This is a genomic window from Ekhidna sp. (genome assembly GCF_964218185.1).
In the GTDB taxonomy this organism is placed as follows: domain Bacteria; phylum Bacteroidota; class Bacteroidia; order Cytophagales; family Cyclobacteriaceae; genus Ekhidna.
The window spans coordinates 1,205,813-1,249,593 of record NZ_CAXPLV010000005.1 but is presented as its reverse complement, the minus strand read 5'-3'; the positions used below and the strand labels follow the sequence as shown (position 1 = coordinate 1,249,593).

Genomic DNA, 43,781 nt, shown 5'->3' with positions numbered 1-43,781 from the left:
AATCCCCAAAAATCCAGTTGCCGGGTGCTTTTTCATCCGGAGATAGAAAAAACTCTTCAAAAGCTTTTACCAGCTCTCCCCCACTGATACGTCCATCCCCATTGATATCCAGCAAGTCAAAAGCCTTTTTCGCCACGGACATATACAGACCATACGCCTTAAACATATCCATGTACTCGCGTTCATCAATGTGTCCATCCATGTCTTGATCAAATAGTGAAAACAGATAGGTAGCAGACTGATTTATATAGTCATTTGGCTTGGCTAGAACCACCTCATCAAAGAATCGAATCCATTCATCAAGCGTGAGCTCAGCTTCTTTCTTTTGAATGTCTTTCAGGATTTGTACAAAAAGCCGGTGAGCCCTAAGCTTCAGGTCCAACCGTACAACAGAGTTCATCTCCAACCCAATAATATTACTCATGGTCTCACCCACAAGCTCAAAATCATCCTTCTCAAGGACACCATTTCCATTGTTGTCAAGCACATTAAAAAAGTGAGTGATCTTTTGTTTCTGAACGTCTGTCATGGTGGCTATTTGTAACGAAAGATAGAAAGATTTCCTTTTAACTTTTAGTGGGAAGACAATCTTTCAACCGCCACAGCATACCCCTCCAGTCCCATTCCATTGATTGATCCTACACAAACATCCTTCACGTAGCTGACCTGTCTAAAATCCTCCCTTTCAGCCAGATTGGAAATATGAACTTCAAATACAGGTGATTCGATTCCTGCTATTGCGTCCCTCAATGCAATACTGGTGTGGGTATACGCTCCAGGATTGAAGACCACTCCATCATAGGAAAAGCCAACCTCATGAAGCTTATCGATCAACGCTCCCTCATGATTGGTTTGAAAATACTCCAACTCATGCTCAGAAAATCGTTTTTTGAGCTCTTCAAAATAATCCTCAAATGACTGGCTCCCGTAGATTTCAGGTTCACGTCTGCCGAGCAGATTTAGGTTAGGTCCGTTTAATATGAGTATTCGCATATGATTCTTGATCGCACTAAATTTAATGTTTAAAATTAGCACCGTCATCGCGAATGCAGTGAAGCGATCTCTTATTGAGATCACTTCGTCATTCTTCCTCGTGATGACGAACTTTTAAAAACAATCACTTGTCCTGGCCCACATACACAAAGCAATTCAAATCTTACCTGAAGCTGGAGCGCTCCCTGGCTAAGAATTCAGTGAATGCCTATCTGGCCGATATTTCTAAACTGCAGCAGTTTCTGGAAATAAAGGAGCGTTATACACCACCCTCCAAAATTGTACAACAGGACCTAATCGACTTCCTTGAGTTCATCAACGAATTGGGAATGTCAGCTTACACACAGGCGAGGATGGTCTCCGGACTCAAGGCTTTTTTTCGCTTTCTCGTTTATGAAGAGCTCATCACCAAAGACCCATCCGAACTGCTGGAAGCTCCCAAACTGGGCAGAAAGCTGCCCGATACTCTTGACCTCCCAGAGATTGAGGACATCTTCAACGCCATTGACATGTCAACCCCGGAAGGCCAGCGAAACCGCGCCATGTTGGAGACCCTATACAGCTCCGGTCTCCGCGTTTCCGAACTCATCAATCTGAAGATCAGCAATGTGCATGAGGATATTGGATTTCTTCGTGTGATTGGAAAAGGAAGCAAGGAGCGACTGGTTCCTATTGGTCGTTCGGCCCTGAAGCATATTAAGATTTTCAGAGATGAGGTGCGAATACATATTGATGTAAAGCAAGGCTTTGAAGATCATCTTTTTGTAACCAAAAGAGGCAAGGCAATCAGTCGGGTGATGGTCTTTATGATCATTAAGGATTTGGCAGCCAAAATTGGCTTGAAGAAAAACATCAGTCCCCACACATTTCGTCATAGTTTTGCAACGCACCTGATTGAGGGGGGAGCAGACCTCAGAGCCGTGCAGGAAATGCTGGGTCACGAATCCATCACCACCACGGAAATCTACACTCACCTGGACAGGGACTATTTAAAACAGGTAATAACGCAATACCACCCCAGAAGCTGATGTATCAACTTTTAAAACCAATCCTTTTTTTATTCACTCCTGAAAAAGCTCACAAAATCACCACAGGACTGCTTCATTTTATCTTAAAACTTCCATTTGGGGGTTCTATGATTCGAAGCATGTTCAACTTTCAGGATCAGCGATTGGAGCGGGAAGTCTTCGGGCTTAAGTTTAAAAATCCTGTAGGACTGGCAGCCGGATTTGATAAAAATGCAGAACTTATTGATGACTTTTCGAATCTTGGTTTCGGCTTTATTGAAATCGGGACACTAACTCCAAAAGCCCAACCGGGAAATCCTCAACCTCGACTTTTCAGACTTCCAAAAGATGAAGCACTGATTAATCGGATGGGGTTTAACAATGATGGTGTGGATGAGGCCATAGAGCGATTGAAGAACCGAAAGTCCAACATTATCGTCGGTGGCAACATTGGAAAAAACAAAGTCACTCCTAATGAAAATGCGCTTGATGATTATCTCATTTGTTTTGAAAAACTCTATCCTTATGTCGATTATTTTGTAGTGAATGTAAGTTCTCCAAACACGCCTGGATTGCGCGAGCTTCAAGAAAAAGAGCCTCTGAAAAAGCTTCTGAAAGCGCTGCAAGATGAGAACAAACAGAGAGAAGCTAAAAAACCAATTTTACTAAAAATTGCACCGGACCTTACTGAATCTCAGCTAGACGATATCATCGCTATCACAAAAGAGCTAAGCTTGGATGGGCTAATCGTGTCCAACACCACGATCGACCGATCAGGACTGAAAACAGATATTAAAAAAATAGAGTCCATCGGTGCTGGAGGGTTGAGTGGCAAGCCTGTTTACGAAAAATCGAATTCCGTATTGAAGTATATCAGAAGACATCATCCCACCGTTCACATTATCGCGGTGGGTGGAGTTCATTCCGCTCAGGATGCAGTGGACAAGATCCAAGCTGGGGCTAACCTTGTACAGATCTATACAGGTTTGGTGTATGAAGGGCCGGCTTTAATCAAGCGCATCAATAAGGAACTGCTCAAGCATGTTTGATCCCCGCTGAAAACTCCATTATTTTTGGAGACACAACCTATGGCACAGAATACCTACAAGAAGAAGACTGAAAAGAAGGAGAAGAAAAGCCTCAAATTCAATTTTATCACAGACCGAAAATTCCACCTTTTCATTGGGTTTTCGCTTTTGCTGATTTCGATATTTCTGGGAGTATCATTCATTTCCTATCTGAGCACAGGTCAGGCTGATCAGAGTGTGGTGGAAGCTTACACTAACACGAACATCAAAGAGTCCGGTACTGAAGTACAAAATGCTTTTGGGTTAATCGGTGCGATTGCAGCTCACTATTTCATCTTTCTCTGGTTTGGTATAGCTGCGATCCTGATTCCACCATTTCTCTTTATTGTCGCTTATAAAATCATCTGGTTTAGAGCTCTTTTACCCATCACCAAGACCTTCAACTTCGTAGTATTCTACTTGATCTGGATTAGCATGGTCATGGGGTATTTTCTACTCTCTCAAGAGGAAACCACCATGCTCGGTTTTCTGAGTGGGGGAATCGGATATGAGTTGGCCATGATTGCCCAAAGCCTCATGGGTTGGGGAGCGATTTTGTTCATCATCTTCCTGTTTGTGGTATTCAATATGTTCTTTTTTGATATCACCAGAATACCAGCGTTTAGCGCCATTGTACCGTCTATTGAAAATCTAATCCATCAGATCAAAGCATTGATTCCAGAGAAAAAGCCAAAAACCAAGACCGCTGATATATCTTCCGTTTTAGATCAAATCAAAAGAGAGGTAGAAGATGAAGATGCCAATCGAGATGAATCTGAAACATGGGTGGTAAAGAAGATTCCATCTAATCAACCTGCTGCAAAGGAAAAGCAAGACCCAGAGTTTACCATTGACCTTCCTGAATTTAAAAGTGAAGAACAGCCTTTGCCCAAAGAGGTTGAAGAAAAGGTTTTTGCAAAGAAAGAAGAGCAACCAGCGCCACCTCCGGTTGAGGAGAAACCTAAAGTAAAAAATGAAGAGCTCGAAGACCTTTCTTTCGATGTAGAGCAAAAAGAATTTGAAGAGGAAGTAACGGAAGAGGCCATCAACTATGATCCTACACTAGACCTTCCACGCTATAAATTCCCGACCCCTTCCCTACTGTTCGAATATCCTGAAAAGGATGTGAAGGTTTCGAAGGATGAGTTGGAGCAAAACAAGGATCGGATCATTGAGACACTGGTCAATTTCAAAATCGGTATATCAAGCATCAAGGCGACTATTGGGCCTACAGTTACACTCTATGAAATAGTACCAGAGGCAGGGGTGAAAATCTCCAAAATCAAAAACCTGGAAGATGACATTGCTTTGAGTCTTGCCGCTCTAGGCATTCGTATCATCGCCCCTATTCCAGGTAAAGGAACCATCGGTATTGAGGTGCCAAACAAGAATCGTGAGATGGTAGATGCACGGTCGGTTATCACCACTAGTAAATTCATGGAAAGCAAAATGGATTTGCCAGTTGTGCTTGGTAAGACCATTTCCAACGAAGTTTTTGTTACGGACTTAGCAAAAATGCCTCACCTTCTCATGGCAGGGGCGACTGGTCAGGGTAAGTCAGTAGGGTTGAATATCATCCTTACATCCCTCCTATATAAAAAGCATCCATCACAACTCAAGCTTGTGCTGGTAGATCCTAAAAAGGTGGAATTGACCCTCTTCAACAAAGTGGAGAAACACTTTTTAGCGAAACTACCAGATAGTGAAGAGGCTATTATCACAGATACGTCCAAGGTGGTTAATACACTTAACTCTCTTTGTATCGAAATGGATAATCGGTATGACCTACTGAAAAGTGCAGCATGCAGGAACCTGAAAGAATACAATAAGAAATTCACCGAGCGTAAACTCAACCCAAATAAAGGTCATCGATTCCTTCCATATATCGTCCTCGTGATTGATGAGTTGGCGGATTTGATGATGACCGCCGGAAAAGAGGTGGAAACCCCGATTGCCAGACTAGCACAGTTAGCTCGTGCGATTGGTATTCACCTGATTGTGGCCACACAAAGACCTTCTGTGAATGTCATCACAGGTATTATCAAAGCGAATTTCCCAGCACGTTTATCATTTAGAGTTACCTCAAAAATTGACTCCAGAACCATTCTGGATGCAGGAGGAGCCGACCAGTTGATTGGTATGGGAGATATGCTGCTTTCTATGGGATCTGATATGACACGATTGCAGTGTGCATTTGTAGACACCCCCGAGGTAGAAAAGATCTGCGAATTTATCGGCGAGCAGAGAGGCTATGATGATGCATACTTATTACCGGAATATGTGGGTGAGGGAGAATCAGGAATTGGAGAAGTGGATTTATCAGATCGGGATGCACTCTTTGCGGACGCAGCACGTTTGATAGTTATGCACCAGCAAGGCTCTACATCCTTGATTCAACGAAAGATGAAACTTGGATATAACCGTGCAGGCAGACTGATTGACCAACTAGAAGCCGCTGGAATCGTAGGACCTTTTGAGGGTAGCAAGGCCCGGGAAGTACTAATACCTGACGAACACAGTTTGGAACAGTTATTGTCTGAAATAGAAATCAAATATTAAGAACCAGAAATCATTAAAGATGAAAAAGCTACTAATCGCATCCATTTCATTAATTGTACTCCTGCAGGCAAACGCACAGTACGACCCGGCCGCTTTGGCTGTTTTGGATGCCATGAGCAACAAATACAAAAAGGTGGAAGCTTTCAAGGCATCATTTTCTCAAAAACTGACAAATGAAAGTGCTGGCCTAGATGAGACCATATCGGGTGACATTGCAGTAAAAGGAGATATGTATGTGCTTGAGGTGGCCGGACAGAAAATTTTCAACGATGGCACTGATGTATATACTTACAATGCGGAGGTTAATGAGGTCACCATTAGCACCTACGATCCCGAAGAATCAGAAATTACACTCAGCAACGTGTATGATTTGTATAAAAATGGATTCAAGTACGTGCTAGCAGAAACACAATCAAATGGTGATCGATTGATAGAGCTGGATCCTGAAAGTCGTGAGAAGAGTTATTTCAAAATTAGAATGACCATCAACGCCAAGGATGAGCTGAAATCATTCACCGTTTTTGAGCGAACAGGCAACAAGTATGTCTATTCAATCAGCTCCTTTGCTCCGGCAAATCTTAGTGACAGTTATTTCAAGTTCGACACCTCAAAATATCCAAATGTAGAGGTGATCGATTTCAGATAAATTAGAATATCAAGAAAAAGCGTACCTTTGCGCTTACTCAGAACAAGTCTGGGTATTTTTTAACTTTTATTTTTTTAATGAACATTTTCGTAGCTAAGCTTAACTATGCAACTTCAGAAGACGCATTGAGACAAGCATTTGAAGAATTCGGAACAGTAGATTCCGCTAAAGTTATCATGGACAGAGACACTCAGAGATCGAAAGGTTTCGGGTTCGTAGAAATGCCAAATGATGACGAAGGTAATCAGGCTATCGCTAGCCTAAACGAAACAGAATTAGATGGTAGAACCATCGTTGTAAAAAAAGCAAACCCTAGAGGGTAAGCACTAGAAACAGATTCTAAGTTTTTTGATTTTATATAATTGCTCGTGAGGAAACTTTTCCTCACGAGCATTGTTTTATATAATTACGATACACATAAAAATTTTATTGATTTGGCTAGACCTGCAACTACTCCGGTAAAACTTAAAGACGGATACTATATAGAACTCCGACACAAGGGTGAAAGAAAAGGAATTAAGCTTAGAAGTGATAGTATTCCTGAATTACACCAGTCGATCAAAAAATACGAGAAGCTATACGACGTGCACTTCTATGGTGAAGTGAAAAAAGGAAAAGTCGTAAATGACAAGCTTCCTGAGCTTAAATAATAATTGATTTTCTTATTGGGTTTCTACTCTTTCCTAATTGGGGAACAGGTGAAGTACGTCTACACTTTCTATCTTCGCTGAAATCACATTATTCGCAATCATGACCCGACAACAGCTATTTGAACAGATCAAAGCCAAAGAATCTTTCTTATGCGTTGGGTTAGACACAGATTTAAAAAAGATTCCCAAACATTTGCTGTCTGAACCAGATCCTATTTTTGAGTTCAATAAGCAGATCATAGATGCCACACATCAATATGCTGTAGCCTACAAGCCCAATACGGCATTTTATGAAGCCCAGGGAGCCAAAGGATGGGAGTCACTTCAAAAAACACTTGAATACATCCCTGGTGACATTTTCACCATTGCCGATGCAAAGCGAGCAGATATTGGTAACACCTCCTCCATGTATGCGCGTGCCTTCTTTGAAAACATGGACTTTGATTCTGTGACTGTAGCTCCATACATGGGTTCGGATTCTGTGAAGCCTTTCCTTGAATTTGATCAAAAATGGGTGATTTTATTGGCCGCAACCAGCAATCCGGGTGGTCAGGATTTCCAGGAATTAATTCTGGCAGAAAGCGGCAATAAACTTTATGAAACCGTCATCCAGACAAGCACCGAGTGGGGTACGGCTGATAATATGATGTATGTAGTAGGTGCCACACGTCCGGAAGCACTGAATGACATCCGAAAATTAGTACCAGAACACTTTTTATTGATACCAGGCGTTGGGGCACAAGGTGGAAACCTACAGGATGTTTGCAGGTATGGAATGAACAAACAGTGCGGCTTGCTTGTCAATTCTTCCAGAGGAATCATTTATTCCGACACCACTGAAAATTTCGCGAAGGCAGCTGGTGATGCAGCTCAGAAAATTCAGATGGAAATGGCTGAAATACTTCAGCGATTATAGCACAAAGCGTATCTTAGGAAACTAATCGCCATGGACGAGCAGTTTCTTCATTTCATCTGGAAATATCAAAAGTTTGTAAACAATCCGGTTCTCACCAATGGACAGGAATTAAAGATTTTCTACCCGGGAAATCATAACCATGACTCTGGACCCGACTTTGAGGAAGCCAGAATTAAAATAGGCTCCATGGAATGGGCCGGTCAGGTGGAAGTACACATCAATTCATCAGATTGGATCCACCACAATCATTCCTCTGATAAAGCTTATGAAAATGCAATCCTTCATGTAGTATGGAATCATGATAAGGAAATAGTTGTAAAAGGTGAGACACTCCCAACCCTCGAATTAAAGCATTTAGTCGATTTAGCATTAGTAGAAAAATATAAGCGACACATAAAATCTGTTGATGAAATTCTCTGTTCTAGTCAGCTAAGATCTATTTCTCCACTTACTATTAGTGGCATGTTAGATCGGGTGCTTGTAGAGCGATTGAATGAAAAATCTGACCAAATTCTGACAAATCTGAAGAAGTCCAAGAATGATTGGGAAGAAGTGACTTTCAAGACTCTGACTACAAATTTTGGATTTGCTACAAACAAAGAGGCGTTCAATCGACTCACACAGGTATTGCCTTTCTCTGTGCTCAAAAAGGGACTTCAAAACATTACCACTACTGAAGCACTCATTTTTGGGCAGGCTGGTTTTCTAGAACAAGCACAAGATGAATACCAGCAAAAACTGAAGGAAGAATTCAGCTTTTATACTAAGAAGTTCAACCTGAAAACCCCGCTATCCAAAGTGCAATGGAAATTTGGGAAACTGAGACCGGCCAATTTCCCTACCGTCAGACTGGCTCAGCTTGCATCACTGTTTCATCATCATCCACAGCTATTTTCCACACTCATCCACTCCGAAGATTCAAAAGAGTTAAAGAAGAAGCTACTTGTAACTGTAAGTGACTATTGGCAGAATCACTATGACTTTAATAAGAAAAGGAGGCGACCAATTGAGACCATGGGTACATCCTCGTTCAACGGCTTGCTTATCAATACTGTGGTGCCACTTCTGGACGCATACTCAAGGTATACCGATGAGCAGAAATACATGGATCGTGCTATTGAGCTTTTAGAATCGCTCGATCCGGAATCGAATCGATTCACAAAGAAGTGGGATGGTTTGATCGAATCATCACAGACTGCATTCGACTCACAGGCACAGATTCAACTCTACAAACAATACTGCCTAAAACGTCGATGTTTAAAGTGTAACATTGGAGTGGAAATCCTAAATAGATGATCTACTGGATCTTGAATATCGCCCTTCTAGCTGGTTTTAGCTACCTGAGCTTCAGACTTGTAAAAAGTACGTTCAATCCCTGGGTTTTCTGGATTGCCCTTGGATTAAAATTGACCGCAGGTTTGATATTGGGACTTATCTTTTACGAATATTATGGGACGGGTGATACCATTACGTTCTTTGAAGCAGCTAAATCCTTCAACTTAGAAAACCTGAATGGACAGCCAAGAACTCAGTTCTTCATATTGATTCTTCGCCCTATTGTTCTGATCACCGGAGGCTCCTATTGGCTCTCTTCACTTTGGCTCTCATTTATCAGTTTCGTGGCTTCATGGTATGCTGTGATAATGATGATTAGTTTATATCCAAACCTTCGGGCAATCATTTCGATTTCCTTTTTATTCATTCCCTCGGTTGTCTTCTGGTCATCAGGCATCATGAAAGACACCATTGCATTTGCCGCTTTGAGCATCATAGTGAGTCTCCTTCTCGTTCTATACGAGCGATTCAAAATTCGTACGGTTCAACTACTTATTTTGATCATAGCGTCATACATGCTGTACCAGATCAAACATTATCTATTCATCACATCCCTCGTGTTTGCAGGTGGCTTGTTGGCCTCTATGCTTTTCAAAAAAATCAAAAATCAGTGGAGATGGATTATCACTTTATCTATTTTCATAGCAGCCCTGAGCGCCACCCAGTTCATTCACCCCTATCTAGAAGTAGATAGAATCCCATGGACGCTTTATGAAAACAATAGCGCCATTTTAGAAAAGTCGGATCCTGAAGATCGCTTGAATATTGTGATTGAAAATGATAGCTGGTCAGCTGTCATCAGCGAGATACCGACTTCACTTCATGCTGGTCTCTTTCGCCCTTCCATTTTTGATCAAACACCTGTTTGGGGTTGGGTTCACCGGGTTGAAAACCTGATCCTAACCAGTCTCATCATCATGTCAATTCTGCTCTATTTTAAGCAAAAACCTAAAGTTGATTGGGTGCTTTTCTGCAGTGCGCTGGCTTGCATTCTACTCCTTGCCATTATGCTCCCGCTATCCACGCCAAACTTTGGCACGCTCGTTCGTTACAAAAATGCATTTATGCCCTTTCTGTTTTTGATCAGCAGTATTTTACCTTATCAGTACCTCACTTCAAAAACGAGCGATTAATCGCTAATTTTGCGCCTTCAAAACAAAGAAGGACATGGAAAAACCGGTAATCATTCTAGGCTCTACAGGACTTGCAAAAGCTGCACTCGAAATTTTCAATTCTAACAGCATTGTAGTTTACGGATTTCTTGATGACGATGAGAAAACCCACAACACGGAGATCAATAGTGTGACCGTGCTTGGGGCTACCGATGATCACGGATTCACTAAACTGATCGGGCAAAAATGCGAGGCTTTTGTGGCCACAGATGATAATAAACTTCGCAAAAAGTACGTGGAGTATCTCAATGAGACCAGAAAAGTAATGCCGATGAATGCCGTCCATCAGTCAGCCTCTATTTCAGATTCTTTCAGCATAGGGCATGGTAATTTTGTAAATGCTGGCGTTGTTCTTTCCAATGATTCCAAAATGGGAAATCACAACGTGATCAACTCTAAAGCGATCATTGAGCAGGAGGTTGAAATTGGTGATTTCGTTCAGATTGGTGCTGGAACCATTATCAACACCAAAGTAAAAATCCACAATGAAGTGTTTATCGGATCAGGTGTGACAGTTGTGGCAGGAGTCACAATCGAAAAAGGTGCAAGAATAGGCGCAGGATCGGTGGTAGTTGGTGATGTAAAGAAAGGCCAAACTGTATTTGGTAATCCGGCGGTGGAAGTCAAGTAATTGCTATCTTGGGAATGATTTATCATTCCGTACGATGAAAAAGCATTCTGTTTCTACTTTCGTGATTCTACTGTGTGCCCTGCTACTTAGTTCAAACCACGCAAAGGCTCAAAACTCAAAGACTAAACTCCTGATAACAGTTTTAGACGTCTCTGGAAAATTGGTAGAGGGGGCCACTGTATCGATATATTCATCAGAAGAGGACTATCAAAGCAGAACAAACAAGCTGATTGAAGGGAAAACTGACAAAAAGGGAAGATTTCAATACAAAGGATTGGACACCAAACCTTACTTTCTCGATATCAAAAAAGATAACCTGAAAAACAGTGAACAAAGTGCCAATACAGGCGTGCTCTCAGAAGAAAGATTTAATAAATTTCTAATCACCATAAAATAGGTTTTACCACCTCTACTAATTATTTAATTTTGCACTTCATTTAACACCCTGCTGAAACAGGGCTCGGTTATTATGGAAAAACACTACGTATTACTCTATTACTGTTACAGTAAAATTGAAAACCCTGAAGAGTTCAGGGAAGAACATCACAAACTTTGTCTCGATCTCAATCTGAGAGGCCGCATCATAATAGCTACTGAAGGATTGAATGGAACCGTATCAGGCACACAAGAGGCCTGTGAAAAATACATAGATGCAGTTACCAGCGATCCAAGGTTTGCCCACACTGAATTTAAAGTAGACACCAACGACCAGCCTGCATTCGAGAAAATGCACGTTCGGGTGAAGCCCGAGATCGTCCATAGCTCACTTCAACACATCGATCCTACAAAAAAAACAGGTGGATATGTGGAGCCAGAAGAGTTCAAGAAAATCCTGAAAGAAAAGCCCGAAGACACCATCATATTGGATGTTCGCTCAAACTACGAGCACATGATTGGCAAGTTCAAAAATGCCATCACGCTGGACATTGACAATTTCAGAGATTTCCCTGAGAAGATCGAGGAACTAAAAAAGTACAAAGACAAAAAGATTGTGACCTACTGTACCGGTGGCATCAAATGCGAAAAAGCCAGCGCCTATTTGCTTGAGCAAGGTTTTGAGAATGTTCACCAACTACATGGAGGCATCATCAAATATGGCCTGGAAGCTCAGGGCGAGGACTTTGAAGGCAAGTGCTACGTATTCGACAACCGAATCGTGAAGGAGGTAAATCAGGTGAACCCTACGGTTGTTTCCCGATGCTACGTGACGAACGAGCCATGTGACCGAATGGTGAACTGTGCCAACCCTCATTGCAACAAGCACATCCCGATGAGTGAGAAAGGAGCTGAAATCTACAAAGGATGCTGCTCTGAGGAATGTATGAACAATCCGGACACCCGTCCATACGATGGAACCGGTTTCTATCAAAAAAAAATGAATGGATACAATCCATACAAGGGGCTAAAAAGGAAGAAAGATCAAGTTTCCTAATTACCTTTAGGATGCTTTTGAAATTTTGACCTAGCTATGCCTCACACCTATTCTGAGACAGACCTTATTCTTAACCCCGACGGAAGCGTCTATCACCTGAGCCTGAGACCAAAAGATGTCTCAGATAAAATCATCGTTGTAGGCGATCCGGGCAGGGTGCATCGTGTCTCCAGACATTTCGATTCTGTGGAGTTTGAAATGAACAAGCGCGAGTTTATCACACATACTGGAAAGTATAAAGGCAAGCGAATTACTGTCATCAGTTCGGGAATGGGAACGGACAATGTAGAAATCCTAATGACGGAGCTGGATGCACTATTCAATATTGACCTGATACATCGTGAACCCAAACCAAGAAGAAAAAAGCTCCAAATTATCCGAATTGGAACGTCAGGAACTATTCGGGATGAAATAAAAGTAGGAAGCCACCTGGCAACCGAATATGCCATTGGCATGGATCCGCTTATTCATTTTTATCAGTTTAAGCATAAGGGTAAGGAGCGACGCATCGTAGAGAAGTTTCAGGAAGAAATCGGCATCCCCTATCAACCGTATTGTTTCAAAGGGTCAACCTCACTTTTTGAAAAATTCAGAGATTGTACCATCGCTGGTAATACCGTGACATGTCCGGGCTTTTATGCTCCGCAGGGTAGAGAGTTACGCATCCCTATTCGTTTCAAGGAGATCATCGAAAAGATGCAATATTTCCATGCTGAGGATGTATGGCTCACCAACCTGGAGATGGAAACAGCTGGATATTACGCCTTTGGAAAACTACTGGGACATGAGATGCTAAGCCTCAATGCCATTATGGCTAATCGGGTTAAAACAAATTTTGCCAAAGACCCTAACAAAGTCATTGACAGCCTGATCCAAAAGGTATTGGATCGTATTTGATTTTTAACACCCAGCTTTCCCTATTCGAATATCAGTTTCGCTGATTCGTCAACTTTTTTTCATAATCTCTGCCTAATGCTCAATTTTTAGCTAGAAAAAAAGTGCGTCCGCACCCATTTACTAACACCATAATTAAACACTAACGACTAGACTCAAATGAAAGCCTTAGTAAAAACGTTATCCTTTTCTCTCTTTCTTTCGATGACCTCTGTCAGCTTTTGTCAACCAAATGAAATTATAGATGTTGATGTCCCCCATGGAGGTGGTGGATTTGGTCAATCAGGAGATATTTGGCAATCCTTCAAGTCCACCCAGGCTGCACCGCTGGTTAAAATCAAATTTTACAAAGTAGCAAACAAAATTGAAAGCACACGAATTTTTAGGCTTTACGAAGGGGAAGGAACAGGTGGAACCTTACTTCTGGAGACAAATACTGAAGTCTTAACAACAGAGAACGGCTATGGCACAGTAGCTATACCAAGGCTGAACCTTACACCAGGAGAAAGCTATACGTTTTGGATTGAAAACATTAACCCTGGGACAGGAAATAGCTATGAGGATGGACACTTGCTGGCATACTACAACGGCACTCCATACTCACAATTTGATATGGCATTCCAGATTATATTGGACGTAGGAACAAATAGTGAGATTAGAAGTGACTACACACTGACAAGCAAAACGTCAATCCCATTTAATGTTATTCTTTACGGCAACTCCTCAGGCTTAGAAATAAGTGACTTTATCGTTACAAATGGTACCGCAACTGAACTAATCAATAATGGAGATGACTCATACGTCTTAATGATTAGTCCAGAAAATGAAGGTGACGTCATAGTAGAATTACCGGCCGGAGTTGCCACGGTTAATAGTGGCACAAACGAGCGAGCCATTGGCTCTGTGGAATACACCCATGTGCCTACGATACAAGATGAAGTATTAACAGATGATCTTTTCGCAGAACCTGGGGATCCGCTATTACAAGATAATTCATTCGTTGACTCATATACCTATATAGCTCCTGAAGGAACCACAATATTTACTCCTGGAGCCACAATTACACAAGGTGTTGACGGACCAAACTCTTATATCAATGCACCTTCAGAATTGGGAACCTATAAGCTATACCTTCGCAACTCTGAGGGGGAGTTCTCAGAGCCTTCTGAAAGGAATATTTATGTACTTGATAATCGTGACAAACCAATATTCAATAGCTATCCGGCAACCACAATCAATGAAGATGAACTTTATACCTATAATATTTCTACAGAATCTCGTCTGCATGAATTAGGTTTTGACATTACCGCGAGTGATTTGCCAGAATGGCTGACATTGAATTCACAAAATACAATTAGTACCAAAGCGGGCACAACATGGGGCTATTCAGGAGATGGGGGGCCTGCTACAGAAGCAAGTTTATCTGGCCCAAGTTATTTGCATCATGCAAAAGATGGTAGTTTGTACATAGTTGACATATCCCCATCGGTAATTAGAAAAATAGATACTGAAGGAATCATAACCACATTTGCAGGGAACGGTGAAATGGGATTTTCAGGTGATGGAGGCCCTGCTCATTTAGCAGCACTAAACGAACCAACCTCATTAGTATTTGACGAAGGTGGAGTATGCTATTTTACTGACACACAAAACCATAGGATAAGAAAAATTGATACAGATGGAACGATTTCAACCATAGCGGGAGACGGTACTAACGCCTCCACTGGAGATGGAGGTCTGGCAATTAATGCCTCGCTTTCACGCCCTCAACACCTTGTCATAGACTCAAATGGAAATTTGTATTTTAATGATGGATCATATTGGATAAGAAAAATAGATACTGAGGGCATTATTACCACCTATGCAGGGGATGGTCAGGGAGATTACTTCTATGTAGAAGGAGAAAACGCCATTGATGCAAGCTTCTTAGGAGGGCCTATGGCAATAGATCAAGAAAATTCCATCTACATTTCCTGCTCTTCTGCAGACAGAATCCGTAAAATAGATGGATCTACCACCATTATGACAACCATTGCCGGAACTGGAGTAGAAGGTTTTACCGGAGACGGTGGGCTAGCAACTAATGCTACCTTAAATTATCCCAGGGATCTAGTCATTGATGATAATGGATCTATATTTTTCGTAGACTATAATAACCGACGGATTCGGGTAATTCGAAACGATGGCACCATTGAAACCATTGCCGGAAATGGTGCATTTGGTTTTAGTGAAGATGGAAGCGATGCTTTAACAGCATCATTTAAAGGACTAGCAGGAATAGCTCTCAATGAAGAAGGAACACTTTTTGTCTCAGAAAGACAAAGCAGTAAAGTCAGAGCGATTCAAACCAATAGAGCGATTCTTACAGGCACGCCCACAAACGACGATGTAGGTACTACCAGTTTTTCTATAAGTGTCTCAAATAATCAAGGAACCTCAACTCAGCCCATAACACTTGAAGTAATAAACGTAAACGATGCTCCTCATGCTATCCATCTTAGCAATAATGAAATTTATGAGAATCAACCAATTGGAACAGAAATCGGCATACTTTCCACAGATGATGTCGACTTAAATGATTCACACTCCTATTCTATCAGTGGAGTAGATGCTGTTGCATTCCAATTAGGGCCTAATGGAAATGAATTACAAAGTGCGGAATCCTTCGATTTTGAGTCCAAGCCGAGCTATTCGATAACTATAACAACCTCTGATGGTGCCGATTCTTTTAGTCAGGATTTCATCATCAACGTTGAAAATATACCCGAAATAACAACAGTAACGGGTATTTCAGGCTATTATAAAACCAGTGATGACATCCAAATACAAGTAGAATTTGATGCCAATGTCACGTTGATCGGATCCGGAGCTTTGCCAAGCCTTTCGTTAGAAACAGGCTCTGTAGATGGGACTGCATCCTTTATAAGCGGAGCAGACGGGGAATCAGGTATGACCTTTTCATACACCGTGAAAGATGGAGATGTTTCCAGTGATCTGGATTACAGCATTGCTTCTATTATCATGGGGGACTACACGCTTACATCCACTGAAGGAGTAAATGCTATTCTTGATTTGCCTGATCCCGGCACCATAGGCTCGCTCAGTGCCACATCAGACATTGTGCTCGATACGGAAGCACCTACCCTCTCCTATGTCAACATCAACTCCAACAACATGACTACCAGTGTAGCGAAAGCCGGCGATGTAGTTCAGGTTACATTTGAGCCATCAGAATCACTGCAAAACATGGAAGTCACTATCGCAGGCCGTGCCGCTACCATAGTAGAAGCTGAGCCTGGCGAATTTACCGCCTCGGTAACCATGGAGGTATCCGATACGGAAGGTGATATCCCGTTTACCATCAATTACACAGACCTTGCTGGAAATGCAGGCACTGAAGTCACTACCTCAACCAATAGCACCAGCGTCACATTTGACAATAGTGCACCACAAATTGAATTTTCCGCCTCTGTTCCTACCAATACCGCCGTTTTAGTAGCAATCACTTTCGACGAGGTTGTGACCGGTTTATCACTGGAGAGCTTCTCTGTCACCAATGGAAGCGCCAGTGACCTGTCAGGAGATGCTGATGAATATACCGTGCTAATCACTCCTGTAAACGAAGGGACCGTAACGGTAGAGGTAAATGAACGTACCGCGTGGGATGCGGCAGGCAATAGCAATGCCGTGGCATCCTTTTCGTTTGAATACGACATCACAGCCCCTACCGCTACTATAACTACAGAAGCATCATCGATCGTCACAGAAGCTTTTGAAATTAGTATCGATTTCAGTGAGACTGTTAAAAGTTTTGAGATTGACGATATTAACGTAATAAATGGTGCTGCCAGTGGATTTAGTGGCGAAGGAACATCATTCAGTGCAACCATTACTCCGATGGCAGAAGGCGATGTATCTGTGAGTCTTGCTCAAAACATCACTAGAGATCTTGCTGGAAATCCAAATACTGCGTCGGAAACCCTGACAGTGAAGTATGAAGAACCCCTTGGATTTGATGTCCACAACATGATCATTGCCTATCCTAATCCGGTTTCAAGTGTCCTTAGCATTGAAAGTGATCAATCATTTAGCTGGAAGCTCTTAGATACCGCTGGTAAGGTGATCACAGAAGGGGCCACCAAGGAAAAACAAACTCGTTTGGATGTTACGAATATCCGTCAGGGTATTTATCTGATGAAAATCACAACATCATCAGGATCAGCTGTCAAAAGGGTTTCGATAAAGCATTAAAAGTAAAAACTAAGGCAGAAATGGCTGGCTGGAAAAGTTCTGGCTGGCCTTTTCATTTTATATTCATATCTTAAAATTTTTAATATGAATGAAAGTATCCAGCTTCATTTTAACCAGCATCTTACTTTTTCTGGTTTGTAGCCTTGAGGCTCAGCCAGATCGCTTAAAATTTGATCGAATTTCAGTTTCGAGTGGATTGTCTCATGTAACTGTAAATAATATCTATGAAGATAGCTATGGATTGATGTGGCTTGGAACCACAGATGGACTCAATGTTTATGATGGATACGATTTCATCATCTATAAATCCGATGATCAAAATCCATTTAGCCTGGGAAACAATAACATTTGGAGAATACTCGAAGATGCCAATAGAAACATTTGGGTAGGTACTTATGAAGGACTTTTTCGGTTTGATCGTAATTCAAAAAAGTTTACCTCTGTTGAAGAACTGGAAGGCCAGTTCGTTACTTCGATCATTCAAAAAGATAGCTCCTGGTTTTGGGTAGGAACGGATAAAGGTCTTTTTAAACTGAATACTATGAGTGAGGAATTGGTTGAATCCACATCTTCACCAGACTATATTCTATCTCTTTATGATGATGGACTGCAGCTATGGATCGGGACATCTACATCCGGCGTATTCAAATACTCATATCAATCGGACACATTCACCTCAACCGGTTTTAGTGAAGGAGTACCGGTTCGAGCAATTCAGGAAGATCAAAAAGGAAATCTCTGGGTTGGCACCAGCACCGGACTTCATCGCATTGTCAACCAAGACTTCAATAATGCCACAGCCTTCTTCAAAAACGTAGAAATACTATCCACTTTGCTGGATCAAAATCACACCTTATGGGTAGGTACCTCTGAAAGAGGGGTATATACTATTGATAAAGCATCAAACATTAAAAACCATACATTCCAAAAAAATGATGTGTTGAGCCTAAGTGGAAACACCATTCGGTCATTGTGCGAAGATCGTTCCGGAAGAATTTGGATTGGTTCATGGGGCAATGGATTCAATATTTACCATCCTCAAAAAAGTAGATTTATTCATTACAGAAATGATGAAAGTGATCCTACCTCATTAAGTCACAATTTTGTTCATGCTGTTTTCGAATCTCGAGATCAGTGTATATGGGTAGGGACGAAAAGCGGACTGAATATTCTCAATCCAAAAACCCACCAAACCAGGCAAATATTTGCCAACGCCTCCAATAATCTGAACAGCAACTACATTAAATATATATTTCAGGATAGCCAAAATCGACTTTGGGTTGGCACAAAAAAAGGTTTAAACCTGGCAAAGGAGTATTCCCATAGTCCGAGTTTCCAAACCATTGCCTTGCCCGGAGGCGAAGAAAGCAATGACATAACTTTTGTATTCGAGGATGAAAGCCAAAATATCTGGGTAGGTACCTGGAATGGTCTTTTTCTTATTGATGAAACGTTAAATGCCATTCCACAACTAGAAGATTATCAAACTTTATGTATAGTAGAAGATTCAGGGACATTTTGGATTGGAACTTACTATAGTGGGCTATTAAGATTTGACGTAAACTCCGGAAAGGTGAAGGTATTCTCTCATGAAAAAGGTAATCCGAACAGCTTACCCAACAATCGTATCTGGACCATACATAAGGATGACTCGGGAGACATATGGGTAGGAACTTTTGGAGGTGGACTAGCGAAACTCCATCTGAAAAATGATGATGTCTCTTTCGAGATATGGAATGAAAGAGATGGTCTTTCCAGTAATGCTATTATAGGCATAATGGCGGATGATAAACAAAACCTTTGGATCAGTGGCAATTACGGAATATCAAGGTTCAATCCCTCTACAGGTATCTTTACCAATTACTATCAGGCCGATGGTCTTCAGGGAAATCACTTCAATGTAGCCTACCATCGTTCTACCTCGGGCATGATGTATTTTGGAGGAAGTGAAGGCCTTAGCGCTTTCCAGCCGAGTAACCTTAACGAGTTAAATACTGCCACTCCGTTGATAAATAGCTTTGAACTATTCAATAAACCAGTTCCTATTGAAGAAACTTCTGCCCTTAAAACAGATATTCTTACCACAGATCAGATTGTATTAAATCACGAGCAAAACATCTTTTCATTTGGATTTTCAGATCTGAATTTCGGAAACATCAAATCTAAATTTGCATATCGATTACGTAATTTCAATGATGAATGGACCATAACCGATGCACGGAGACGCTACGTAACATATACGAACATTCCCGAAGGCGAGTATACTTTCGAACTTAAGTCAATCGACAGGACGGGGCAACCAGGAGAATTAACGACCATTAAAACCATTAAAATACTGCCTCCCTGGTGGAGAACATGGTGGTTTAGTATCCTGGCAATCTTAACTACCATTACTGTTGTCTCAATAGCCTTTAAGATGCGTATCCAGCGAATCAAAGCCCAAAAGAAAATGCTCGTGCGTAAGGTTCAGCAGCGAACAAAGGAACTTGAACTAAGTAAAAAACAGGTGGAGGCAGATAAGCAAATCATTGAAAGAGCACTTATTGAGCGAGAGTCCTTACTTAAGGAAATTCACCACAGGGTAAAAAACAATCTTCAAATTATTGCCAGTCTGCTATATCTCCAGTCAGGAAAGTTTGATGATGAAGATTTTAAGAAAGTACTGGAAGAAGGTCAGGGTCGGGTACGTTCCATGGCTCTCATTCATCAAAAACTCTATGAAAACGAGGATTTGAAAAGCATTCCATTTGAAGAATACCTGGAAGAGTTAGTATCTGAAATCAGAGCTTCGTTTGGGTTGCGCAATGTCAATCTACATATTGAAGCAAAAAATATTTATTTCGATGTAGATACGGCAGTTCCTCTTGGGCTGATCGTTAACGAACTTGCCACCAATGCATTTAAATATGCTTTTGATTCGGAAAAGAATGGCACATTCAGTATTACGCTTACGCAACAAAGTGATGTGTTTACTCTGCATATTACAGACGATGGCAAAGGACTCCCTGAAGCCATTGATATTCGAAAGACAAAATCATTGGGTTTACGATTGGTGCGCATGCTTAGTCAACAACTCGAAGGTGACTTCCATTTTGAGTCTAACCAAGGCACACATTTTCAACTAAAATTTGCAGCATGACCCCTATCAAAATAATGATCGTAGAAGACGAAATGATCACTGCCGAGTCTTTAAAAGACATGCTGGAAGAGCTGGGCTATGAGATCACAGGCATTCATATTCGCGCTGAGAAAGCTCTGGAAGCAATGGAAAAAGAACAACCGGATTTTGCCCTGTTGGATATCAATCTTAAAGGTGAGAAAACTGGAATCTGGCTGGCGCAGCAGCTCAAGGACAATCACCATATTCCGTACGTTTTTCTCACCTCGTACGGAGATAGGATCACGATTGAGAAAGCCACTGAGGTCAATCCTTATGGATATTTACTAAAGCCAATTGAGAAGCAGAACCTTTTTGCTTCAATTGAAGTGGCGATAAAAAAGTTCTCAGAGATCGAGCATAATAACACACAATCTGAAGGCGTAGCTATGCCCGATGCACTCTTCATTAAAGACGAATATCTCTACATCAAAATAAAGTATGATGATATCCAAACTATCAAAGCAAACGGTAATTACATAGAAATCAAGACCAACGAAAAAAAACACCTGATCAAAGGAACCATGGACTCATTTATCCAAACGTTACCTGAAAGTACATTTTTCAGGACCCATCGTTCCTACGCCATCAATATTCACCTTATGGAAGCCTTCGGTGGAAACTTTGTGAAAGTCGGTAGTGAAGAGATTCCATTAACTCCACAAAACAAAGAAGTTCTCATTCAAAAACTTAAGCTCTACCAAAAGACATAGCTAAGACTTGAACAAAGCTGTCAATGCTTTATTTACTGCTGCTGCCGCATCATTTAAATGATCTCTGACCTGTCCCCACTTTTCACCAGAGTTTGCCGTCCGATTTTTGATCTGATCTTCCAGTTTCTCTTTTTGGATTTTCAGCTTCGCAATCTGATCTTCCATATCCTCAGAAACCTTACTCCCAGCCTTCTTTGTCTCGGCCACCAGCTGATCTATCTTCTTGCCAAGCTCAGCCATGATATCTTCTACTTTTCGCTTCTCACTCATAGGTTGTGTCGTTGTAGTGGAAATTTAAGTAATTCAAGTCATTAAATTATACCTGAATCAAATAGACTCCCCTCCTCGGAGGGGTTTGGGGGTGGGTAAAAACTCATCCAAAAGAAATTACTTAAAACCCACCTCTACTCCTCCCAAGAGGAGAGTTGATGGCATCTTTTGAATGAGTTATTAGTCTTTTCTCCCATACCATCGGGCAATCACCTCCTCAGCTGGCTTGCTTTGAGGCGTCCACTCCGTACCTCGCCACCGATCGCTACGCGTATGGAAGTGCCACTTCCAGAGGAAGCCGCCCGCAAACCATTCCTCCTCCATGAGTGCGCGATAGGTCGCCTCATAGGCATCTGCCTGCAGCTGTGTATTCACATTCTCCTCAGATTCATCAATTTCCCAGTGTTTGCCGGCTGCACCATTGGCACTCTGAAAGCCATACTCCGTGAATAGGATTGGCTTACCCCATTTTTTCGAAAATGCTCCAAGCTGCACTTTTATAGGCTTCCAACCCTGCTCTATTTCTTCAATGGATGGATGTGCACCCTCGGCCAGAGGAAAGTACGCATCTATGCCGATATAATCCACCGCATCCCACCACGTAATGATTTCAAAATTGTCCCAATTGGAGGCATAGGTGATCTTTCCTGAATAGATAGTTCGAACCTTCCTGATAAGTCCACGCCAGAAATCCGGACGTTCCTTTGCAGGAATGCGATATTCCGTACCAATGCAGAGCATATCCACCTTGAGCGAATCTGCAACCTTTGCATAATTGAGAATATATGCTGAAAACTCCTGCTCCCATTGCTCCCAGTCTGCTTCTGAGGTGAGGTTGAAGTCTCCTGTCCACCCTTCTCCTCTCACCCACACGTGCGGCTTGATCATCACTTTCAGATTGTGAGACTGAGCATACTCGATAAGCTTGCACGATCCGTCTGTGCGCTCCCCCCACCACTGGCGCTCATGATCGAACGAAACGCCGGGCTCCCCTGATCTGGAAAACGCGTAAGGGATCACCGCCACCCAGTCTGCATGGATGCGCTTGACCTCTCCCATATGATCTGATGTAATCTCGCGTGGTGGGTTAACAAGGCTAACACCATGGATCATGGGGTCTTTGCCCGAAGATGGAATCATGATCATGGCCAGACCACCACAAACCAGAAACAGCAACAAGATAAGCACACGCATAAGAGCAAGATACGGTAAGATTCTGATGGAAGTTTGAGCGATTCCAAAAAGTGTTTTCATAAGCGTTTATAAACGTAACTATACGTTTAAGAAACGTTTAATGAACGCTTTGAAATAGAAGAAAACGCTGAATACACGTTGTTTGAAAGGAATTGGTTAGTTTGCACGCTACATTATTGTTATATGCCATTAGGTTCTATGAAAGAGTATCTCCTAATTCTCCTTTTTCTTTCTTCTCTCAGGTCTTTCTCTCAAGATTTCTCAGTCAACGGAGAACTCGAATATGTAAATCAAATTCTGATTGAATTGAAGGAAGATTCAGCGCAAAGTTGGTATCCGAACGAGAGGAACTTTTTTGAACATTGGAGGAACGGACTTAATGAGGAGCTTAGCTCCAACTATCAAAAAGCAATTCAATACTTTGAAATGGCTATCAATCAAGACAGAGGAGAACTACCAACCTACTACCCTCTCTTCTCAATGGGTCGAACTTCTCAAAAGCTTGGGAACGACGCATTTTCCAAGGAGTGCTTTCGACGATTTTTGGAACATGCTAACAGCGAACTGAACTTCGAAAGTTCGTGGGCACCAACTAAAGAGCACAAGAACAGACTGAGCCTTCAAATATCTGAATTGCAAGATAAATAAAGGCATATAACAGTTGCTAGCACGAATGCGCCTGAGCATCCTCCTGCCAGTTTCATCGAATCTTCACCGCTCCGCTACCCATTCTGAAAGTATCTCCTCTCCTAGCAACTGTCTTGCTTCTGGATTTTGTCTTTCTAAATGCATTTCTTCGTAGATGCCGTTGTGGGTGTTGGGTAGCTACGCTATCTTAGTGTTTTCTGCCAAGCTCGGGGCGCACTCCTGCTAGCTAGGCGTTGGAGCAGCTTAAAAGTAACCGCTTACTCTAGGCAAAGTGTCAAGATACGTGTGTTATAGTTAGACTCCATTTAGCACGTAAGCTAAAGAAGCTATTTGCAAAGGCTGGTGTGATGAGTTACTTTGGTAGATATTTAGTTGAGTGTTAAAACCTACTCTCACTGGCCTCCTCTTTTATCCGTTCGGCTTCTTCTTTTCCAAGGTAGCGGTCTATCAAGAAGTGTCCCAGGTAGATCAGGGGTGTCAGGGCTATTGCCACAATAAACTTGTAGATGTAGTTGAGTGAGCCTACAGACATCACCTGTGAGAAGTCCCATCGGCTCTCCGCAGGCGCCAGAATGTAAAAGGCTATCGCCAGCACCACAAAGCTATCAATCAGCTGAGAGATGAGCGTTGAGCCTGTGGCCCTGAGCCAGATCATCTTCTCTCCTGTCATTTTTCTTAGCCGCTGAAAAATGATCACATCCAAAATCTGCCCTACTAAAAAAGCGATAATTGAGCCTACAATGATCCCCAGTCCCTGTGTGTAGATTTTATTGAAGGCAAAATTCATATTGAAATAATTGCCATCAGGATCGGTGCTATTCACCTCCAGCCAAAAGCCGGCAGGGCTCAGCTTGGTCACCAGCCAGATCATCAAAAAAGCATAGGAGATACACCCCACCGCTATGAAGCTGATCTTACGAACGCCAGCTTTGCCAAAGTATTCGTTAATGATATCAGTGGTGATGAATACCACCGGCCAGATCATCACTCCGGCGGTCAGGTTAAAATCCAGCGTGTATCCAAAGATATTGAGGTTGGCAGGCTCCCAGCCCAGGGACTGCTCCAGGGAAAATATTTTCACGCCTATCAGCTCAGCCAGTATCGCGTTGGTGAGGAAGATCGCTCCCAGGATGATAAACAGGTTTTGCTTCTTATTTCCCATCTACCACGAATTTAGTGCCTTCTATCGCCAGTTCCGTATGCTCAAATACTGCCCTGGCTTCATCAATGATCGGGTCAAGCTCCTTATATCGAGCTGAAAAATGCCCGAGAATCAGCTTCCCCACACCTGCATCTTTCGCAAACTGTGCCGCCTGCTCTGCGGTGGTGTGATAGGTCTGTTCAGCCCTGTCCTTCATGTCATTGGCAAAGGTTGCCTCATGATACAACAAATCCACACCTTTGATTGTCTCCAGGAGCTGAGGGCGCAACCGGGTGTCTGAAAAGAAAGCATAGCTAAAGCTGGGGTTAGGATCTTTCGTCAGCAAGCGATTTTCGTACTTTACTGATCCATCCTTGTTCAGGATATCTTCTCCGTCTTTCAGCCTGGCTATATCCAGATGCGAAAGCTCCACTTCCGGAAGCTTATTCCGATTAATCCGTCGTTTCTTTGGCTTCTCCCGAAACAAATATCCTGAGCATGGCACCCGATGATCCATTGGCAAGGTAGTAACAGTGTACTTTGGGTGATCATACACTACCTCGGACTCATTGGGAGTAAACTCAGTGAACCGTATCTGAAAATTGAGGGATGTTTCTGAATGGCGAAGTTGCAGCTGAATGATCTCTGACAATCCCGGCGGACCTACGAGAATCAGTTCTTTCTTCCTTCCAAACAAGTGCATCGTAGACAGCAACCCGATCAGCCCAAAATAGTGATCGCCATGCAGGTGCGAGATGAAAATGTGATCGATGCGAGAGAGGCGTACTTTGTGCCGTTTCATCAGCAGCTGTGTACCCTCCCCACAGTCAATTAGAAAATGTTGATCCTGAAGTTTGAATAATTGCGCAGTATGATGCCTGCGGTGCGCAAACGCCGCAGAGTTAGACCCAAGTATCAGTAATTCGAGGCTCAAAGCTTATTCTGCAGCACCCTGACCTTTCTGAATTTCTGTCATCAATACCACGTCTGCAGCCTCTTCTTGCCCAGCCACGATGGTCATTACCTTGTCCAACTGGCTAATAGAAACCAATTTCATCACGTGATCAGTTACATTATAAAGGACAAAAGCACCTTGCTCAGAAAATGATCTATTTCCTACCAATAGCGCACTAAGCCCACTGGAATCTACATATTTCACAGCTCCCATATCCACGATCAGGCTTTTCACACCATCCTGTGCAAGGTTCATAAATTCAGATTTCAACTCAGGTGCTACGGTGCTATCCACCTTCTCCTGGTTGATTTTGGCCATTGAATAATTTTCGTATTTGTCAACTGTAAATTCCATAATTCTCTATTCTACTATTTTGGCAATTTCCTCTTTAATCCGGGCTAATTTATTGGAGTATTCGTCCTTAACAAACTTTTCTCCCGAGATGTTCTCGTAAAGTTCGATGTATCTGTCTGAGATCATCTGAATTCGTTCATCAGGCATCTCAGGAATTTGCTGTCCATCTTTCCCCTGAAAGCCTTCAGATATCAACCACTGTCTTACGAACTCCTTCGAAAGTTGTTTTTGTGGTTGATCATTTTTTAACAATTCCTCATATGGCTCTTCATAAAAATACCTCGAAGAATCCGGTGTGTGCACTTCATCGATCAGGTAGATTTCACCGTCAAACTTCCCAAACTCATATTTTGTATCCACCAAAATGAGTCCACGCTTTGCGGCAATTTCAGTTCCACGCTCAAATAGCTCGCGGGTATAATTTTCCAGTTGCAGGTAATCCGATTCGGAGACTATGCCCTGCTTCAGGATTTCTTCTCTCGAAATATCCTCATCATGTCCAGCATCTGCTTTCGTTGTGGGCGTGATAATAGGCGATGGAAATCGCTCATTCTCTTTCATACCATCTGGCATTGGTACTCCACAAAGCATGCGCTTCCCATCCTTATATTCTCGCCAGGCATGGCCGGTCAGGTAGCCTCTGATCACCATCTCTACTTTGAAAGGCTCGCACCTTTTGCCAAACGTAACATTCGGGTGAGGTGAACTTTCTACCCAGTTAGGGACGATATCTTTTGTGGCTTCCAAAAATTTAGCAGCCAGCTGGTTCAACACCTGCCCTTTGTGTGGGATAGGCTTGGGTAATACCACATCGAATGCCGAAATGCGATCCGTCGCGATCATGGCCAGCTTGTCTCCAAACTCGTACACTTCACGAACCTTTCCGGTGTATTTCCCGGTTTGTCCTTTAAATTGAAAATCGGTAGAAATGATGCCTTGTGACATAGACGGCAAATATAGTCTGATGCTCACGATTGATCTTGTGCATTCCTTATGAAAAAAGTACTGATGATCGTGCTGGTTATTTGTTCATGCGAATTTCGCGTGGATGATGAAGAGGCGAGAAAATCACTTGAAGAAAGTGCGATTACGCTTCATTTCGGAGACGTATTCGTTTCAGACAGAAACATCCATTTTGCATTTACAGAACAAGACAAGGAAACAATGGCCGTTTTGGTGCATGGCTCCCCGGGATCATGGAATGCGTTCATTGATTTTTTTAAGACTGACACTCTTTTAAACAAGGTGGATCTGCTAGCTGTGGATCGTCCGGGATTTGGAGGTTCAGGATTCGGAATAGCAGAGCCTTCATTGGAAACTCAGGCTTTTCAGATCAAAAAGGTATTGGATCAATTCCCAGAGAAGAAGAAGGTTCTGGTTGGGCATTCACTCGGCGGTCCGATTGTGGCAAGGATGGCCATGGACTATCCTGATGAATTTTCAGGAATCATCATGGTAGCCCCATCCATCGATCCGAATCTTGAAGAAGATGAATGGTATCGAAAAGTGATCAAATCTAAAATCGGCTCCTTTTTCACACCTAAGGAATTTGAAGTGAGCAATGACGAAATCATGCCATTGAAAAATGAACTTGAACAGATGCTTCCTTACTGGGAGAAAATAAAAATACCAACGATCGTCATCCAGGGAACTGAAGATTCGTTGGTACCTAAAGAAAATGCAGCTTTTGCCAAAGAGGTGTTAGCAGATTCTGTATTGGATGTAATTATGCTTGAGGGAGTCAATCATTTTATTCCCTGGTCACATCCTGAAGAGATAGTAAAGGCGATCCAGCAACTAGCGAATCGCCAAGGCCATCATCCATAGCTAGACGCTAAGCGTCTGTTTCATAAATGTTTCACACTTCTCTCTGCTGCCTATATAGAGGATGCTAAAGCCTTTCTTTACCATCCAGTCACCTGTTTGGGATTTTGTTAATCGAACCCGATCCTTGTCCTGCCTCTTAGCGAATAATCTGAAAAGATTCATGATAGTATTGTTTAAATTTTACATCAAAAGGGCATTCTCCATGTACTTCTCGCATTTCCTCTTGGTCCCTATGTACAAAATCTTGTAGCCCTTCTTTACCATCCATTCTTTACCTGATTCAGTCTTTGTGATTTTGATTCTTTTGGGATTTCGATTGCCTGAAAAGAATTCTAAAATGCTCATAGCTGGAGTTTTGCTTTAAAAAATTGTATGATTTAAATATTAAACATAAATATAACAATTTTTGTTTCATTAAAATGCAATTTTTTATAAAAATTTTCCTATTTACTGAGATGACAGGCAAAAAAAATGGCAATGCCTGGTGAGGAGCATTGCCAAAATGGTGAGATCCATAATCTCTAGCTGATGTTACATCGCGTGACTCATGTAAGTCTCACATTTATCTCTTGAACCGATGTAGAGTACCGTTGAACCTTTTCTCACAACCCATTCGCCACTGGCCTCTTTCTTAAGTTTAAGTTGGTTTTCATCAGACGACTTTCCTAGTAGAGTTTTTACAAATTTCATATTAAGTCTATGATTTCGGTTGATTTATACTTTGTTGAGAACAAATTTAACTATTCATAGTGTCAAATTAAAATAATTAAAAAAGTTCTTATTAAAATACAATTAATGAATAGTTAAACTCATTTTAATCGAAGAAATCGTACGTTTTGTCCTATTTTGAAATTCAAATAGTAGGCATGCCTACCATTTTATAAGAGCAGAAGCCCAGGTAAATCCGCTTCCAAATGCAGCAAGACAAACCAGATCACCATCTTTGATTTTTCCTTCTTGCCATGCTTCACTCATTGCTATTGGAATGGACGCTGCGGTGGTGTTTCCGTACCGCATGATGTTGTTGTACACCTGATCATCAGAGAGTCCCATCTTCTTTTGTACAAATTGACTGATTCTCAAATTGGCCTGATGAGGTACTAGCAGACTGATATCTTCAGGTTTACATTTATTCGTCATCAATGCCTCACCTATTACCTCCATAAAACGGGTGACAGCATGCTTAAACACAAAGTTTCCATTCATATAAGGATAATAGGAAGAATCTTCTGGATCATTTTCTTGTATGATCTCAGGCACCCACCGGCCTGTATTGGGCCCTATCAGTGCCAGTTCTTCTGCATGCTTCCCTTCGGAGTGAAGGTGTGTTGAAAGTATTCCCCGATTAGGATCTTCACATCGCTGTACTACAGCAGCACCTGCTCCATCTCCGAAAATTACAGTTACTCCACGACCTCTATCTGTTTTTTCCAGCCCCCCGGAATGATTTTCAGCTCCAATCACCAAAATATTCTTATACATGCCAGTTTTCACAAACTGATCGGCTACAGAAAGTCCATATACAAAGCCAGAACATTGATTCCTCACATCCAAGGCTCCAACCTCTTTGATACCAAGTTGATCTTGCACCATCACACCTGGGCCGGGGAAATAGTAATCAGGGCTAAGTGTAGCAAAAATGATAAAGTCTATATCGTCAGGGGTGATTCCGGCATTGGAAATCGCCATTCTGGCTGCTTTTGTACCCATAGTAGATGGGCTATCATCGGTTTTTGGATCTATCCAGCGACGCTCCTTTATTCCTGTGCGCTCCATTATCCATTCATCATTCGTGTCCATCATTTTGGACAGGTCGTCATTGGTCACGACATTATCGGGTACATAATGCCCAAGACCTGCAATTCTTGAGGTATACATGCTGTTTATTTTAATCTAAGATAATGAAGCACTAGGACTCTTCTGCTGATACCAACCAACTTTCGATGATCTCCTAATTTGAGCCTATTGCTATTCTTTATCCGGATCAGGAAAGACAAAATCTTTCAGATAAGTGGTTTTAGTACCGCCGGTAGCATGGATTTCAAAGTTATCCAGTGGTACTATCGTATTGTCAGGTAGTTTGATTTCGATTTTGAATACATCATCCGCTGTGATTTCCATCTCGTACCTGCCCTGATTATCCAGCTGTGAGAAGAAATACATATCAGGGTACCCAATAGGTCTAAAGAATATTCGAGCATTGGTCATAGCTTTACCTGTCTTTTCATCCAGCACCCGCCCACTGATTTTAACAGTATGTATTTCCCAGAAAAAGAAGATATCATAATCGCCTATGGTATGGAGTCTGTTCGAAGTGAAGTAGCCCGACATTTGATCATTATTGAGCTTGAAGTGAATCTCATCGTCAGGCGAATTGATCGGGAACCCTAAGTTTTCCGGTTCAGACCAGGTCAAGGTGACTGTATCTAATGTTGATTTAAAAATATCATAGCCTCCCATGGTAGAGTGACCATCAGATGCAAAGTACAAGGTTCGTTCGTCCGGGCTTAGGTATGGACTATCTTCATCATACTCACTGTTGATATTACTGGCAAATGGGGCTGGCTTACTCCATTCACCACTCACAGGATCTTTAAATGATTGATAGAGATCGTGATTAGCATCTTTTTTTGAGCCTACATCTTTGGCAAAGATGATTCGGTCTTCGTGCTCATTGATGAAAAAATGAGAACTCAAGTGTGTGGATGAAATTTTACTATCAAATTCCCTGGGGGCAGACCACCCTGTCTTTGAGTCTGTGGGTTCACTGTAGAATAAATCACCACCTTTTTCAGTCCTAAACTGAAACAACCGGCCATCTTCGGCTACCACCTCAATATTGGAATTATCCCGAGTAAATGTACCTACATTGTAAATCACTTCCGGTTTAGACCATGAACGATTTCCTGTGTGTTTGGTATGATAAATCTGAAATTGATCCGGGCGACTCTCATCCTGATTTGAAAGAAACAATAGCTCTTCATTTTCGGCAAAATACACCGGGCTCAACTCGGCCTTCTCCGTATTTACACCACGCTCCAGCAAATGAATTTCGTAGTATTTAGGGTGATCCATGAAGTATTTTGCGTTAGTAGCCCAATTGGCCCAACGGCGAGCTTCCTCCATAATCTCATCACTCTTCTTAGCGGGTAAATCGATGAATTTTTTCAATGAAAGCAGAGCTTCTTCAAATTCGTATTCCTTCATCTGAATCCTTCCCTTCCAGTAGTAGTAGAACTTGTCAACCTTAGCCATGACAGCCTCATAGTTGTTGAAGGGCTCCATATCTTCATACTGAGTGATTGAAAGTAGCTTACATATTTCAATCTTGTATTGAATATCCTCATAGTTGGCGTCTTGCTCCTCAATAGCTTGATAGAGTTCCAAAGCTTCAGCAAACTTTTCATCATAGAAAACCTCTTCGGCCTCTTTGTACATTTTAAAGATTTGCGCCTGAGTATCGGTAAAAATGATTAAGGTCAGGATCGTGCAAAACACTCGAATCACTCTCATCATATTTCGCTGGTATTATTCTTTAACAAGTTTAATCAAATAAGGCTAATTGACTATAAGCAAATAAGTTATTGATTGAAATATCCTAATCTAATCCCAAAAGAAATATACAAACCTGTAAAATCATCATTGCTAACGCCATTTAGATCCAAATCTTTCATTTGCTGGTATCCAATGGACAATCGTGGTTTCGCATATCTGAAAACTGATAATTCTCCAGCTAAACCAATTTTCATCAAAGTGAATTCATCACGGATAAAATCCTGCTGCTCACCAGCCTCCCTCCAAAGTAGATCACCCATAAAATAGCCGGCCTGCAAAATCAAATCAATCTTTTCATCTTGATAAAAGGAATAAGAGGCATAAGGCCCACCATATCGGTATTTTAACTCAAACACATTGGGGAAAACCAGAAGAGACTGAGCAGTACCTAAAAAGTCTACTCTACTAAAACCCAACATCCACCTTTCATACTGAATCCCTACTCCTACCTCTCCTAAAAAATTTCGCTCAGGAGCTGCAGGCTCAAAGCTGACTCCTCCAATAAGATAAACTCCACCGTAATAGGGTGGTGGCACTTTTTCTAACGAATCAACGGCCAGGCTATCCATCTCCTGAGCAAGAGAAGTAAACGATACAAGAACAAGCAAACAGAGAATTTTTTTCATTCCATTCATTAATTATCTAAAATTAACAACAACATGCAACCCATGTCCCCTTTGCAAGTCTTTATGATGAACTAACCTTAAAGTTGGAAGCAAACACGGTAAATATTCACGCCGATCTGATAGCCAGATGCAGGGATGAAGATCGCTCAGCACAGTTTGAAATTTACAAACTGTATAACAAAGCGATGTACAATACTGCCCTGAGAATCACAGGCAATGATAGCGATGCGGAAGATGTATTGCAGGATGCATTCGTCAGCGCCTTTCAAAACCTGAGTAGCTACAGAGAAGATGCTTCGTTTGGGGCATGGCTGAAGCGAATAGTGATTAATAAAGCGCTAAATCAGGTTCAGCGCATAAAAAAAGACCTGATGCTGGCAGATAACATTAAGGAAGAGGTCAGTGAATACGAACCGGAAAAAACAGAACCAACCTACACAGTAGAGCAAGTAAAACGAGCAATGAATGAGTTGCCGTCCGGGTTTAGAACGGTCCTGTCTCTTTATTTATTTGAGGGGTATGACCACAAAGAAATAAGCGAAATACTGGGAATCACGGAATCAACTTCCAAGTCTCAGTACAAGCGAGCAAAAGACAAATTGAAAATGATAGTAACACAGGAGGTGAATTATGGGTGATCAACTGGAAAAATTCATAATGGAAAACAGGAATGCATTTGACGATGCAAGCCCTGACGACAAAGTGTGGAAAGGAATAGACCAAAAGCTGGGCAAGAAGGTGACCTTGTGGCCCACCATCTGGAAGGTAGCGGCTATGCTTTTTATGGCATCTACCATCTTCCTGATGATTGATCGAAATGATCGAGCTTCTGAAGAGCTGATTTTGAGTGAAGAGTTTAATCAGGCAGAAGATTATTATGTGACCCTTATTTCGCAGAGAAAGCAAGCCATAAAAGAGCAGCTATCTCCCGAGCAAGAACAACAATTTTTAGTGGAGATCGACCAACTAGACTCTATGTATCTGGAACTGAAGAAAACCTACCAGACCAATGCTTCCAACGATCGAGTGATGGATGCGATGATCAGCAACCTGCAGCTGAGACTTGATATCCTGAACAAGCAATTGGAAATTTTAGAAAACATCAAAAACCAAAACAATGAAAACGACATATCTATTGAAATATAAATTTCTCGCGCTTTGTCTTCTTATCGCCACGGCTGTATTTGCCGGTGACCAGGATCAGAAGAAGAAGTATGTGGAGAAAAACTATAAAGTGAGTGCTACGACCAAGCTTAAAATAGAAAATAAGTTTGGCAAAGTGGAGATCAATTCATGGTCTAAGAGTGAGTTTGACATAAAGGTGGAAATCATAGGCAAAGGAAGAACCGAAGAACGAGCACAGCGAATCTTAGATGCAATTGAGATTGATATTACCGAAAGTAGTGCTGAGATTGTTTTTGAGACAGAAATACAGGACAACAAAAGCAAGAATGAGGAAGGATTTGAGGTCAACTATACCGTATATATGCCCGACAATAATCCTCTGGAGATCAAAAACAGCTTTGGGGATGTAACTATGGGAGATAGAAAAAACAACCTTGACATCAACGTGTCCTATGGCTCCATGAAAGTGGGTGATGTGTCCGGCGACACCATGATAAAACTGTCCTTCGGAAGTGGCGGAGTAGGAAGAATCAAAGATGGAGAGGCCACCATTAAATACAGCAACTTTGAGATAGAGGGGGCCGGTAAGCTAGACCTAACACAAGGATTCTCGGATATAGAAATCGGCGAGGTGGATGACCTGGAGATTGAAAGTAAGTATGGAAAAGTAGAAATCGAAAAGGCCGGAAAAGTAGATGCTGACGCACATTTCTCAGGGTTTGAAATTGAAGAGCTTACGGGTAGTCTCGAGCTTGACTGTAGCTACTTGGGAGACTTCAGAATAGACAAGCTAGCCAAGACCTTCACCTTAGTGGACATTGATGGAAAGTTTGGGTCATATGAGATCGGGCTGGAGGAAGGATTGAATGCGGACATCAATGCGGAGTTCTCATTCGCGGATTTGAAATACTCTTCTGATGTAAATGCAACTTTTAACTATCGTGTGAAAGAGTCTAACAAGAGCATTTATAAAGGAAAAATAGGGAAAGGCGATCCAAATAAAATGATCAGGGTAGATTCCAGCTACGGAAATCTAAGATTGAAAATGGATTGATTTTTTTTGTAACTTTAACTGACTGAAAGGCGTGCTATGATAGCATGCCTTTCTTATTTACAGAGGCACCTATTTTTTGATACCGTTCTTTATTCGCAATTTGCGATACCAAATATCGTTCCACGAGTTGAATGAACACTAAGCTAACCCTGCTTATCATATTGTTACTTTTTGGAGGACCCTCACTGGCTCAGACCTCTCCTAATATTCAATCGGTCAGTATTGAAAATGATGATGATTTTAACGGATTTGAATTGATCGAACCGGGAGACAACAAGCTGTTTGTGCTGGCAGAGCATTGGCACAATATCCGATCTGTGCCCAAAGCTACCCTGAAGATGCTTCGCTATCTCCACAAGGAGGCCAATGTGAGAATCCTGGCTATAGAGCAAGGAGCAAGTGCGGCCCACATGATCAATAGCTATCTCAACTCCGGCGACACCACTGAGCTGCGGGAGATTATCAGAAATACGCTGTTTTGGGGAAAAGAAAACTGGACTTTTTTTGAAGAACTAAGAGCTTTCAACCTGACTCTCCCTGAAAAAGATAGAGTGGTTGTCCGAAGTATCGACATTGAGTATAAAATGGCCTCCGCTATCTATGTGATCAATGAATTAATCGGTGATAAACGAATCCCTAAATCACTTGAGACGACAATTGGCACATTCAAGAAGATTTTTGAGGATACGCGAGCCCATCGCGAAAGCTATCAGGGACTGTCAGTGATGTACTATTATGACAGAGACCTGGTAGAAAGTCTCATACTCATGACGATCGATGAACTGGAGAGCAAGAGTGACGCATACATGAAGTTTTTTGGAGATGATTTTATCACATTCGCCACCATGATTCTGGACATGGATGACGGCCTCACATTCGATTACACCAATCCCAATAATAATTATAAGTTCAGGGATCGTTTGATCTATAAGAAATTTCAAACTCTGGTAGAAGAAAACCCTAAAACAGGCATTCTTTGTGTGATCGGGATGCGACATGCCACAAAAGGATCGTCGATCTATAAGCTGGATAAGCTCTCATTTTCTCCACTTTATGATCAGGTTGCCATCATAAAAGTTTCGGCGTTTTTCAATAAGCTGATCACCTCCAGTGACCTGAGAAAAGTAAACTTCAACTACCCCAAGCTGCTCAAATCAAATGGGGCAACACTAATCAAACATGATCCAAATGATGGGGTTTTAAAATCAAGCAAGTTTTTTGATTACACCCTCTTCATCAATGACAATGGAGAGCTCACTCCGTTTGAAAAGGTTTATAGGGAAGAATACTAGTCCTCAGCAGCAGCCCGTCTTAGCCTATCGTTAATAGCTCTGCCCAATCCCTCTTTTGGAACGTATTCAGCCAACACAACCTCGATGTGTTTTTGATCCATCAATCGAAGGGAGGAAAAAATATTTCGAGCGGCCTCCTCCAAGTCGCCGCTTTCCGACAAGACGCTCAGGTTTGTTTTCGGCACATCAAATGAATCCCTAAAAGAAATAACACCGGTAGTAGTTTTATCGAGCTTGCTGAGGTTAGCTGAAATATCACCGATGATCATTTTTCTCCCGGGAGAGTAGTGTGATTTCAGCATCCCGGGTGCTGCAGGATTTGAACTCATATTTACATTCACATTTACCGCTCCTATCGCTTGCTCAATTGCCTCAACCTTGGTTCCTCCAAGGCGGTAAACAATCGCATCTTCTCCCTCAAATCCAACAATGGTTGACTCCAGCCCAACATTGCATTTTCCACCATCTAGAATATAGTTGATTTTCTCCCCAAGTTGATCATCCACATGCTTGGCAGTGGTGGGAGACACATACCCAAACGGGTTCGCACTTGGTGCCGCTAGCGGAAAATCAAGCTGGGAAAGCAGCTCAAGTGTGAGTGGGTGATTGGGGATTCGAACTGCCACCCTGCCCAACCCTGAGGTTAGAAGATCAGGGACGTTAGGTTTCTTGTCCAGCAAAATGGTGAGTGGCCCCGGCCAAAATTGACTAGCCAAAACTTTTGCTTTTTCCGGGACATTCTTAGTCAGTGCCTCCACCTTTTCCAATGAATCCACATGCGCAATAAGTGGATCAAACTTTGGCCTGTTCTTCGTAGTGTAAACTTTCACAATCGCATCTTCGCTTAAAGCATTGGCTGCCAGGCCATACACCGTTTCGGTGGGAATCGCCACCAGTTCATTTGACTCGAGGAGCTGCTTTGCTTTTGCGATATCGATTCCTATTTCTGCCATGATTATGCGATTGCAAAGATTAACCAACCTTTCCAATTTGCCATGTGGCTGTGAAATACTTATTTTCGTTAAAAAACCTTACCATGACAAAAAGCACAAGAAACACTCTACGAATTGCTTCATTCATCCTTGCTATCCTGGTGATTTTGATGGACCTGGGGATCATTCCAAATATTGTGAATTATCACTTCTGGGTAATGGTAATTGCCTATTTCCTCCTTGTCTTAAGCCTGCGCTAGCGTCGAAGGATCAGCCTCCCGGTTCTAGTCTGTCCCTGATAGGAGATTCGGAAGAAGTACATTCCATTGGCCAAGGAAGTACCTGACGGTGTATTTCCATCCCATGTAATAGAGTTTATACCTGCATACTGTGGTGCCCAAAGAATGGTGTTTATTATCTCACCTTTAGAAGACAGGATATCAACACGCACTTCACCATCTTGTGGAATTGAATATTGGATTTGGGTAGTATTGATAAATGGATTTGGATATGAGGCCAAAACCTGAAACGGCTCTCCTTCTGGTTCAATCGGCTGAATAGATTTAAAATCATTAATCGTGGTGGCAAATATCCCGTTTCCATGCGTCGCAATTACAAGTCTGCCATCGCTTGGTCTATAGTCCATCATCGGAATGATAGCGCTTCCGATAATGTCTGCTGACTCTTTCACCCAGACTGTGCTGGTACCATCTAAATCCTCAGTTCCATAAAGTCCCACGCTTGTGCCTACGAGGTATAAATTACCCCCGATCTTAGGTATGATCTCCGCCCACCGAATACTTGGTCCATTGCCAGTTCCATCAGGATTTTCCTCCAAATTTCCACTTACGTCAGCAAACGTTTCGCCACCATCTCTACTTTCAAAAATTGAAGGGATGTTGTAGTTTGAAAACACAACAAGTAGATGATCGTTATCCTCAGGATTAACAGAAATACTGGAAACGTATCCATTTGAGATTGAATCCAATTCAACTAGAGAGAAGCTGATTTGATCATTGGCATTGTCTAGTCTAAACAGATTTCCGCCTGTAGATCCAAAATACACCCGACTACCATCTTGAGAAACCTCAACGGCGCTTACCTGACCGTTTTGAATAGGCACTTCATTCACTTTTTCCCAGCCTAGACTGGTCGGAACCTGCGAGCCAGAAGGAATCTGAGAAACATTCGAATTGAAATAAAGGTGATTGCCTCCTGCACAGAACATCCGGTTTTGATTCACAGGATCGAGGGCAAATGGGTTTACAAATAAATAAATCGAGCCCGCCTGAGAGACCAGTCCTCCAGGATCCACTCTCCCAAAAGAAGTGATATCAAAATCTGAGTTTAGCGTAAGGCGAAGCGTCTGTCCTCGCTGAAATGAAGTGTACCAAAATATCTCCTCTTTGGTAGTCGCTGCATAGGCTCCATCACCGCCTAGTATTCCTTTCCATGAGGTGCTCCCGCTCGGAGATAAGTCCGTTCCATTGTCCTGCATACCTCCAATAACTGTTGGATCCCCTGAGCTTTTAGTTTGGGCTAGGGTAAAGAATTGAGAAGTGATAAATCCTTCATTCCTGCTATGCCAAAAAACAGAGTCTGCTGTAATATCATTGCTAAGTATGAGACCGCCATCACTTGCTGAAAGTGCTACATCAGGATTGCTTGGAAGAAAAAGCAAATCATGCTGATCGGGATGGTGATCAGGATAAATACCAGCACCCCCCTCAGGATCGTATCCTCCTATCCAGTCAATGTTTTCTTTGGTTCTGAATCCATCGGTGGAGCGATATAGGTTGGTGCCTCCAATGAAAACAATATTAGGATCATCAGGATATACACGGATCATCATATTATAAGACCCTTGAGTGTTCAAATTTGCCAATTCGCCCTCAAATTCAGGAATCTGACGAGTTTCAGGATCAAATCCTTTAACCCTCGAAGGACTATTGACAAGTGATAGTCGATGTTCTAAAATGAAAATAGGATTGGAGTCAACCATGAAATAGGTGATATCTGGATTGGATGGGCTACTGCCTATAACCACTCTACGATATTGAGACTCCTGCGTAAATGGCGTAATATTTATCCAGTCCTGACCGTTTTCTGAGTAATATATCCCAGCCTCAGGAGAGTTCACGTCGGAAGCAGATTCGGTAGAAAGAGTAGCATAAAATACATTATCAGCAGATCGCTCTAGAGAAGTATAAAAGGATGCGGTAGATTCATTCAAATCTATGGATTCATCCAGATCAAACAACTCCTGCCCAATCTCTACTTCCCATGTGTTACCCCCGTCTACCGACCTCAATATCCCACCAAATGCTGCTACCAGCACCTCATCTTGCAGAAGGTTTGCTGGATTGGTTTCAATGTCCCAGATGTATTGAAACTGACTATTGAAGATGTGAGGATCTGAATCCTGAGTGGATAGAATGGGATCCCATGTCTCACCATTGTCCGTAGACTTATAGATACCGCTTCCCCGGAAAGGTGCGCCCCCTCCTCTCGATGAATTTCCAACAATCTCACCTGTGCCATGATACCAGATATCCTCTCTCCCCGGCCGTATATCCTGAACAATGCAAGTCACACTGTTTCTGTTTTCCGGATTGCTTTTCCTAGACCAGGTTAAGCCACCATCTTCACTCTTCCAGACACCTCCGGATACTCCACCTGCCAGAATCACATTCTCATCCCGCACATCAAAGGCTACTGCTCTGGTTCGTCCTCCCACATTCGTTGGGCCCAGGGATTCGATCTCTAATTGTTGTGTGCGGAAATTGGCTGTTTTCAGCTGATGATTTGCTGCAAATTGAAGCTCCACCTTGCGAATATTCGATGGAATCTGACCCGTCTTGGGATCGGCGGTTAGTAGTTGAAAGTACTCATTTCTCCCCATCAAATCTTCCCGACCTCCGATTTCGGCAGGAGGATGATTGATCACAATCTCATAAGAGGGGCCAAATAAAAACTCCGAATCACTAAGTAAAAAGCACAGAAAAAATGGCAGTAGATTTTTTCTCACTTATTCAATCACTGTATTGACCTTATTCAGTTTTCCTTCAGCCAACTCACCTGTTTTCACCCCTTCACCATTGTTGTTCATATCTTCAAATTTGGCCTCTACAAAGTATGCCATAGGTTTTACTTCCTTAAAAGTCACCCGCCCTTTATTGTCAGTCTTAAGAGTTTGAACAGCATTTTTGCTTGCCAGGTAGTCTTTCTCATTTTCATAGATGGAAACCGTAGCACCTTCTACAAAATTTCCAAGTCCATCAATGACTGTGATTCTCAATTTCGTAGGTAGAATCTGAGCTTCAGCAGAGTTGCTGGCTAGCGATCCAAATAAAAGTGCTGATAGTACGATAAGTGTTCTCATTGTAATTTTTTAATCTTTTAGTGAAAAAATATGTAAAGCTAGATCCTCGAAATTCTCTGCTTGTTTGTATTTCCTGTCAGGATACGAATTTGCTACAAATTTGATACGAGTAGGTTGATCATTTTCCTCAATATACTCTATCTGCACATTTCCATACTTCTGATCTATGGGCTCCTCAAATCCTAGTCTTGGTTTGAGGTAATGCATCTCTTTTGATTCCACTATATCGCCTTTCTCTCTCAGCGTATGCCTGCTCATAACAAGCCTGTAATCCAACTTTTTTACCTGATCCGCCAGGTAATCGAAGAGATAATGAAAGTTATTTTTCCCGTATGTGGACTCATAGTTGATCGCAATTCCATTGCTATACGTAGACTCCAGTAGTACCACTTGAGGATCATTGTCCACTCCCTGCTTTCGCCAGAAATAGGATTGAGACAGTTCATTTAAAAACTGCTCACAGTATTCAGATGTCTTCCAGGCCTGAAACCGATCGACAAACGCTTGGCTTCTTTTAATGATCTCGTTCACCAAAATGGCAGTTGCCTTGGGGCCTGTAGTCCCAAACAAGCGATGATATATTTGATCGAAGTAGCTCATTATCTAATAAGCGTAACAGACCCATATTGTTCGATAGTTCCTAAATCCGGAGCTAATGCGCTGGAAAATTTCAGAATGTATGCATACGTTCCAGGAGGTAGCACAGAACCTTTATACACTCCATTCCAGCGGAAATCCTGATTGTTTGAAGTATACACCAACTCACCCCAGCGAGTGTAAATCATAATTTGAAACTGATCCACATAGTCATTCGGGAATACGAAAAACTCATCATTCACTCCATTTCCATTCGGAGAAAAAGCATTAGGAGCAAAAATGACCGGACGACAGTCCTCAACTACCTCTACCCTGTCTGTGATACAAGTAAATCCGTTGTAAATAGTAACTTCATAGGTTCCGGCAGTTGAGACGTTCAGTACCTGAGCTGTGGAAATAATAGCATCATCAGGCAAAAGTCTCCACTCATATGTATTGAAAATTCCAGGATCCAAATCCACGGTAGGGTCGACAGGATCGCCAGTGCAGAATGAGGCTCTTGCAGGTAGAATCAAATCTTCTGGATTGATCGGCACCACAGCAATATCTAACGCATCGGTAGCCATGCAGGTCCCTGACTCATTGGTGGCGGTCACAGTATATCTCCCAGATTGTGTCACTGCCAAAATGGAGTCAGTTTCTGCAAGGATATTGCCTGAAGCATCTTGCCATTCATAAGTCACAGATGGACTATAGTAATTTGTTGTGGCGATGGCCAACACTGTTCCGTTATTGTCACAATCCGGCTCCAAAGTCATATCAACTGTAAACTCCGGTTGAATCTCCACATTTGCATCACCCGAAGTGATTTCACAGCCAGTAAACTGATCTGTAACTGTCACATTATAAGTGCCAGAGGTAGTCACAGTTCGTTGCATCGCTTGTCCACCATCGTTCCAATTGAAAATGTAACTACCACTTCCTCCAGTGACATTAGCCACAAGCGTTACCTGACCATCGCATGGATCTCCATTTACCACCACGTTTACTGTAGGATCTCCATTGAAATCTACTCTTATATTTTCCGATCTGGGACATAATCCTGCTCCTTGATCTGCTGTAACTGTATACACGCCCGGTTGATCTACTGTAATCATAGTTCCTGTATTTGCCCCAACAATGCCTGGACCTGTCCAAGTGTAAGTGGCAGCCCCTCCTGTTCCATCTGTCACCAAAACATCGCCTTGTGTACCGCATATTTCCTGAATCGCATCAAAAGTGAAGTTTGGTTCTGGATCAGGATTGATGGTAATCTGCTCCGTCTCCACACAATTTGGCGGAGCAATGTCAGACACCTGCACGAACAATGTGCCGGTATTTAATCCAGCTATGGTTAAAGGATCTGCAGAGTCTGTGCCACTTGCTACTATAACACCGCTCGAATTTTGGACTTCATAATCGTAATTAGCCGGTAGTGAGTTTAACTGCAAGTCGACACTGCCATCACAATTCCCTCCAATATTTGTGACCGTGAAATTGAAAGTTCCCGGATCTTCCACCTGCACAACCTCCCGGTAGGTACATCCAGTCACTAAATTCGTCACGGTGAGATTATAGTTTCCTGGTGCTAAAGGTGTAATTGTCGGTGCGGCACCCGGACCATCAAAGTTGGCAGGACCGAAAGGAGAAGGCCCGGTCACCTGATAGGAGAAACTTCCTGATGTATTGAAATTGATGTCAATTGTTCCATCATCATTGCCACACCCGGTTGTAGGACTAGGCGTGACCGTCACATCAGGCTCTTCCTGAATGGTGACCTGAATCGTATCTCTGCCAATACAACCAAAGGAGTTGGTTACCTCTACGGTATATTCAAAAACACCTGCTGTGGTAGTGTCAATGTCAAAAGTTCGATTCGTGCCGAGCACCACTCCATCAATTGCCCAGGCATAAGTTGCCCTGGCTACCTGAGCGTCCAGGGTTTGCGTTGGATCATTTTGACAAAGCGTTCTGTTCGCTCCAAGATCCACATCCGGACGAGCATCAGCTAGAAAAACCTGAAGGGTATCAGAAGTACACCCAGTAACAGTATTAATGATAGCCACATCGATAATGGCAGGTTCTGAAACAGTAATTTGCCTGGTGGTCTGCCCGGTACTCCAGTAGTAACTAAAGTCAGGATTATTTACAGGCCAGGCTGTGAGCACGATAGGCTGATCACAAAGCGCCGTATCGGTCGGCACGGTTGGATTTTCAGGGATGTTATTGATCGTGATGGTTTGAGTCAATGTGGTATCCGTATCGCATCGGTTGCTCAGCACCATCTGAACAGTGTACGTTCCTGGGTTTGTATAAATGTGAGTAGTATCCTGAACATTTGCAGATGTTCCATCACCAAAAATCCAGAAGTAGTTTTCAATCGAATTGTTCGGGTCTCTACCAACCGCAGTGAAGGTGGAGGGCTGTCCAGCGCATCCTGCTGTCACAGTTATACTCGGTTCTTGCAAAGGGGGTGTCTGATTTTGAGCGAAATTTGGCAACCCAAGCCTGCTTGTTCTACCTGATAGATCAAAGCCACCAGCGTCAAATCCAACCGCATTATCGTCTCCGTCAGGAGAGCTTATGGTGCCTATTGTTCCAGAATTGTCTACAGCCATGTAAATGGTGCCATCCGGACCTAGCTGCAATGCACCATATCCTGCTCCCTGAGGATATCCATCAAATTTTGTTGCCGAGATGTCTGCGGCGGGGTTTGCTGAATTCAAGCTATCCAGATCGTATTGAATAAGCTTGGAAGCTCCTGAAGAAGTTGTCAGATAAAGCTTTAATCCCCCAGGTGAAAACTCCATCCCGTAAAGGTTATTCTCACCTGTATCTATGAGGCGTGGATTAGAAACTTCTCCCTGATTAAAATCCAGAATCTCAATCTGATTTGTACCCGGAATATTTACCGCAATTTGATTAAGGGTTGGAGATATCTTCATATACCCTGTGGCGCTCAGTTCCTGCATGAAGTCATGCACCTCACCAGTAGGAGAAAAAATTGCGCCGCTCAATCCAGCCGCACTTGTCCGATACGCTCGAAACATATTGTTCCCAAACTCATGTGCCACAATGATGTCATTTCCGGTAAATCCGGAACCTGTAATCCGCTCAGTACTGTTTTCCATCAACTTCACATTCTTCACAATCACTTTCCCACGAGCAGCATCCTCCTTCATATCCACAATAGAATATCTCAGAGCATACTCATCATCTCCATACACCTGCTCCGTCGTGAAGATGTAAAACATGGTCTGGTCGTCACCAAAAGGCATGATAAGTGAGTTTTGCGCAGACCTTTGCTCTCCTCCTATCCCATCACCATTGACCATCACACTGTGCTCTTTATTCCAAACTGTAACCCCATTGGTGTAGAAAAGCAGATCGCCATTTACATCCGAAATGGTAGCACACCCCTCCAGTG

At 42.4% G+C, this 43,781-nt stretch carries 41 protein-coding genes (1 of these 41 cut by a window edge); 23 read left to right on the top strand and 18 right to left on the bottom strand.

Annotation, left to right across the window (positions count from 1 at the left end):
• Together ACEQZT_RS11295 and aroQ are read right to left on the bottom strand one after the other, a co-directional pair.
• A partial coding sequence (locus tag ACEQZT_RS11295; protein ID WP_370089533.1) for an EF-hand domain-containing protein occupies positions 1 to 529 on the bottom strand: 529 nt, incomplete at its 3' end.
• A gap of 44 nt (positions 530 to 573) precedes the next feature.
• Positions 574 to 993 (bottom strand): type II 3-dehydroquinate dehydratase, encoded by a 420-nt coding sequence (gene aroQ / locus ACEQZT_RS11290; RefSeq protein WP_370089532.1) that lies wholly within the window; start codon positions 991 to 993, stop codon positions 574 to 576.
• A 128-nt stretch (positions 994 to 1,121) separates the two neighbouring features.
• On the opposite strand from aroQ, the gene xerD reads away from it, so the two are divergent.
• The 16 genes from xerD to ACEQZT_RS11210 all read left to right on the top strand — a co-directional run bounded on the left by xerD (position 1,122) and on the right by ACEQZT_RS11210 (position 21,423).
• Positions 1,122 to 2,021, top strand: a complete 900-nt coding sequence (gene xerD, locus ACEQZT_RS11285; protein ID WP_370089531.1) for a site-specific tyrosine recombinase XerD — start codon at positions 1,122 to 1,124, stop codon at positions 2,019 to 2,021.
• Positions 2,021 to 3,049 carry a quinone-dependent dihydroorotate dehydrogenase gene (locus ACEQZT_RS11280; RefSeq protein WP_370089530.1) on the top strand — a complete coding sequence of 343 codons (1,029 nt, stop codon included), beginning with the start codon at positions 2,021 to 2,023 and terminating at the stop codon, positions 3,047 to 3,049. Before xerD ends, ACEQZT_RS11280 begins: the two co-directional genes overlap by 1 nt.
• A 39-nt stretch (positions 3,050 to 3,088) precedes the next feature.
• The gene (locus ACEQZT_RS11275) at positions 3,089 to 5,626 is read left to right on the top strand and encodes a DNA translocase FtsK 4TM domain-containing protein (protein WP_370089529.1); all 2,538 of its coding nucleotides are present in this window, start codon (positions 3,089 to 3,091) and stop codon (positions 5,624 to 5,626) included.
• 19 nt (positions 5,627 to 5,645) lie between these two features.
• Positions 5,646 to 6,272 (top strand): outer membrane lipoprotein carrier protein LolA, encoded by a 627-nt coding sequence (locus ACEQZT_RS11270; RefSeq protein ID WP_370089528.1) that lies wholly within the window; start codon positions 5,646 to 5,648, stop codon positions 6,270 to 6,272.
• Between the two features lie 77 nt (positions 6,273 to 6,349).
• A complete protein-coding gene (locus tag ACEQZT_RS11265) occupies positions 6,350 to 6,595 on the top strand; it encodes an RNA-binding protein (RefSeq protein WP_350216428.1) in 246 nt (81 codons plus the stop codon).
• A gap of 111 nt (positions 6,596 to 6,706) precedes the next feature.
• A complete protein-coding gene (locus ACEQZT_RS11260; RefSeq protein ID WP_349564246.1) occupies positions 6,707 to 6,922 on the top strand; it encodes a hypothetical protein in 216 nt (71 codons plus the stop codon).
• Between the two features lie 100 nt (positions 6,923 to 7,022).
• Positions 7,023 to 7,838 carry an orotidine-5'-phosphate decarboxylase gene (gene pyrF, locus ACEQZT_RS11255; RefSeq protein ID WP_370089527.1) on the top strand — a complete coding sequence of 272 codons (816 nt, stop codon included), beginning with the start codon at positions 7,023 to 7,025 and terminating at the stop codon, positions 7,836 to 7,838.
• A 30-nt stretch (positions 7,839 to 7,868) separates the two neighbouring features.
• Complete coding sequence (locus ACEQZT_RS11250) at positions 7,869 to 9,134, top strand: DUF2851 family protein (protein ID WP_370089526.1); 1,266 nt, start codon at positions 7,869 to 7,871, stop codon at positions 9,132 to 9,134.
• Positions 9,131 to 10,306 carry a hypothetical protein gene (locus ACEQZT_RS11245; RefSeq protein WP_370089525.1) on the top strand — a complete coding sequence of 392 codons (1,176 nt, stop codon included), beginning with the start codon at positions 9,131 to 9,133 and terminating at the stop codon, positions 10,304 to 10,306. The genes ACEQZT_RS11250 and ACEQZT_RS11245 overlap by 4 nt, the downstream gene beginning before the upstream one ends.
• A 34-nt stretch (positions 10,307 to 10,340) precedes the next feature.
• Positions 10,341 to 10,976, top strand: coding sequence for an acetyltransferase (locus tag ACEQZT_RS11240; protein WP_370089524.1), 636 nt, complete (start codon positions 10,341 to 10,343; stop codon positions 10,974 to 10,976).
• Positions 10,977 to 11,010: 34 nt separating this feature from the next.
• Positions 11,011 to 11,373, top strand: coding sequence for a carboxypeptidase-like regulatory domain-containing protein (locus ACEQZT_RS11235; protein ID WP_370089523.1), 363 nt, complete (start codon positions 11,011 to 11,013; stop codon positions 11,371 to 11,373).
• Positions 11,374 to 11,445: 72 nt separating this feature from the next.
• Complete coding sequence (locus tag ACEQZT_RS11230; protein ID WP_370089522.1) at positions 11,446 to 12,408, top strand: rhodanese-related sulfurtransferase; 963 nt, start codon at positions 11,446 to 11,448, stop codon at positions 12,406 to 12,408.
• 36 nt (positions 12,409 to 12,444) lie between these two features.
• On the top strand, positions 12,445 to 13,305 hold the full coding sequence (locus ACEQZT_RS11225) for a nucleoside phosphorylase (RefSeq protein ID WP_370089521.1): 861 nt from the start codon (positions 12,445 to 12,447) through the stop codon (positions 13,303 to 13,305).
• Positions 13,306 to 13,461: 156 nt separating this feature from the next.
• Complete coding sequence (locus ACEQZT_RS11220) at positions 13,462 to 17,553, top strand: Ig-like domain-containing protein (RefSeq protein WP_370089520.1); 4,092 nt, start codon at positions 13,462 to 13,464, stop codon at positions 17,551 to 17,553.
• An 88-nt stretch (positions 17,554 to 17,641) separates the two neighbouring features.
• The gene (locus ACEQZT_RS11215) at positions 17,642 to 20,692 is read left to right on the top strand and encodes a two-component regulator propeller domain-containing protein (protein ID WP_370089519.1); all 3,051 of its coding nucleotides are present in this window, start codon (positions 17,642 to 17,644) and stop codon (positions 20,690 to 20,692) included.
• Entirely contained in the window at positions 20,689 to 21,423 is a 735-nt protein-coding gene (locus ACEQZT_RS11210; protein WP_370089518.1) for a LytR/AlgR family response regulator transcription factor, read from the top strand. The genes ACEQZT_RS11215 and ACEQZT_RS11210 overlap by 4 nt, the downstream gene beginning before the upstream one ends.
• Here the strand turns inward: ACEQZT_RS11210 and ACEQZT_RS11205 are convergent, their stop codons facing one another.
• Both ACEQZT_RS11205 and ACEQZT_RS11200 read right to left on the bottom strand, forming a co-directional pair.
• Positions 21,424 to 21,693 (bottom strand): hypothetical protein, encoded by a 270-nt coding sequence (locus ACEQZT_RS11205; protein ID WP_370089517.1) that lies wholly within the window; start codon positions 21,691 to 21,693, stop codon positions 21,424 to 21,426.
• Positions 21,694 to 21,873: 180 nt separating this feature from the next.
• On the bottom strand, positions 21,874 to 22,947 hold the full coding sequence (locus ACEQZT_RS11200) for a hypothetical protein (RefSeq protein WP_370089516.1): 1,074 nt from the start codon (positions 22,945 to 22,947) through the stop codon (positions 21,874 to 21,876).
• A gap of 138 nt (positions 22,948 to 23,085) precedes the next feature.
• Here ACEQZT_RS11200 and ACEQZT_RS11195 point away from each other — a divergent pair, with 138 nt between their 5' ends.
• Complete coding sequence (locus tag ACEQZT_RS11195) at positions 23,086 to 23,535, top strand: hypothetical protein (protein ID WP_370089515.1); 450 nt, start codon at positions 23,086 to 23,088, stop codon at positions 23,533 to 23,535.
• 379 nt (positions 23,536 to 23,914) lie between these two features.
• Here the strand turns inward: ACEQZT_RS11195 and ACEQZT_RS11190 are convergent, their stop codons facing one another.
• The 4 genes from ACEQZT_RS11190 to ACEQZT_RS11175 are packed head-to-tail and all read right to left on the bottom strand — an operon-like array spanning position 23,915 to position 26,930.
• Entirely contained in the window at positions 23,915 to 24,697 is a 783-nt protein-coding gene (locus ACEQZT_RS11190; RefSeq protein WP_370089514.1) for a queuosine precursor transporter, read from the bottom strand.
• Entirely contained in the window at positions 24,687 to 25,610 is a 924-nt protein-coding gene (locus ACEQZT_RS11185; RefSeq protein ID WP_370089513.1) for a ribonuclease Z, read from the bottom strand. The genes ACEQZT_RS11190 and ACEQZT_RS11185 overlap by 11 nt, the downstream gene beginning before the upstream one ends.
• A 3-nt stretch (positions 25,611 to 25,613) precedes the next feature.
• Entirely contained in the window at positions 25,614 to 25,985 is a 372-nt protein-coding gene (locus ACEQZT_RS11180; RefSeq protein WP_370089512.1) for an STAS domain-containing protein, read from the bottom strand.
• 6 nt (positions 25,986 to 25,991) lie between these two features.
• The gene (locus ACEQZT_RS11175; RefSeq protein ID WP_370089511.1) at positions 25,992 to 26,930 is read right to left on the bottom strand and encodes a phosphoribosylaminoimidazolesuccinocarboxamide synthase; all 939 of its coding nucleotides are present in this window, start codon (positions 26,928 to 26,930) and stop codon (positions 25,992 to 25,994) included.
• A 48-nt stretch (positions 26,931 to 26,978) separates the two neighbouring features.
• Here ACEQZT_RS11175 and ACEQZT_RS11170 point away from each other — a divergent pair, with 48 nt between their 5' ends.
• Positions 26,979 to 27,812, top strand: coding sequence for an alpha/beta fold hydrolase (locus tag ACEQZT_RS11170; RefSeq protein WP_370089510.1), 834 nt, complete (start codon positions 26,979 to 26,981; stop codon positions 27,810 to 27,812).
• A 180-nt stretch (positions 27,813 to 27,992) separates the two neighbouring features.
• Here ACEQZT_RS11170 and ACEQZT_RS11165 read toward each other — a convergent pair whose 3' ends face one another.
• The 5 genes from ACEQZT_RS11165 to ACEQZT_RS11145 form a co-directional block, all read right to left on the bottom strand.
• The gene (locus ACEQZT_RS11165; RefSeq protein ID WP_370089508.1) at positions 27,993 to 28,157 is read right to left on the bottom strand and encodes a hypothetical protein; all 165 of its coding nucleotides are present in this window, start codon (positions 28,155 to 28,157) and stop codon (positions 27,993 to 27,995) included.
• Between the two features lie 186 nt (positions 28,158 to 28,343).
• Positions 28,344 to 28,502, bottom strand: coding sequence for a hypothetical protein (locus ACEQZT_RS11160; RefSeq protein WP_370089507.1), 159 nt, complete (start codon positions 28,500 to 28,502; stop codon positions 28,344 to 28,346).
• Between the two features lie 180 nt (positions 28,503 to 28,682).
• Positions 28,683 to 29,690, bottom strand: a complete 1,008-nt coding sequence (locus ACEQZT_RS11155) for a 3-oxoacyl-ACP synthase III family protein (RefSeq protein WP_370089506.1) — start codon at positions 29,688 to 29,690, stop codon at positions 28,683 to 28,685.
• A 90-nt stretch (positions 29,691 to 29,780) separates the two neighbouring features.
• Positions 29,781 to 31,328, bottom strand: a complete 1,548-nt coding sequence (locus ACEQZT_RS11150) for a hypothetical protein (protein WP_370089505.1) — start codon at positions 31,326 to 31,328, stop codon at positions 29,781 to 29,783.
• A 65-nt stretch (positions 31,329 to 31,393) separates the two neighbouring features.
• Entirely contained in the window at positions 31,394 to 31,993 is a 600-nt protein-coding gene (locus ACEQZT_RS11145; RefSeq protein ID WP_370089504.1) for a hypothetical protein, read from the bottom strand.
• A gap of 83 nt (positions 31,994 to 32,076) precedes the next feature.
• Here ACEQZT_RS11145 and ACEQZT_RS11140 point away from each other — a divergent pair, with 83 nt between their 5' ends.
• The 4 genes from ACEQZT_RS11140 (at position 32,077) to ACEQZT_RS11125 (ending at position 35,464) form a co-directional block, all read left to right on the top strand.
• A complete protein-coding gene (locus tag ACEQZT_RS11140) occupies positions 32,077 to 32,631 on the top strand; it encodes an RNA polymerase sigma factor (RefSeq protein WP_370089503.1) in 555 nt (184 codons plus the stop codon).
• Positions 32,624 to 33,139, top strand: coding sequence for a hypothetical protein (locus ACEQZT_RS11135; protein WP_370089502.1), 516 nt, complete (start codon positions 32,624 to 32,626; stop codon positions 33,137 to 33,139). Before ACEQZT_RS11140 ends, ACEQZT_RS11135 begins: the two co-directional genes overlap by 8 nt.
• Complete coding sequence (locus ACEQZT_RS11130) at positions 33,111 to 34,172, top strand: hypothetical protein (RefSeq protein WP_370089501.1); 1,062 nt, start codon at positions 33,111 to 33,113, stop codon at positions 34,170 to 34,172. Before ACEQZT_RS11135 ends, ACEQZT_RS11130 begins: the two co-directional genes overlap by 29 nt.
• A 131-nt stretch (positions 34,173 to 34,303) precedes the next feature.
• Positions 34,304 to 35,464, top strand: a complete 1,161-nt coding sequence (locus ACEQZT_RS11125; protein WP_370089500.1) for a hypothetical protein — start codon at positions 34,304 to 34,306, stop codon at positions 35,462 to 35,464.
• Here the strand turns inward: ACEQZT_RS11125 and ACEQZT_RS11120 are convergent.
• Positions 35,461 to 36,417: an L-threonylcarbamoyladenylate synthase gene (locus ACEQZT_RS11120; RefSeq protein ID WP_370089499.1), complete on the bottom strand. Its 957-nt coding sequence runs from the start codon at positions 36,415 to 36,417 to the stop codon at positions 35,461 to 35,463. The genes ACEQZT_RS11125 and ACEQZT_RS11120 overlap by 4 nt on opposite strands.
• Before the next feature lie 83 nt (positions 36,418 to 36,500).
• Here ACEQZT_RS11120 and ACEQZT_RS11115 point away from each other — a divergent pair, with 83 nt between their 5' ends.
• Positions 36,501 to 36,656: a hypothetical protein gene (locus ACEQZT_RS11115; protein ID WP_370089498.1), complete on the top strand. Its 156-nt coding sequence runs from the start codon at positions 36,501 to 36,503 to the stop codon at positions 36,654 to 36,656.
• On the opposite strand, the gene ACEQZT_RS11110 is transcribed toward ACEQZT_RS11115, so the two are convergent.
• The 4 genes in view from ACEQZT_RS11110 to ACEQZT_RS11095 are tightly spaced (at most 9 nt apart) and all read right to left on the bottom strand, a layout consistent with a single transcriptional unit that may run on beyond the window.
• Positions 36,653 to 39,424 (bottom strand): FlgD immunoglobulin-like domain containing protein, encoded by a 2,772-nt coding sequence (locus ACEQZT_RS11110; RefSeq protein WP_370089497.1) that lies wholly within the window; start codon positions 39,422 to 39,424, stop codon positions 36,653 to 36,655. The genes ACEQZT_RS11115 and ACEQZT_RS11110 overlap by 4 nt on opposite strands.
• Positions 39,425 to 39,778 carry a SpaA isopeptide-forming pilin-related protein gene (locus tag ACEQZT_RS11105; protein ID WP_370089496.1) on the bottom strand — a complete coding sequence of 118 codons (354 nt, stop codon included), beginning with the start codon at positions 39,776 to 39,778 and terminating at the stop codon, positions 39,425 to 39,427. It lies immediately after the preceding gene.
• 9 nt (positions 39,779 to 39,787) lie between these two features.
• Complete coding sequence (locus tag ACEQZT_RS11100; RefSeq protein WP_370089495.1) at positions 39,788 to 40,378, bottom strand: hypothetical protein; 591 nt, start codon at positions 40,376 to 40,378, stop codon at positions 39,788 to 39,790.
• Positions 40,378 to 43,781, bottom strand: the 3' portion of a protein-coding gene (locus ACEQZT_RS11095) for a PKD domain-containing protein (protein WP_370089494.1). The gene runs 1,747 nt beyond the window's last position; 3,404 of the gene's 5,151 nt are visible here — the last part of the coding sequence; the start codon falls outside the window, past its right edge; it ends in the stop codon at positions 40,378 to 40,380. Before ACEQZT_RS11095 ends, ACEQZT_RS11100 begins: the two co-directional genes overlap by 1 nt.

Bases quoted from the DNA above. Each gene is read 5' to 3' on its own strand.
- ACEQZT_RS11135 (WP_370089502.1), top strand. From the start codon at position 32,624: ATGGGTGATCAACTGGAAAAATTCATAATGGAAAACAGGAATGCATTT.
- ACEQZT_RS11225 (WP_370089521.1), top strand. From the start codon at position 12,445: ATGCCTCACACCTATTCTGAGACAGACCTTATTCTTAACCCCGACGGA.
- ACEQZT_RS11100 (WP_370089495.1), bottom strand. From the start codon at position 40,378: ATGAGCTACTTCGATCAAATATATCATCGCTTGTTTGGGACTACAGGC.
- ACEQZT_RS11270 (WP_370089528.1), top strand. From the start codon at position 5,646: ATGAAAAAGCTACTAATCGCATCCATTTCATTAATTGTACTCCTGCAG.
- ACEQZT_RS11240 (WP_370089524.1), top strand. From the start codon at position 10,341: ATGGAAAAACCGGTAATCATTCTAGGCTCTACAGGACTTGCAAAAGCT.
- ACEQZT_RS11235 (WP_370089523.1), top strand. From the start codon at position 11,011: ATGAAAAAGCATTCTGTTTCTACTTTCGTGATTCTACTGTGTGCCCTG.
- ACEQZT_RS11200 (WP_370089516.1), bottom strand. From the start codon at position 22,947: ATGAAAACACTTTTTGGAATCGCTCAAACTTCCATCAGAATCTTACCG.
- ACEQZT_RS11115 (WP_370089498.1), top strand. From the start codon at position 36,501: ATGACAAAAAGCACAAGAAACACTCTACGAATTGCTTCATTCATCCTT.
- ACEQZT_RS11145 (WP_370089504.1), bottom strand. From the start codon at position 31,993: ATGAAAAAAATTCTCTGTTTGCTTGTTCTTGTATCGTTTACTTCTCTT.
- ACEQZT_RS11250 (WP_370089526.1), top strand. From the start codon at position 7,869: ATGGACGAGCAGTTTCTTCATTTCATCTGGAAATATCAAAAGTTTGTA.
- ACEQZT_RS11125 (WP_370089500.1), top strand. From the start codon at position 34,304: ATGAACACTAAGCTAACCCTGCTTATCATATTGTTACTTTTTGGAGGA.
- ACEQZT_RS11120 (WP_370089499.1), bottom strand. From the start codon at position 36,417: ATGGCAGAAATAGGAATCGATATCGCAAAAGCAAAGCAGCTCCTCGAG.
- ACEQZT_RS11130 (WP_370089501.1), top strand. From the start codon at position 33,111: ATGAAAACGACATATCTATTGAAATATAAATTTCTCGCGCTTTGTCTT.
- ACEQZT_RS11215 (WP_370089519.1), top strand. From the start codon at position 17,642: ATGAAAGTATCCAGCTTCATTTTAACCAGCATCTTACTTTTTCTGGTT.
- pyrF (WP_370089527.1), top strand. From the start codon at position 7,023: ATGACCCGACAACAGCTATTTGAACAGATCAAAGCCAAAGAATCTTTC.
- ACEQZT_RS11280 (WP_370089530.1), top strand. From the start codon at position 2,021: ATGTATCAACTTTTAAAACCAATCCTTTTTTTATTCACTCCTGAAAAA.
- aroQ (WP_370089532.1), bottom strand. From the start codon at position 993: ATGCGAATACTCATATTAAACGGACCTAACCTAAATCTGCTCGGCAGA.
- ACEQZT_RS11195 (WP_370089515.1), top strand. From the start codon at position 23,086: ATGAAAGAGTATCTCCTAATTCTCCTTTTTCTTTCTTCTCTCAGGTCT.
- ACEQZT_RS11190 (WP_370089514.1), bottom strand. From the start codon at position 24,697: ATGGGAAATAAGAAGCAAAACCTGTTTATCATCCTGGGAGCGATCTTC.
- ACEQZT_RS11155 (WP_370089506.1), bottom strand. From the start codon at position 29,690: ATGTATACCTCAAGAATTGCAGGTCTTGGGCATTATGTACCCGATAAT.
- ACEQZT_RS11220 (WP_370089520.1), top strand. From the start codon at position 13,462: ATGAAAGCCTTAGTAAAAACGTTATCCTTTTCTCTCTTTCTTTCGATG.
- ACEQZT_RS11165 (WP_370089508.1), bottom strand. From the start codon at position 28,157: ATGAGCATTTTAGAATTCTTTTCAGGCAATCGAAATCCCAAAAGAATC.
- ACEQZT_RS11275 (WP_370089529.1), top strand. From the start codon at position 3,089: ATGGCACAGAATACCTACAAGAAGAAGACTGAAAAGAAGGAGAAGAAA.
- ACEQZT_RS11170 (WP_370089510.1), top strand. From the start codon at position 26,979: ATGAAAAAAGTACTGATGATCGTGCTGGTTATTTGTTCATGCGAATTT.
- ACEQZT_RS11175 (WP_370089511.1), bottom strand. From the start codon at position 26,930: ATGTCACAAGGCATCATTTCTACCGATTTTCAATTTAAAGGACAAACC.
- ACEQZT_RS11210 (WP_370089518.1), top strand. From the start codon at position 20,689: ATGACCCCTATCAAAATAATGATCGTAGAAGACGAAATGATCACTGCC.
- ACEQZT_RS11245 (WP_370089525.1), top strand. From the start codon at position 9,131: ATGATCTACTGGATCTTGAATATCGCCCTTCTAGCTGGTTTTAGCTAC.
- ACEQZT_RS11105 (WP_370089496.1), bottom strand. From the start codon at position 39,778: ATGAGAACACTTATCGTACTATCAGCACTTTTATTTGGATCGCTAGCC.
- ACEQZT_RS11265 (WP_350216428.1), top strand. From the start codon at position 6,350: ATGAACATTTTCGTAGCTAAGCTTAACTATGCAACTTCAGAAGACGCA.
- ACEQZT_RS11150 (WP_370089505.1), bottom strand. From the start codon at position 31,328: ATGATGAGAGTGATTCGAGTGTTTTGCACGATCCTGACCTTAATCATT.
- ACEQZT_RS11180 (WP_370089512.1), bottom strand. From the start codon at position 25,985: ATGGAATTTACAGTTGACAAATACGAAAATTATTCAATGGCCAAAATC.
- ACEQZT_RS11205 (WP_370089517.1), bottom strand. From the start codon at position 21,693: ATGAGTGAGAAGCGAAAAGTAGAAGATATCATGGCTGAGCTTGGCAAG.
- ACEQZT_RS11160 (WP_370089507.1), bottom strand. From the start codon at position 28,502: ATGAAATTTGTAAAAACTCTACTAGGAAAGTCGTCTGATGAAAACCAA.
- ACEQZT_RS11230 (WP_370089522.1), top strand. From the start codon at position 11,446: ATGGAAAAACACTACGTATTACTCTATTACTGTTACAGTAAAATTGAA.